This window comes from Aeromonas caviae (genome assembly GCF_000819785.1).
Lineage (GTDB): Bacteria > Pseudomonadota > Gammaproteobacteria > Enterobacterales > Aeromonadaceae > Aeromonas > Aeromonas caviae.
This window is the reverse complement of the sequence record NZ_CDBK01000041.1, coordinates 1-54409: the sequence shown is the minus strand read 5'-3', so window position 1 is coordinate 54409 and position 54409 is coordinate 1. Positions and strand designations below refer to the sequence as shown.

64 protein-coding genes, 1 other RNA gene and 1 riboswitch (1 of these 66 cut by a window edge) are annotated in these 54409 nt (G+C 61.6%); of the genes, 19 read left to right on the top strand and 46 right to left on the bottom strand.

Annotation, left to right across the window (positions count from 1 at the left end; translation table 11 throughout):
- The 10 genes from lafU to lafA (BN1120_RS05540) all read right to left on the bottom strand — a co-directional run.
- Positions 1–164: the 5' end (the start) of a lateral flagellar motor protein LafU gene (lafU, locus tag BN1120_RS05585; RefSeq protein WP_041211798.1), read on the bottom strand. Its footprint begins 784 nt before the window's first position; 164 of the gene's 948 nt are visible here — the first part of the coding sequence; the start codon lies at positions 162–164; its stop codon lies beyond the left edge, outside the window.
- Entirely contained in the window at positions 164–1021 is an 858-nt protein-coding gene (gene lafT, locus BN1120_RS05580; protein WP_042015086.1) for a lateral flagellar motor stator protein LafT, read from the bottom strand. Before lafT ends, lafU begins: the two co-directional genes overlap by 1 nt.
- Positions 1022–1071: 50 nt before the next feature.
- Positions 1072–1782, bottom strand: coding sequence for a lateral flagellar system RNA polymerase sigma factor LafS (gene lafS, locus BN1120_RS05575; RefSeq protein ID WP_042015085.1), 711 nt, complete (start codon positions 1780–1782; stop codon positions 1072–1074).
- 5 nt (positions 1783–1787) lie between these two features.
- On the bottom strand, positions 1788–2246 hold the full coding sequence (gene lafF, locus BN1120_RS05570) for a lateral flagellar basal body-associated protein LafF (protein WP_041211801.1): 459 nt from the start codon (positions 2244–2246) through the stop codon (positions 1788–1790).
- A 39-nt stretch (positions 2247–2285) separates the two neighbouring features.
- Positions 2286–3329, bottom strand: a complete 1044-nt coding sequence (locus BN1120_RS05565; protein ID WP_407923535.1) for a flagellar hook-length control protein FliK — start codon at positions 3327–3329, stop codon at positions 2286–2288.
- Positions 3326–3664, bottom strand: coding sequence for a hypothetical protein (locus tag BN1120_RS05560; RefSeq protein WP_041214009.1), 339 nt, complete (start codon positions 3662–3664; stop codon positions 3326–3328). The genes BN1120_RS05565 and BN1120_RS05560 overlap by 4 nt, the downstream gene beginning before the upstream one ends.
- Before the next feature lie 120 nt (positions 3665–3784).
- Entirely contained in the window at positions 3785–4177 is a 393-nt protein-coding gene (gene lafC / locus BN1120_RS05555) for a lateral flagellar export chaperone LafC (protein WP_041211804.1), read from the bottom strand.
- 39 nt (positions 4178–4216) lie between these two features.
- The gene (gene lafB / locus BN1120_RS05550) at positions 4217–5500 is read right to left on the bottom strand and encodes a lateral flagellar capping protein LafB (protein ID WP_041214010.1); all 1284 of its coding nucleotides are present in this window, start codon (positions 5498–5500) and stop codon (positions 4217–4219) included.
- A gap of 113 nt (positions 5501–5613) precedes the next feature.
- The gene (gene lafA, locus BN1120_RS05545; RefSeq protein ID WP_042015083.1) at positions 5614–6474 is read right to left on the bottom strand and encodes a lateral flagellin LafA; all 861 of its coding nucleotides are present in this window, start codon (positions 6472–6474) and stop codon (positions 5614–5616) included.
- A 178-nt stretch (positions 6475–6652) separates the two neighbouring features.
- Positions 6653–7513 carry a lateral flagellin LafA gene (gene lafA / locus BN1120_RS05540; RefSeq protein WP_042015082.1) on the bottom strand — a complete coding sequence of 287 codons (861 nt, stop codon included), beginning with the start codon at positions 7511–7513 and terminating at the stop codon, positions 6653–6655.
- A gap of 210 nt (positions 7514–7723) precedes the next feature.
- On the opposite strand from lafA (BN1120_RS05540), the gene fliB reads away from it, so the two are divergent.
- A complete protein-coding gene (gene fliB, locus BN1120_RS05535; protein ID WP_197713269.1) occupies positions 7724–8887 on the top strand; it encodes a flagellin lysine-N-methylase in 1164 nt (387 codons plus the stop codon).
- Between the two features lie 60 nt (positions 8888–8947).
- On the opposite strand, the gene BN1120_RS05530 is transcribed toward fliB, so the two are convergent.
- The 12 genes from BN1120_RS05530 to lfgB all read right to left on the bottom strand — a co-directional run bounded on the left by BN1120_RS05530 (position 8948) and on the right by lfgB (position 18709).
- Positions 8948–9949, bottom strand: a complete 1002-nt coding sequence (locus tag BN1120_RS05530; protein WP_042015081.1) for a hypothetical protein — start codon at positions 9947–9949, stop codon at positions 8948–8950.
- Positions 9950–9968: 19 nt separating this feature from the next.
- Positions 9969–10868 carry a lateral flagellar hook-associated protein LfgL gene (lfgL, locus tag BN1120_RS05525; RefSeq protein ID WP_041214013.1) on the bottom strand — a complete coding sequence of 300 codons (900 nt, stop codon included), beginning with the start codon at positions 10866–10868 and terminating at the stop codon, positions 9969–9971.
- 10 nt (positions 10869–10878) lie between these two features.
- Positions 10879–12198 (bottom strand): lateral flagellar hook-associated protein LfgK, encoded by a 1320-nt coding sequence (lfgK, locus tag BN1120_RS05520; RefSeq protein ID WP_041211811.1) that lies wholly within the window; start codon positions 12196–12198, stop codon positions 10879–10881.
- On the bottom strand, positions 12198–12596 hold the full coding sequence (locus tag BN1120_RS05515; protein WP_041211812.1) for a rod-binding protein: 399 nt from the start codon (positions 12594–12596) through the stop codon (positions 12198–12200). Before BN1120_RS05515 ends, lfgK begins: the two co-directional genes overlap by 1 nt.
- A gap of 8 nt (positions 12597–12604) precedes the next feature.
- Positions 12605–13711: a lateral flagellar basal body P-ring FlgIL gene (gene fgIL / locus BN1120_RS05510; RefSeq protein WP_041214014.1), complete on the bottom strand. Its 1107-nt coding sequence runs from the start codon at positions 13709–13711 to the stop codon at positions 12605–12607.
- Between the two features lie 8 nt (positions 13712–13719).
- The gene (gene flgH / locus BN1120_RS05505) at positions 13720–14391 is read right to left on the bottom strand and encodes a flagellar basal body L-ring protein FlgH (RefSeq protein WP_042015080.1); all 672 of its coding nucleotides are present in this window, start codon (positions 14389–14391) and stop codon (positions 13720–13722) included.
- Entirely contained in the window at positions 14391–15176 is a 786-nt protein-coding gene (gene lfgG, locus BN1120_RS05500) for a lateral flagellar basal-body rod protein LfgG (RefSeq protein WP_042015078.1), read from the bottom strand. The genes flgH and lfgG overlap by 1 nt, the downstream gene beginning before the upstream one ends.
- Before the next feature lie 75 nt (positions 15177–15251).
- Positions 15252–15986 (bottom strand): lateral flagellar basal-body rod protein LfgF, encoded by a 735-nt coding sequence (gene lfgF / locus BN1120_RS05495; protein WP_041214015.1) that lies wholly within the window; start codon positions 15984–15986, stop codon positions 15252–15254.
- Between the two features lie 10 nt (positions 15987–15996).
- On the bottom strand, positions 15997–17190 hold the full coding sequence (gene flgEL, locus BN1120_RS05490; protein ID WP_042015077.1) for a lateral flagellar hook protein FlgEL: 1194 nt from the start codon (positions 17188–17190) through the stop codon (positions 15997–15999).
- Positions 17191–17207: 17 nt separating this feature from the next.
- Positions 17208–17891, bottom strand: a complete 684-nt coding sequence (locus BN1120_RS05485) for a flagellar hook assembly protein FlgD (protein WP_042015076.1) — start codon at positions 17889–17891, stop codon at positions 17208–17210.
- Entirely contained in the window at positions 17892–18317 is a 426-nt protein-coding gene (gene flgCL / locus BN1120_RS05480; RefSeq protein ID WP_041211819.1) for a lateral flagellar basal body rod protein FlgCL, read from the bottom strand.
- Between the two features lie 2 nt (positions 18318–18319).
- Complete coding sequence (lfgB, locus tag BN1120_RS05475) at positions 18320–18709, bottom strand: lateral flagellar basal body rod protein LfgB (protein ID WP_041211820.1); 390 nt, start codon at positions 18707–18709, stop codon at positions 18320–18322.
- A 61-nt stretch (positions 18710–18770) separates the two neighbouring features.
- On the opposite strand from lfgB, the gene lfgA reads away from it, so the two are divergent.
- The 3 genes from lfgA to flgN all read left to right on the top strand — a co-directional run bounded on the left by lfgA (position 18771) and on the right by flgN (position 20354).
- Entirely contained in the window at positions 18771–19562 is a 792-nt protein-coding gene (gene lfgA / locus BN1120_RS05470) for a lateral flagellar basal body P-ring formation protein LfgA (protein ID WP_042015074.1), read from the top strand.
- 79 nt (positions 19563–19641) lie between these two features.
- Positions 19642–19914, top strand: a complete 273-nt coding sequence (gene flgM / locus BN1120_RS05465; protein WP_041211822.1) for a flagellar biosynthesis anti-sigma factor FlgM — start codon at positions 19642–19644, stop codon at positions 19912–19914.
- Positions 19911–20354 (top strand): flagellar protein FlgN, encoded by a 444-nt coding sequence (gene flgN / locus BN1120_RS05460; protein ID WP_042015073.1) that lies wholly within the window; start codon positions 19911–19913, stop codon positions 20352–20354. The genes flgM and flgN overlap by 4 nt, the downstream gene beginning before the upstream one ends.
- Positions 20355–20358: 4 nt before the next feature.
- Here the strand turns inward: flgN and lfiJ are convergent, their stop codons facing one another.
- The 16 genes from lfiJ to rsmI form a co-directional block, all read right to left on the bottom strand.
- Positions 20359–20775, bottom strand: coding sequence for a lateral flagellar protein LfiJ (gene lfiJ, locus BN1120_RS05455; protein ID WP_042015071.1), 417 nt, complete (start codon positions 20773–20775; stop codon positions 20359–20361).
- Between the two features lie 9 nt (positions 20776–20784).
- The gene (lfiI, locus tag BN1120_RS05450; protein ID WP_041214019.1) at positions 20785–22116 is read right to left on the bottom strand and encodes a lateral flagellar FliI-like assembly ATPase LfiI; all 1332 of its coding nucleotides are present in this window, start codon (positions 22114–22116) and stop codon (positions 20785–20787) included.
- Entirely contained in the window at positions 22109–22801 is a 693-nt protein-coding gene (gene lfiH / locus BN1120_RS05445; RefSeq protein ID WP_042015070.1) for a lateral flagellar assembly protein FliH, read from the bottom strand. Before lfiH ends, lfiI begins: the two co-directional genes overlap by 8 nt.
- A gap of 12 nt (positions 22802–22813) precedes the next feature.
- The gene (gene fliGL / locus BN1120_RS05440; RefSeq protein ID WP_041211827.1) at positions 22814–23842 is read right to left on the bottom strand and encodes a lateral flagellar motor switch protein FliGL; all 1029 of its coding nucleotides are present in this window, start codon (positions 23840–23842) and stop codon (positions 22814–22816) included.
- A complete protein-coding gene (fliFL, locus tag BN1120_RS05435) occupies positions 23829–25574 on the bottom strand; it encodes a lateral flagellar M-ring protein FliFL (RefSeq protein WP_407923534.1) in 1746 nt (581 codons plus the stop codon). The genes fliGL and fliFL overlap by 14 nt, the downstream gene beginning before the upstream one ends.
- Before the next feature lie 17 nt (positions 25575–25591).
- Positions 25592–25918: a lateral flagellar hook-basal body complex protein LfiE gene (lfiE, locus tag BN1120_RS05430; protein ID WP_080767903.1), complete on the bottom strand. Its 327-nt coding sequence runs from the start codon at positions 25916–25918 to the stop codon at positions 25592–25594.
- Between the two features lie 11 nt (positions 25919–25929).
- Positions 25930–27192 carry a lateral flagellar response regulator transcription factor LafK gene (gene lafK / locus BN1120_RS05425; RefSeq protein WP_269475233.1) on the bottom strand — a complete coding sequence of 421 codons (1263 nt, stop codon included), beginning with the start codon at positions 27190–27192 and terminating at the stop codon, positions 25930–25932.
- Positions 27193–27443: 251 nt separating this feature from the next.
- Positions 27444–27531, bottom strand: a riboswitch (cyclic di-GMP riboswitch).
- Between the two features lie 194 nt (positions 27532–27725).
- Entirely contained in the window at positions 27726–29801 is a 2076-nt protein-coding gene (gene lfhA / locus BN1120_RS05420; protein ID WP_041211829.1) for a lateral flagellar biosynthesis protein LfhA, read from the bottom strand.
- 3 nt (positions 29802–29804) lie between these two features.
- A complete protein-coding gene (gene flhB, locus BN1120_RS05415) occupies positions 29805–30941 on the bottom strand; it encodes a flagellar biosynthesis protein FlhB (RefSeq protein WP_041214022.1) in 1137 nt (378 codons plus the stop codon).
- Positions 30938–31720, bottom strand: coding sequence for a lateral flagellar biosynthetic protein LfiR (gene lfiR, locus BN1120_RS05410; protein WP_042015068.1), 783 nt, complete (start codon positions 31718–31720; stop codon positions 30938–30940). Before lfiR ends, flhB begins: the two co-directional genes overlap by 4 nt.
- Positions 31717–31986 carry a flagellar biosynthesis protein FliQ gene (fliQ, locus tag BN1120_RS05405; RefSeq protein WP_041211832.1) on the bottom strand — a complete coding sequence of 90 codons (270 nt, stop codon included), beginning with the start codon at positions 31984–31986 and terminating at the stop codon, positions 31717–31719. The genes lfiR and fliQ overlap by 4 nt, the downstream gene beginning before the upstream one ends.
- Before the next feature lies 1 nt (position 31987).
- Positions 31988–32722 carry a flagellar type III secretion system pore protein FliP gene (gene fliP / locus BN1120_RS05400; protein WP_041211833.1) on the bottom strand — a complete coding sequence of 245 codons (735 nt, stop codon included), beginning with the start codon at positions 32720–32722 and terminating at the stop codon, positions 31988–31990.
- Positions 32722–33099 (bottom strand): lateral flagellar motor switch protein LfiN, encoded by a 378-nt coding sequence (gene lfiN, locus BN1120_RS05395; protein WP_042015066.1) that lies wholly within the window; start codon positions 33097–33099, stop codon positions 32722–32724. Before lfiN ends, fliP begins: the two co-directional genes overlap by 1 nt.
- A gap of 7 nt (positions 33100–33106) precedes the next feature.
- Complete coding sequence (lfiM, locus tag BN1120_RS05390) at positions 33107–33982, bottom strand: lateral flagellar motor switch protein LfiM (RefSeq protein ID WP_167418736.1); 876 nt, start codon at positions 33980–33982, stop codon at positions 33107–33109.
- 219 nt (positions 33983–34201) lie between these two features.
- Positions 34202–34588, bottom strand: an RNA gene (gene rnpB, locus BN1120_RS20415) — RNase P RNA component class A.
- A 62-nt stretch (positions 34589–34650) separates the two neighbouring features.
- Entirely contained in the window at positions 34651–35484 is an 834-nt protein-coding gene (gene rsmI, locus BN1120_RS05385) for a 16S rRNA (cytidine(1402)-2'-O)-methyltransferase (RefSeq protein ID WP_039040488.1), read from the bottom strand.
- 199 nt (positions 35485–35683) lie between these two features.
- Here rsmI and BN1120_RS05380 point away from each other — a divergent pair, with 199 nt between their 5' ends.
- Genes BN1120_RS05380 through dolP form a run of 4 tightly spaced genes read left to right on the top strand, consistent with a single transcriptional unit; the run spans position 35684 to position 38970 of the window.
- Positions 35684–37474: a penicillin-binding protein activator gene (locus tag BN1120_RS05380; RefSeq protein ID WP_042015063.1), complete on the top strand. Its 1791-nt coding sequence runs from the start codon at positions 35684–35686 to the stop codon at positions 37472–37474.
- Positions 37383–37787: a YraN family protein gene (locus BN1120_RS05375; RefSeq protein ID WP_456300928.1), complete on the top strand. Its 405-nt coding sequence runs from the start codon at positions 37383–37385 to the stop codon at positions 37785–37787. Before BN1120_RS05380 ends, BN1120_RS05375 begins: the two co-directional genes overlap by 92 nt.
- Before the next feature lie 9 nt (positions 37788–37796).
- The gene (locus tag BN1120_RS05370) at positions 37797–38387 is read left to right on the top strand and encodes a D-sedoheptulose-7-phosphate isomerase (RefSeq protein ID WP_010675848.1); all 591 of its coding nucleotides are present in this window, start codon (positions 37797–37799) and stop codon (positions 38385–38387) included.
- Positions 38388–38391: 4 nt separating this feature from the next.
- Complete coding sequence (dolP, locus tag BN1120_RS05365) at positions 38392–38970, top strand: division/outer membrane stress-associated lipid-binding lipoprotein (RefSeq protein WP_010675849.1); 579 nt, start codon at positions 38392–38394, stop codon at positions 38968–38970.
- A gap of 43 nt (positions 38971–39013) precedes the next feature.
- Here dolP and BN1120_RS05360 read toward each other — a convergent pair whose 3' ends face one another.
- The 8 genes from BN1120_RS05360 to zapE all read right to left on the bottom strand — a co-directional run bounded on the left by BN1120_RS05360 (position 39014) and on the right by zapE (position 45196).
- Positions 39014–39445, bottom strand: a complete 432-nt coding sequence (locus tag BN1120_RS05360; RefSeq protein ID WP_042015062.1) for a ClpXP protease specificity-enhancing factor — start codon at positions 39443–39445, stop codon at positions 39014–39016.
- Complete coding sequence (gene sspA / locus BN1120_RS05355) at positions 39442–40071, bottom strand: stringent starvation protein SspA (protein ID WP_039040485.1); 630 nt, start codon at positions 40069–40071, stop codon at positions 39442–39444. The genes BN1120_RS05360 and sspA overlap by 4 nt, the downstream gene beginning before the upstream one ends.
- A gap of 87 nt (positions 40072–40158) precedes the next feature.
- The gene (locus BN1120_RS05350) at positions 40159–40893 is read right to left on the bottom strand and encodes a cytochrome c1 (RefSeq protein WP_042015061.1); all 735 of its coding nucleotides are present in this window, start codon (positions 40891–40893) and stop codon (positions 40159–40161) included.
- The gene (locus BN1120_RS05345; protein ID WP_010675853.1) at positions 40890–42107 is read right to left on the bottom strand and encodes a cytochrome b; all 1218 of its coding nucleotides are present in this window, start codon (positions 42105–42107) and stop codon (positions 40890–40892) included. The genes BN1120_RS05350 and BN1120_RS05345 overlap by 4 nt, the downstream gene beginning before the upstream one ends.
- Positions 42108–42109: 2 nt before the next feature.
- Entirely contained in the window at positions 42110–42700 is a 591-nt protein-coding gene (gene petA / locus BN1120_RS05340; protein WP_010675854.1) for a ubiquinol-cytochrome c reductase iron-sulfur subunit, read from the bottom strand.
- Positions 42701–42999: 299 nt separating this feature from the next.
- Entirely contained in the window at positions 43000–43392 is a 393-nt protein-coding gene (rpsI, locus tag BN1120_RS05335; protein WP_005336286.1) for a 30S ribosomal protein S9, read from the bottom strand.
- A gap of 14 nt (positions 43393–43406) precedes the next feature.
- Complete coding sequence (rplM, locus tag BN1120_RS05330) at positions 43407–43835, bottom strand: 50S ribosomal protein L13 (RefSeq protein ID WP_005336289.1); 429 nt, start codon at positions 43833–43835, stop codon at positions 43407–43409.
- Between the two features lie 266 nt (positions 43836–44101).
- Positions 44102–45196, bottom strand: coding sequence for a cell division protein ZapE (zapE, locus tag BN1120_RS05325; RefSeq protein WP_042015058.1), 1095 nt, complete (start codon positions 45194–45196; stop codon positions 44102–44104).
- Between the two features lie 139 nt (positions 45197–45335).
- On the opposite strand from zapE, the gene BN1120_RS05320 reads away from it, so the two are divergent.
- The 11 genes from BN1120_RS05320 (at position 45336) to dagF (ending at position 54291) form a co-directional block, all read left to right on the top strand.
- Entirely contained in the window at positions 45336–45716 is a 381-nt protein-coding gene (locus tag BN1120_RS05320; RefSeq protein WP_010675856.1) for a Z-ring associated ZapG family protein, read from the top strand.
- 81 nt (positions 45717–45797) lie between these two features.
- Positions 45798–47156: a Do family serine endopeptidase gene (locus BN1120_RS05315; RefSeq protein ID WP_042015057.1), complete on the top strand. Its 1359-nt coding sequence runs from the start codon at positions 45798–45800 to the stop codon at positions 47154–47156.
- Positions 47157–47245: 89 nt separating this feature from the next.
- Entirely contained in the window at positions 47246–48373 is a 1128-nt protein-coding gene (gene degS / locus BN1120_RS05310; protein ID WP_010675858.1) for an outer membrane-stress sensor serine endopeptidase DegS, read from the top strand.
- Positions 48374–48681: 308 nt separating this feature from the next.
- Positions 48682–49044 carry a transcriptional regulator gene (locus tag BN1120_RS05305; protein ID WP_010675859.1) on the top strand — a complete coding sequence of 121 codons (363 nt, stop codon included), beginning with the start codon at positions 48682–48684 and terminating at the stop codon, positions 49042–49044.
- Complete coding sequence (locus BN1120_RS05300) at positions 49045–49410, top strand: SFCGS family glycine-rich protein (protein WP_010675860.1); 366 nt, start codon at positions 49045–49047, stop codon at positions 49408–49410.
- The gene (locus BN1120_RS05295) at positions 49410–49706 is read left to right on the top strand and encodes a DUF4312 family protein (RefSeq protein ID WP_041211841.1); all 297 of its coding nucleotides are present in this window, start codon (positions 49410–49412) and stop codon (positions 49704–49706) included. The genes BN1120_RS05300 and BN1120_RS05295 overlap by 1 nt, the downstream gene beginning before the upstream one ends.
- Positions 49707–49731: 25 nt before the next feature.
- Positions 49732–50508 carry a DUF4311 domain-containing protein gene (locus tag BN1120_RS05290; protein ID WP_010675862.1) on the top strand — a complete coding sequence of 259 codons (777 nt, stop codon included), beginning with the start codon at positions 49732–49734 and terminating at the stop codon, positions 50506–50508.
- A gap of 11 nt (positions 50509–50519) precedes the next feature.
- A complete protein-coding gene (locus BN1120_RS05285) occupies positions 50520–51170 on the top strand; it encodes a DUF4310 family protein (protein WP_041211843.1) in 651 nt (216 codons plus the stop codon).
- A gap of 142 nt (positions 51171–51312) precedes the next feature.
- The gene (locus BN1120_RS05280) at positions 51313–52452 is read left to right on the top strand and encodes an amidohydrolase/deacetylase family metallohydrolase (protein WP_042015056.1); all 1140 of its coding nucleotides are present in this window, start codon (positions 51313–51315) and stop codon (positions 52450–52452) included.
- On the top strand, positions 52436–53551 hold the full coding sequence (locus BN1120_RS05275; protein ID WP_042015055.1) for a DgaE family pyridoxal phosphate-dependent ammonia lyase: 1116 nt from the start codon (positions 52436–52438) through the stop codon (positions 53549–53551). Before BN1120_RS05280 ends, BN1120_RS05275 begins: the two co-directional genes overlap by 17 nt.
- Positions 53551–54291 carry a 2-dehydro-3-deoxy-phosphogluconate aldolase gene (gene dagF / locus BN1120_RS05270; RefSeq protein ID WP_042015054.1) on the top strand — a complete coding sequence of 247 codons (741 nt, stop codon included), beginning with the start codon at positions 53551–53553 and terminating at the stop codon, positions 54289–54291. The genes BN1120_RS05275 and dagF overlap by 1 nt, the downstream gene beginning before the upstream one ends.
- Positions 54292–54409: the final 118 nt, after the last annotated feature.

Genomic DNA, 54409 nt, shown 5'->3' with positions numbered 1-54409 from the left:
TCCCGCTCCTCCTGGCTGGAGACGGCCAGGATCCAGAGCACCATGAAGAAGGCCATCATGGCCAGGGTGAAGTCGGCGAAGGCCACCTTCCATGCACCGCCCCCCTTGGGAGCGCTGCTGCGCCGCTGCTGGCGCTTGATGACGATCTGCTCGTGGTTGCGCATCACATGGCCCTGTTGGTCACCCAGTCTTCCAGTTCGAGGAAGCTGGGTTTCACGTCAGGTTCCAGCATCTTGCGGCCGGAATCGACGGAGAGCAGCGGCGTCTTGCCCCGCAGCTGAGCGATCAAAATCGACTTGATGCACATCAGCATGCCGATACGACGCTTGACCATCTCTTCCATGGCATTGCTGATGGGCTCCAGCAAGCAATAACAGAGGAAGATGCCGATGAAGGTGCCCACCAGGGCGGCCGCCACATGCACCCCTATGTTGCTGAGGGGGCCGTCGAGTTGCTGCATGGTGATGATGATCCCCATCACCGCCGCCAGGATCCCGAAGCCGGGGCAGGCCTCCCCTGTCTTGTGCAGCGCGTGGGGGGGCTTGAGCATGTCCTCCTCGATGGCCATGATCTCCTGCTCCAGTATGGTGTCGAGCTCATGGGGCGTGATCTTGCCCATGCCCAGCAGACGCAGGTTGTCGATGATGAAGCCCAGCAGTTGCGGATCTTCCGATACCTGGGGATACATGAGGAAGACGGAGCTCTGCTGCGGATTCTCCACGTGTTCGTCCAGCGCCTTCATCCCCTTGTTGCGGGTCTCTTCCAGCAGTTGGTGCATCAGGGTCAGCAGTTCGCGATAGATCTCCTTCTCGTCCTTGTTGGACTTGAAGCAAAGCTTCATCTGGCGCCACATTTCATGCATCACCTCCTTGGAATTGCCAAGGAACATGGAGCCGACCGCCGCCCCTATGATGATGATGAGTTCGGCAGGCTGCCACAGGGCGATGGGGCGCCCCCCGGCCATCATGAAGCCGCCGATCACACACACGAAAATGACACCAAGACCAATCTGTTTTTGCATGGATGCTCCCGCAGAAATCAACAAGACTCCCCCCGCGGGGAGAGGCATAACTATATGGAGTCGACCAATCGCTGCTTGAGCTGAAGGACGCACTGCTTGTGGAGCTGACACACCCGCGACTCGGTCAGCCCGAGCACCAGTGCAATCTCCTTCATGTTCAATTCCTGCTGGTAATAGAGGGAAAGCAGCAGCTGTTCACGCTTGTCCAGGGTGCCGAGCACCTTGGCAAGGGTCATGGCCAGATCCTGATCGTCAGACTCGGATGCGGGCGCCCTGCCCCCGTTCTCCAGCCACTCCTCCAGACTCTGCAACGCCTCGGCCTGGCTCGCATAGGCGAGCTGGCGCACCTCCTCGACGGTGCAGGACAGCGCCTGTGCCAGCTCCTGCTCGGTCGGGTTGCGCCCCAGACGGTTGAACAGCTCCCGCTGTACCTGGTTGTGACCGTGCACCTGCTGGCGCAGCTGACGGGGGCGCCAGTCGAGGCGCCGCAGCTCGTCCAGCATGGCTCCCCGCACCCGCTTGAAGGCATAGCTCTCGAACTGGGCATCCGGTTCACCCCCATAGCGACGCCAGGCTTCCAGCAGCCCCATCATGCCGACCTGCTCCATGTCCTCCTGATCGAAGCTGGCGCTCACCTGACTGCGCAGGTGAGTGGCTGCCCGCTTCACCAGAGGCAGATAACGGCTCAGGATCGCCTGCTCACCGGTGCGGGGAGCGGAGGCGGTCAGTTCGCAGGGAGTATCCCAACCAGCGTCCATCATGTTCGCTACTGCACCAGGACCTTGGTGACCAGCACTTCATCCAGATAGGGCTTGTAGCCATACCCCTCCAGGGTTCCCACCAGTTTGCCGAGCAGAGAGGTCTGAAGGGCCGAGATGTTCTGCAGCTCCTGCTTCACCGCCTCATGGGAGCGATGGCTGAAATATTGCACCATGGCATTGCGGATCAGGGGGGTCAGCTCGTTGAGCGTCTCCAGTTGCTGGGGATTGTGGGTGACCAGCGCCAGCTCCAGCACCAGATAGTGGGGCTCTCTGTCCCCCTCCAGGCTGATGACGAAACGCTCCATCGGTTTGAACAGCGGCGTCTTGCTCAGCTCGGGCTTGGCCTCTGCCAGGCCCAGCCAGACGGCAACCGTATCCCGCTTGAGATAAGCGCCATAGGCCAGCGCCGCCAGCAGGCACAGCGCCATCATTATCACCATCAACCACTTCATGACACGCCGCATAATTTGAAATCACTCTCGCTATTGCCAGATCTTGAAATGTCACACCAGGGTGTTGAGCCAATCCTGGCCAGCACTACCCGATGCGTCCTGTTCTTCCTGCCACTGTCGTCGACCTGCCAGGATCTTTTCCTGCTGCCAGCGATCCCCCCGCTCCTGCTCTCCCCCCTGGCCCACGTTCACCTCGACGCCACCGGCATGATGGGGAGCCAAACTCATGCGAAGCCGCTCCATCGACTGGATCAGGGCTTCACGCACCGCCGGGTTGGTCACGTTGAGCTGCACGTTGAGCCGCTCCCCTTCCATCCTCACGGTCAGTTCGAGGCGACCCAGCTCGGGGGGATCGAGGCGGATATGGGCCTGCTTGATGCTATGGTTCACCTGCAGCTCGACCCTGTCTTTGAGCACATCGACCAGCTGCTGGCCCCACTGGGCCTCGCTTGCGGCAAGACGCGCCGGTGCCCACTGGTATTCCGCAGGCCTGGCGGCAGATAGCGCGGGCGACAACCCCGCCATTGCCTTGAATTCGGTGACGCTGACCTCCCGCTCCGGGGCGGGCTCCCCGGGAAGAGGCACCACCACTGCCGCACTCCGGGTCGCAGGCTGCTCGCCCTGGGTGGTTGGCTGGAGCATTCGCATGGCCAGCTCCCCGGCGGGTTGAGGGAGGCTCTCCTTGCCAACGGAAACCGGCGGCACCAGCATCCGCTCCCCTTCCATTCGCTCGAACCCGCTGAGGGCGCGCAGCACAGGCGAGGAGGCGGGTTGCACCTCCCCGACGGGAACAAGGCCGCCATTCGATGACAAACGGACAGGAGGAAGGCGTCCCTCCTCCTGTCGGACAAAAGGTGGTGGCATCTGGTTAAAGGCGGCGAGTTGCTCGGCGACATCCGCAGCCACTTCGACGCTCTCCTCCTGCTCCGTCTCGTCGACGGGGGCGGAAGGGGCGGTGGACGGAGGAAGCATCGCCTCCTGCGGAAGATCCAGAGGCTGGTACTCTTCCCCCTGCCCGTCAGGCTGGCGGGAGAGGCGGGTAAAACCACCGGATGGGGAAGTGGGCAGTGTCTCTGCCACGGGGAGAGGGATCATGCCCATGTCTGCGCCTCGTCGTAGGCCTGCAATCCTTCCCGCTTGCGGGAGAGGCTGTCCCACTCCTGCTTGCGCAGCGCCGTTTCCTGCTCACAGAGCGCGAAGGCTTCCCGATGCCAGTGGCGCACCTGATCCCGGGCCGGCATCAGGGATTGCCACAATGCAGGCTGGCTGTTCAGATGCGCCACCAGCTGGGCCAGACGCTGATCCGCCAGCCGCACCGCATCCCACTGTCCGGCGCGGGCCTGCTGCAAGATAAGACGCCCGAGCCCCAGGAGCTGGCGCTGACGGGTCTCGCGTTCCGCACCGGGGGGCACGGCTCCTGTCATGGACATGATGATGGCCTCAAAATAGGACGACCTTGCGGGCAAGCAAGGAGCAGGCCAAATATATAAACATTATATTTCAATACGTTAGTTCCGACCTTTGCCCCATGAGGAAGGTGGATTTCCGCATCAACGGGGATGGCGGGCCATCGCTTCCCAACCCTCTTTCAGCTCCAGCAGGATGCGACGCACCTCTGCAAAGCCCGCGACATCGTTGGCCACACTGATCTCGAACAGCCGCTGGCCGCAGTAGTCGTACAGACGGTGCAGGTTGCTGGCCAGCTCCCCGCCCTTGTCCATGTCGAGGGCACTGTCGAGCCCTCCCAGGATCTGCAGACACTTGTTGATGGACTGCCCCTTGCGCTCGTACTGCCTGGCCAGAATGTGGCCCTCGGCCCTGGCTATTTCGTCGAGCAGGCCATCCATCAACATCAGCACCAACTGGTGCGGATCGGCGCTCGCTGCCTTGGCCTGGGTGGCGGCGAACTGGTAGGCGTCATAGCCTTCTTGGGGTTCAAACATGAAAAACTCGCTTATTCAAAGTGTTACGGGCTAGCCGTCTCACAAGCCGCCCATGGTCTGCAACATCTGGTTCATGGTGGTGAACTGATTGAGGTAGCGCTTATACGCGGAATCCATGCGCCGATCCAGCGCCTCCATCCGCTCATTCACCCGCTTCTCGTTCGCTTCAAGACCTGTCTTGCGCCCCTTGAGTGCACCGTCCCGCTTGGTATAGGGGTCCAGGGCATTACTCATCCGCTTGAGCAGACCATCGTCGCCCATGAGTGCCTTGCCGAGCAGCTCGGGATCCTTCTCCAGCGCCTTGTTGAAGTCAGTCTCGTTGAAGGAGAGCTTGCCCGCCTTGTCGGTCTTGATCCCCAGGCTCCCCAGGGTCAGATCATCGGGCAGCTCCCGCACGCTGCGGGCAATCACGCTCTTGAGGCTGCGAACCCCGCTGTCGGAGGAAAGGGCTCCCGGTGCCTTGGGATCGCTGGAGGTCATCTTGGCCAGCTCGTCCACCAGCTCGTTGTAACTGTCGACAAACTTCTTGAGGGAGCCGGTAACCGCCTCCTTGTCCTGATCCACCGTGACCAGCAGCGGAGCGTCATCCGCCTTTTGCGCCTTGGTCAGCTGGAACGTCAGGCCATCCACCACGTTCTCTATCTTGTTGCTGGCAGAGGTGATGGTGAGAGGGTTGTCCCCCCCCATGCGCAGCTTGGCGTCCTGCGCCTGGGTGATGTCCGTCTTGCCGGCCATCGCCACCCCGATGGCATTGGCGCCATCCCCGCTGTACCCCAGGGTGATGGCGTTCTCCACGCCGCTCTCCTTGCTGGTCAGTACCATGCTGACCTTGCCGTCGGTACGTACCAGGGTCGCCTTCACCCCCGGGTTGTCCTTGGCATTGTTGATCTGGGAGACCAGATCCTTGACGGTGGCGCCAGCCGGGAGGGAGGCCAGGTCGATGTCCAGGGTCTTGCCCTTGACGGTCAGGGAGAAGACGCCGTCTGCCGGCAGCGGTGCCGTGTCACTGTCAAGCTGCAAGCCGACCTGATGGGACTGGGCAAGCTGCTCCACGAAGAAGCTGTACTGACCCGAGCTGGCCTTGCCATTGCTCGTCACCGTCATGAGCCCTTCCTGGGACAGGGTGGCCTTCTGAGCCTGCAGGCTGCTCGCCTTGTTCAGATCCTTGAGCAGGGTTTGGAAACTCGACAGCTTGGTAGTGAGGCTGCTGATGGCGCTCTGCTGCGCCTTGACGCTGTCCAGCTGCTTCTTCAGCAACTTGTCCATGTTCTGGCGCTCGACGGCTACCAGTTGCATCGCCGTGCTGGCCGGATCTATTTGCATCTTTATCCCCTTATTCGGTGGCATGCCTGTTGGAAAAGACCGGCTCGGCCCTTTCCAACCGGCAAGCGGTTGTCAAACAAGAGCCGCCCCTCTCGGGGCGGCCCGGCAAACCATCAACGCAGCAGGGAAGTCACCATGCCGGTCATCTGGTTGGAGTTGGACAGCACGGACATGCCAGCCTGCATCAGCATCTGGTTCTTGGTCATGTTGGTGCTCTCCTGGGCGAAGTCGGCATCCATGATGCGGCCGTTCGCCATGTCGGTGTTCTCTTTCATGTTGGAGAGGTTGTTGACGGTGTGCTCCAGACGGTTGATGTTGGCACCGAACTGGGAACGGGCGGTACCGATTGCGCCCAGAGCAGTCTCCATCTTGGTGATCTGCGCATTGAAGTCAGTGGAAGCCAGAGCGGTGGCATCGGCGGTGGACAGGTCGGAGGTCGCCGTGGTGATAGCGGTGTTGACGGCCTTGACGTTGGTGTCGGCCTTGACGTCCAGCTTCTCGGCGGCAGTACCACCGATCTGGAAAGTCACAGTACCGGCTTCGAACTTGCCACCAGCGCCGATCAGAGCCTCACCACCGAAACGGGTGTTATCGCTGATGTTCTTCAGCTCGGCGGTCAGTTCCTTCATTTCGGTGCCCATGGCCAGACGGTCTTCCGCGCTCGCAGTGCCGTTGGCGCCCTGAGTGGCCAGGTCTTTCATACGCTGAACGATGTTGGTCATCTCGTCCATGGCACCTTCGGCGGTCTGCATCATGGAGACGGCGTCCTGGGCGTTGCGCATGCCGACCTTCTGGCCGTTGGACTGGGCTTGCAGGCGGGTGGCCATCTGCAGACCGGCGGCATCATCGGCGGCGGAGTTGATGCGAAGACCGGTACCCAGGCGCTGCATGGCGGTGCCCAGCATCTTGTTGGTGTTGTTCAGCTGGTTCTGAGTGGTCAGAGAAGCGAAGTTGGTATGAATGGACAAACCCATGATCTATTCCTCGAAGAAGGCTGCTACCGCAGCGGATAACCCTACGAACAAGAGAAGCGACAGGTGCGAGGCAAGACTTGAGCTGCGGGTGAAAAATATGATGAAAAAAGAGGGCGCGGGAGGAGCTGGGAGGGGAAACGGGAAAAAGGCACCCACCAGGGGATGGGTGCCACCAGCATCAACGCAGCAGGGAAGTCACCATGCCGGTCATCTGGTTGGAGTTGGACAGCACGGACATGCCAGCCTGCATCAGCATCTGGTTCTTGGTCATGTTGGTGCTCTCCTGGGCGAAGTCGGCATCCATGATGCGACCGTTCGCCATGTCGGTGTTCTCTTTCATGTTGGAGAGGTTGTTGACGGTGTGCTCCAGACGGTTGATGTTGGCACCGAAGGAAGAACGGACAGCACCAATTTGATCAAGCAGGTCACTTGTGGCGGTAATCGCGTCACTGGCTTTGGCTTGATCACCAATACCCGCGACAATCTCTGCGCCTGCAATACCACTAGTTGCGGTAGTGCCAGTAAGGTCCTTCATCGCGGTAGCTACATCAACCTTCAATGTTTCAGTACTAGAGCCACCAATCTGGAAAGTCACACCAGCGGCAGCCTCGAACGACCCGCCTTTCAACAACTTCTGGCCACCAAAGCTGGTGTTGTTAACAATATTACCCAGCTCCTTGGTCAGTTCGCCGAACTCGGCGTTCAGGGCGGTATAGTCATCGGCGCTGGTAGTGCCGTTGGCACCCTGGGTCGCCAGGTCCTTCATGCGCTGAACGATGTTGGTCATCTCATCCATGGCGCCTTCTGCGGTCTGCATCATGGAGATGGCATCCTGGGCGTTGCGCATACCGACCTTCTGGCCGTTGGACTGGGCTTGCAGGCGGGTAGCCATCTGCAGACCGGCTGCGTCGTCGGCGGCGGAGTTGATGCGAAGGCCGGTGCCCAGGCGCTGCATGGCAGTGCCCAACATCTTGTTGGTGTTGTTCAGCTGGTTCTGGGTGGTCAGGGAGGCGAAGTTGGTATGGATGGACAAGCCCATGATGTATTCCTCGAGTTAAACGCTGCACAGCAGCCCGTTAGGTTGACATCAGATAGAGACGACCCCTTTCGCGCAGAAATGTAATCTTCCCTCCGCATATTTTTCTTCTGGCCCCCTCCCGGGCATTCCGGTATCCCGGGTGCTCGCCGCCTCCCCCATCCGGCATGCTTATTGCTTTTAAAACGTCCTCTCTCACTACCGGATGGCGACATGGCTGCTTCGCTCTACACACCGCATTTCGTTCAACATTTCCAGTGCATCGGCGATCGCTGCGAGGACAACTGCTGCCACAGCTGGACCATCAGCATCGACAAGCAGACCTTCCGCAGCTATGAACGCCACCCCGACCCCACGGTCAAGTCCCTGAGCAAGCTGCACATCATCAAGGTGAAGCAGAGCAACGAGCGCTGGGGGGAGATAAAGCTCGACGAACAGGGCGCCTGCCCCTTCCTCGATGAAAACCGCCTGTGCCAGATCCACAGCAAGGCGGGTCCGGATGCCCTGAGTCACACCTGCAAGACCTACCCCAGAGCCCAGACCCGCATCGGCAACCAGCTCAAGAGGTCCCTGATGCTCTCCTGCCCCCAGGTATGCCGCCAGTTGTTGCTTGACCCCCTGGCGATGCAGACCGAGGTCTCCGAGCTCACCCAGCCCCTGCCCTTCGCTCCGCCCCCCTCCAACGCCATGGCGACGTTGCACAGCCTGAGCATTCACGTGCTGGCCGCCACGGATATCCCCGTGGCAATTCGGCTATGGCTGGTCGGCATGCTGATCCATCGGGATCCTGCGCAACTCTCCCACGAGGCCTTCCTCGATCAGGTGGCGGTACTGGCCGAACGCGGGGAGCTCAACACCATGTTCGAGCAGTTGCCCGCCCTGCCCAGACTGCAGTGGTGGGGCCTCAGAACCATGACCCACCAGTTGCTGGCCTATTCCCAGGGGAGACGGGGGCGGCAGACCATGCAGGTCTGCCTCGACAAGATCAACGAGGTACTGGAGGGAACCTACGACGAGGACAAGCTTGCACGCCTGCAGCAAGTCTGGCACGACAGGGCCGCCCCCTTCCTGGCCAGCCATCCCCAGATCCTGGACAACTACCTGCTCTACTACGTCTATCACCACAACTTCCCGTTGCAGCAGGGCGACAAGTGCCAGGCCTATCAACTGCTGGTGGTCGACTACTTCCTGCTGCGCAACTACCTCTGCCTGCTGGCCATGGACAAGGAGCTGGACGAGCAGGACGTGGTCAACCTCTTCTACAGCTACCACACCATACGCCAGCACAATGCGAGTTTTATCAAGACCATAGAACAGGGGCTCAACGACTCAGGCTTCGCGTCGGACATCTCCCTGTACGCCCTGCTCAAGCCCTGAGAACAGAAAACCGCCAGCGAGCTGCATGGCGGTTTTCTGTCGTGAACGGGACCTGGCACCCTAGGTGAGCAGCGCCACCACGTTCTGGCGCGAGACGTTGGCCTGGGCAAGCAGGCCGGACATGGTCCCCATGAAGCCCCCTTCCTTGAGCTGGAGGCTGAGCTTGCCCTGCAACTGGACCAGCTCCTCCTGCTGCAGGTTCTGGCTGCGAGACTTCACCCGATCGAGCTGCTTCACCATCCTCTGGCGAAACTGCTTGAGCTCGCGCACCGACTGCTCTATCTCCCCGAGCAGTCGCTTCAGCCGTTGCTGTTCCTGTTTGATCTCCCCTTTGTCGAGCCCCTCGCCGAGCTGGGTCAACTGCCCCGCCTTTGGCTTGAACTGCACGGGTACCGGGTTCCCGGCGGGAATGCGGATGCCCTCACCGCTCAGCAGCACGGGTTCATCCAGCTTGCGCCTGTGCTGATCCGGCACGCTCAGCTCCAGCTTGCCCAGCTCGTTCAGGCGCGCCTGGATATGCTCCTTGCGCAGTGCGCGATCCAGGCGGGCGGCCGCCTCCGCTTCACTGGCATCGGCGGGCAGCAGCACCTCGACGGCGCTGCTGGTCTGAGGGAAGGAGAAGACGAGACGCTCGGCACTCGCCCTTGGGCTCAGCAGATCGAGCCGCTCCGCGCTGTAGTGCACCCTGCTGTCCGTGGCCGACGCCAGCAGGCGTGGCCTGAGCTCGCTCGTCAGTGGCGCCTGCGGCTGGGTCAGCTTCTCTTCCAGTACCTTGAGACGGGAGACCAGATCCCCGCTCGCCGCCTTCTGCTGGCCGAGCTGCTGCTCCAGGCGCTTCAGCTCGCCCCACACCTGGCTCAGGGCCTGCTCGCCCCCCTGGGCATGGGCGATGCGCTGCTGCGCCGTGCCGATCAGGGCCCAGCGATCCAGCCGGATGACATTGGGCTGGCGTTCATTGCGAGGAGTCTGGGGAGAAGTAGCCTGGGCAGTCGAACGACCTTGCAACCTGGGTTGGGCCGGCGTTTCGGCCACGCTCCCCGGACGGGTTTGTTGAATCTGCATCCTGGCTCCTTAGACAGATTTAGGGCATGTAGTTGAACAGGCTCAGGCCATTCACCTTGGCGAAGGCCTGCTGTTGCACCTGCAGAGCCATCAGCACATGCGCCTGCTGGGTCACGGCCCCCGCGTAGTCGAGGGACTCTATCTGATTGCTCACTTCCTTGCTATAGGTGCTCTTCTCGGCATGACCCTCGTCCACCTGATCCAGCAGATTGATGCGTGCCCCTATGGTGCTCACCATCTGGCTGATGTCATCCTGCAGGGTCTTGCTGCGATCCAGCATGGCTCTGGCCTGATCCGCCGCATCCGGTGCGCCAGCATCGAAGGCCGCCACCATGTCGTCCAGCTGCTTGAAGAAATCCCCGTTCTGGATGAACAGGCTGTCTGCGGTCTGGTTGAGGGACACCGTCACCCCCCGGGCAATCTCCACCTCCCGCACCAGGGCATCCCCCTGATAGAGATAGCCGCCACCCGGCCCCTGGACGATGGGGGTCTTGTCCACCTGGCTGCCGCTGAACAGGCTTGAACCGTTCTCGTTGCGGGCATTGGCGAGATCCAGCAGCCCCTCCTTGATGATGGCCGCCTCGCTGGACACCGCCCGGCGATCGTCCTCGGAGAGGGAACCGTTGGCCGCCGTCTGGGTCAGCTCCCGCAACCGGCTCAGCATGTTGGTCATGGTCTCGAACTGCAGCTCCCCCTGGGATAGCTGGCTCTTGGCATTGGCGATGTTCTTCTGGTACTGGGCCATGGCCACCTGCTCTTTCTTCAGACCGAGCAGTTGCACGCTGCCCACGGGATCGTCCGAAGGCTGCAGGATCCGCTTGTTGGAGGAGATCTGGCGATCCAGCCGGGCGTAGTCGCCAAAGCCCCGCTGCAGGTTGTCGAGCATGCTGAGCTGGATCTGGTTGGTGCTGATGCGCATGCGGACTCCGTCAGAACATGTTGAGAATGGAATTGAAGAGTTGATCCGAGGTGCTGATCACCTTGGCATTGGCCTGATACGCCTTGGTGTAGGCCATCACCTTGACCCCTTCCTCATCGAGGTTGACGCCGCTCACGCTGCTGAGCTTGGTGGCGAGCTGTTTCTCCATGTTGGCATCGGCCTCCATGGTCGCCTTGGCCTGACCGCTCTGCACCGCCATCTTGCCAAGCAGGGCGCTGTAGGCATCGTACTGATCATCCTTGATGGTCAGCAGCTCCTGCAGGTTGCGGTTGTCGCCGTTGCCGCCCCCCGCCTTGGCGAAGGCGAGGTGATCCCCGGTAAAGCCGTCGGCCACCTTGAGGGTGCCGGAGGGATTGAGGGGGTCGTAGCTGAACAGGGGTTTGCCGGGATCGCCGTTCAGATCGACGCCACCCGCCTGCTTGGCGTTGAAGTCATCCGCCAGCTTCTTCGCGATCTGGTTCAGCTCGTCGCGCAGGGGGCGCAGCACTGTGGTGCGATATTCCAGCACGCCCGCCAGGGTGCCGCCCTGAAGTCTGGGGACCTCGAAGGATTGCGGCCCGAAGCTCAGGCTCAGGGTGTCGCCGGCCAGAGAGAGGGTGCTGCTGCTGCCGGCCAGCACCAGGGGCTGGCCCTGGGGCAGGCTCAGGGAGAAGGAGCCGTCGCTCTGACGATTGACCCGCACCTCCATGAAGGTCGACAGCTCGCGCACTATCTGCTCGCGGCTGTCTTCCAGCGCCGAGGTGTTGACCCCTTTGGAAGCCTGCTCGCCGATCTGGGTGTTGAGCTCCGCCACCTGCTTGAGATAGCTGTTCACCTGGGTAATGGTGCTGCCCAACTGATCGTCGATCTGCTTCTCCTGGGTCAGCAGGCTCTCGTTCAACTGGCCGAAGCGGTTGGCCAGGGCACCGGCCGAGCTGACGATCTGGCTGCGCTGCGCCGGTGTTTCCGGGCTGTCGAGGGCGGCGCTCAGGGACGCAAAGAAACTGTCCAGCCCCTTGGTGATGTTCATCGACTCGCTGCCGAGCAACTGCTCCGTCGTATTGATGTACTGGTGAAACGCATAGGAGGAGCCGGTCGCGGAGCGGCTGCGCCAGTGCTGGGAGACCAGATAGTCATCGGTGATCCTGCGAACCCCGGTCACCTCGACCCCCATGCCGTTGTCCATCCGGCCAAAGCCCGACAGGCTGCCCATCATGGCCTCCTGGCGGCTGTACCCGATGGTATTGACGTTGGCGATATTCTGGGCAGAGATGTTCAATGCGATCTGCGATGCATTGAGTCCGCTAAAACCGATACTGAGCAGCGACATCAGTCAACTTTCCTCATTTTTGCCGAATTCAGAGGCTGACTGAAGGCAGCCAGGGTCTGGGAGTCTGAAGCGACCACCGGCTCGGCATTCTTTAATGTGGGGGCCAGTTGATTGACCATCTGCTCCTTGAGCCCCATGCCGCCGCGCTTGACCAGGCTCATCGCGAGCTGGCTGTCGTACATGTCGCGGTAGAGGGACTCCCCCTTGATAAGCCTGTCCTCTTCATCCTGCATGGCGTCGGACGCCGAACGCATGTGCTTGAGCACCGTCTGCAGGAAGCTCACCTCGAACTGGCCGGCCGCCGCCTCCAGGGCCGCGCGCTGATCCGGGTTGCTCTTTATCTGCTGCAGTTCATTGAGATCCTGATAGAAACCAGGCTCCGAGGTAATTCTGGTCATAGAGATCCTTAGATGACCACCAGCTCGCCTTCGAGGGCTCCCGCCTCGTCGAGGGCTTGCAGGATGGCCATGACATCATCCGGGGTCGCCCCCAGGGAATTCACCGCCTTGACGATCACCTCCAGGGAGGTGCCATCCGGCCAGACAAACATGTTGTTGCGCTCCCGGTCAACCTGGATCTGGGAGTTGGGCGTCGTGGTGGTCCGCCCGTTGGAGAAGGCATTGGGCTGGCTCACCGTCTGGCTCTCACCTATGGTGACCGTCAGGCTGCCATGGCTGACCGCCGCCTTGTGCACCTTGACCCCCTGCCCCATGACCACGGTGCCGGTACGGCTGTTGAAAACGACTCGCGGCCGCTCCTTGCCCATGTCCACCTGGATGTCCTGCAACAGGGCCATGAAGGAGATCCGCTGGCTCTCATCGCGGGGGGCCGCAATCTGGATGCGACCGGCGCTGACCGCCTTGGCCACGGGACCGAGCTGGCGGTTGATCTCCCGTTCCACGTTGCGGGCCGTCTTGAAGTTGGGCTGGTGCAGGTTGAGCGTCACTTCCGGCTTGTCCGAGAAGTTGCTGGCCACCTCCCGCTCGATGATGGCACCGTTCGGGATGATGCCGGCCGTCGGCACGTTGATGGTCACGGAGGAGCCGGATTGCCCCTCCGCCTTGACCCCGGCCACCACCAGGTTGCCCTGGGCGACCGCATAGACTTCACCGTCGATGCCGCGCAGGGGAGTGAGCAGCAGCGAGCCGCCTCTCAGGCTCTTGGCATCGCCGATGGAGGTCACGGTCACGTCCATCTGCTGACCCTTGCCGGCGAGGGCGGGCAGCGTCGCCTGCACGGAGACGGCAGCCACGTTCTTGAGCTTGGGATCGATGTCATCGGGCAGTTGTACCCCGAACTGCTTGAGCATGTTGGTCATGGACTGGCCGGTGAATTTGACCTGGCTGCGATCCCCGGTACCGGAGAGGCCGACCACCAGGCCATAGCCCACCAGCTGGTTGGCTCTCATCCCCTGCACGTCGGCAATGTCCAGCAGGGCCCGTTTGGCGGGGGCAGCGGCGCCGGCTACGCCCGACAGCGCCAGGCAGAGCAGGGCGATATACCATCTGTTCATCGAAATCCTCACAAGGGGGAGAAGGCGGAACTGAAGAAGCGCGACAGCCAGCCCATCTGGTTGCTGTCGGCCAGGGCGCCGCGACCGGCATAGGTGATGCGGGCATCGGCGATGCGCTGGGACGAGATGCGGTTGCTCTGGTCGATGTCCTCGACCCGCACCATGCCCCCCAGACGGATGTACTCATCCCCCTGGTTGAGGCGGATCCACTTCTCCCCCCGGATCCCCAGCACCCCGTTGGGCATCACTTCGGCCACGGTGACCGTGATGGCCCCCGCCAGGGTATTCTGCTGGCTGGAGGTCGCCCCGCCGTCGAAGTCGCGATCCGCCTTGATAGAGGCACTCCAGTCCGGTCGGGAAACACCGCCGATGGAAGGCACAGGCACGCTCAGATTGCTGTTCTTGTTCATGCTGGTGTTGGCCTTCTTGCTGGACTGGGTGCGCTCCTCCAGCATGACGGTCAGGATGTCGCCGACCCGGTAGGCACGGCGATCCTGGAACAGGGTCATCATGTAGTCGTTACGGTAGAGGCTGCCATCCTCCCCCACCCCGGCTTTCGTCAGCTCGGAGCGGGAAGGGGCCCACTTCTCGTCACCGGGCTCGGGGGCCTGCAACTCATAGGTGGAGCAGCCCCCCAGCAGCAGGGCGAGCACGACGCAATACCACACCGGCTTCATCATCACAGCGCCTGGGCCACGAACTTGAGCATCTGATCGGCGGAGGAGACCACCTTGGCATTCATCTCGTAGGCGCGCTGGGTGGTGATCATGTCCACCATCTCTTCCACCACGTTCACGTTGGAACTCTCCAGGGTGAACTGCTTGATGGCCCCCATGGCCTCTTCACCCGGGACCCCTTCGATGGCTTCACCGGAGGCACCGGTCGCCCGGTAGAGGTTGCCCCCCAGGGCTTCCAGACCGGCCGGGTTGGAGAAGTTGGTCAGGGTGATGCGCCCCAGCTCCACGTTCTCCTGCTGTCCCGGCAGGGTGGCGCTCACGGTGCCGTCGGTGCCGATGGCGATCTTGGTCGCGTTGTCCGGGATCTGGATCTGCGGCAGCATGGGCAGGCCGTCGGCATTGACCAGCAGCCCTTCCGCATTGCGGTGCCATTGACCGTTGCGGGTATAGGCCGTCTCGCCATCCGGGCGCTCGACGCTGAAGAAGCCGGCCCCCACCACCGCCATGTCCAGCTCCTGGTTGGTGTTCTGGAACTGCCCTGGCGTGAATACCTTCTGGGTGCCGACCACCCGCACACCATTACCCATCTGGATTCCGATGGGGGACAGGTTCTGCTGATCCTGCTGGGCACCGGGCTGGCGCTGAACCTGATAGAACAGATCCTCGAACGCCACCCGATCCCGCTTGAAACCGACCGTGTTGACGTTGGCCAGGTTGTTGGAAATGCTGGCCATCTTGGCATCCTGTGCCGACAGACCCGTCTTGCTCACCCACAGCGCTGCATGCATCTTCGTTTCTCCACCTGATTCGTTCGAACGGGGTGCATCCCGTCAGTATTCATTCCCGGCCGCCATGGCCGACCGTCAGCCCTGGCCAGAGATCAGCCTGGCACCCTGCCTGGCCTGCTCGTCCGCCGTCTTCATCAACTTGACCTGCAACTCGAAATTGCGGGTCAGGGACATGCTGCCGATCAGCTCGTCCACCGCGTTCACGTTGGCCCCCTCGAGGAAACCGGACGCCAGCACCACCTGCTCGCTGATCTCCGCATCCCCGCCCTGGCGCTGGCGGAACAGGCCGTCAGCCCCCTTAACCAGCTCGGCCGGATCCGGGTTCACCAGCTTGAGCCGGCCCACGTCCAGACGGGCGCCGCCCCCCGGCGGGGTGATGCTGAGGGAGCCATCCTTGCCAAAGCTCAGATCCCGATAGGCGGGCAGTACCATCTCGCCGCCATCCCCAAGCACGGGACGGCCGTTGAGGGTCAGTAACCCCTCCCCGTCCACCTCCAGGTTGCCGGCACGGGTGTAGGCCTCCTTGCCGTCTGCGGTCTGCACGGTGAGAAAACCGTCGCCGCGGATCGCCACGTCCAGCTTGCGGCCGGTCTGCATCAGGGCGCCCGCCCGAAAGTCGGTTCCCGCCTGCTCTTCCCTGGCCATGACCCGGCTCTGGTAGCCATCGCCGGTCAGGGCATAGGCGGACGCCCGCTCGAAGTCGGCACGAAAACCGGCGGTATTCACGTTGGCCAGGTTGTTGGCCCGGATCTGCTGGGCCATGAGGGTGTGTTGCGCCCCCGACATGGCGGTATAGATAAGCTTTTCCACGGATCACGCCTTAGAAGGAGTTGAACAGGACCTGGGTCATCTTGTCCGCCGAGCTGATGGTCTTGGCGTTGGCCTGGTAGTTGCGCTGGGAGGTCATCAGGCTGACCAGCTCTCCGGTCAAGTCGACGTTGGATGCCTCGTAGGCGCCCGCCGTCAGGCCGCCCAGGGTCCCGCTACCCGGCGCTCCCAGCACGGGCTGGCCCGAGCTGAACGACTGCTGCCAGGTGGTGTTGTTGGCTTGCAGCAGGCCCTGGGGATTGGCGAAGTTCGCCATCACCACCTGGCCCTGGAGCAGGCTCTGGCCGTTGGTGAAGGTGGCGTAGACGCCGCCGTCCGCATCCACCCTGACCCCGGACAGATCCCCGGCGGTATAGCCGTTGGATTGGTTGCGCGTGGCGTTGAAATCGGAGGCGTACTGGCTGACCCGGGCCAGATCGGCGGTGAGGGTGATGGGCTCGGCACCGGCGGGGGCCAGGTTCAGCACGGGGGCCGTGGTCGGCGACTTCAGGGTGCCGTTGGTGTTGAACTCCATGGTCACCGGCGCACCGGTCTGGGTCCCGTTGAAGGCATAGTTGACCTGCCAGGTGTTCTCGCCGGTCTTCACGAAATACTGGGTGACGGTGTGCTCGACCCCGAGAGAGTCATACACCTTGCTGGACTGGGAGTAGCTGAAGCTGTCCGCCTTGGCGGGATCGAATGGGTGCAGCCCCTGGTCGATGACGCTGGCGTCCGCCTTGAGGTTCGCCACGAACTCCAGGGTGTCGGACGGCTTGGCCGCCAGGCTGCCCGCCTTGACCTGAATGTCACCCACCACGCCGGATTGCAGCTCACCCGCATCATTGGTCACATAACCCTGCAGACGGTTGCCGCTGGCGGTGATCAGGTAGTTGCTGGCATCACGCTGGAACAGGCCGGCCCGGGTATAGGAGGTCTGACCGTTGTCATCCTTGAGCACGAAGAAGCCGTTGCCGGAGATGGCCAGATCCAGGCCCCGCCCGGTACGGGTCACATCCCCGTTGCGATCGAAGTTCTGGGAGACGTTGCTCATCTCCACGCCGCCGGCCTGGCCGCCACCGTAGATGGCGGCAAACTCGGCACGGCTGGACTTGAAACCGGCGGTGCTGGCGTTGGCCACGTTGTTGCTGATGACGCTCAATTCCTGGTTGACGGCGCGCAGGCCACTCAGTCCGATATTAAAAGACATGTTTCGCTCCTATCTGGTTACGCCGACTTGCCAAACTGGACGGCGCTGAACAGGGGAACCTCCCCCACGCCTGCCACTTGCAGCATGATCTCGCCCGTGCCCGGCAAGCTGACGCGCTCCACCTGGCTGGCTACATAATTGCGGGTGGTGGTGGCGACTCCCCCCAGGGAAGCCTTCACCTCGAAGCTGTATTCGCCAGCGGGCAGCACCGGCAATTCGTAATCCAGCGCCCCCGCCTTGCTCTCGCCCCAGTTCTTGGTGGCGACCAGGGTGCCGTGCTTGTCATAGACCTTGAGCTCGACCGTGTCGGCCGCGCCGCCCAGCTCCACCTGACCGCGGATCGCCTTCTCCTGCTCCTGGCCAAGGGTCTGGCTCGGCACCATCACTTCCTTGTCGATGAGATCCGTGCTCTGGAGCACCTGCTGGGTGTCCATCATGTTGATGGACTTCTGCTGCAGCACTTTCAGGCTCTCGACCCCTTCCACCATGCTGAACTGGGCCAGCTGGGTAACGTACTGGGCACCATCAAGGGGGTTGGTGGGATCCTGGTTCTGGATCTGGGCCACCATCATCTGGAGGAATTCGTTGCGAAGCTGGACCCCCTGCCCCTCGGAAGTACCGTTGGCGGCGATCTCAGGGGTGGCGGCGCGCTGGCTGGCGCTGCGGGCGGTATCCAGGCTGCTGACTTGAGGCAGGCTCATTTACACCCCCTGACCAAGACGCAGCAGCCCTTGCTGCATACTGTTGATGCGGTTGATCACCTCGACCGAGGTCTCGAATCCCCGGGAGGCGCTCATCATGTCCGCCATCTCTTCCACCGCGTTGACGTTGGAGTAGTAAACGAAGCCATCCCCGTCGGCCAGGGGATTGGTCGGCTCCAGACGTTTCTCCACCTGGCGGTCAGACTGGACGATACCGGCGATCTGCACCTGGGCTGCCCCCAGCCCCTCGGCCTCCTGCACCCGCTGATAGAGGGTGGAGAAGACGGGCTTGATGGCGCGGAAGGCGGCCTCTTCGCTGCCAGCGGCGCTGTCGACGTTGGCGAGGTTGGAAGCCACGGTGTCAAGGCGGACGGTCTGCGCCCGCATGGCGCTGCCGGCGATGTCATAGATGCGATTGAACGACATGATTAACGGCCCTCGATCGCCTTGGCGATCCCGGTGATTTTCATATTCAGGAAGGTGAGACTGGTCTGGAAGTCGGTGGCATTGCTGGCAAACTTGCTCTGCTCCACGCTGAGCTCTGCGGTGTTGCCATCCATGGAGACCTGATAGGGTATGCGGTAGAGGGGATGTTGCATGTCATTGCCCATGGTGCCCTCGCTGATGGTGCTGCCCGGCTCTCCTGCCTCCACCTGCCGGGCGACCCGGCCGAGGATGGCCTTGTAATCCACATCCCGTGCCAGATAGCCCGGGGTATCCACATTGGCCAAGTTCCCTGCCAGAATACGAGCCCTGTCTGCCCGCACATCGAGGGCATAGGGGTGTACGCCAAGCGCACTGTCAAATGAGATACTCATGCTTCATCCTTCTTGTGAACCAGTCAGACCGGTGCATCCTTTATCAAGACTCATGCCAATCATGAAAAACCGTTGTTTCCGCTGGTCAGGCCATCACCCCTGGCTGACAAGAGTGACAAAAGGGGAAGCATTGTTTCCCATAGGGAAGCGAGCAGGTCTCCTTGCCCTGCTACTCCTGGCACTCCCCTCGTGGGCGGCACCTTCGTCGCTGTCGCAGCAGTTGATCGACGGTCTGAGGGCGGATGCCGAAACGGCACTGGGGGAGTATCTGCGCCAGCAAGGCTGGCCAGAGACCCGGGCCGACTATCAGGTCTGGCTCTCCCCCGCCGTGGCCCACCTGCCGGCATGTCGTCAGGCGGTTCGCTTCCAGGCTGGCGGGCAGTATCGCCAACCCTGGGGGCGGCGCCCCTATCTGGTGGAATGTACCGAGCCCGCCTGGCAGTTGCGGGCCCGGGTGGAGGTCACCCTGATGTTGCCGGTCTGGGTGGCGGCACGGGACATCCCCAAGGGACATGTCATCGCCCCGGAGGATCTGCTGGAGAAATCCCTCGATGCCAGCCGGTTGCAGCGGGGCTTCACCCACAGCTCGCAGCCCCTGGCAGGCAGCAAGAGCCTTCGCCATCTGAGGATGGGGCAACTGGTCGGTGAACTCGATCTGCAACAGGCCTGGGCCGTCCGGGCAGGGGAAGGGGTGCTGATCCGGGCCGGGCAACCGGGCTTTTCCGCCACGACCCGTGGAACGGCCTTGTCAAACGGCGCCATCGGTGAAGGGGTGAGAGTCAGGAATCTCGGCTCCGGCAAAGAGATCCAGGCCTGGGTGGTTGACAAGGGGGAAGTCGAAACCCGCTTTTAGCGCAGAAATGGCGAGTTTGATTCAAGTTCGGCCACCTCAGGGTCGCCTGTCACAAGAGAGACCACCAGGAATTCACGTTATGAAAATCACACGCACCGACCCTGTCTACGTTCAACCCCAGTCTCAGCGCAAGGCGGGAGCCACACCGGCACCTCAGCCCCAGGCCAGCCAGGGGGAAGCCAGGATCAGCGCCACCGCCCAGACCATCAATCAGGCGAGGGTCGAGCTGGCCTCCACCTCTGATGTGGACATGGAGAAGGTCAACCAGATCCGCCAGGCCATCAGCGAGGGTCGGCTCGAACTGGACATGGATGCCCTGAGCCAGGCCATTCTGGACATGCATCGCCGATGAGTCTGCCTCCCAAACAACGGATCCAGCAGTTGATCATCGGCATCCGGCAGGATTGTGGCCGCTACGCCGACCTGCTGCAGTTGCTGCTCAATCAGTACCGTCTGCTGGCAAGCCACGACGTGGCAGGGCTGACGGAACACAACCGGCAACAGACCCGGCTCATGGGCGAGATCCAGCACCAGGTCAGGCTGCGCTGCGAACATCTTCAGGCACTGGGGCTCAAGCCTGACGAACGGGGCATGGCCATCCTCATCGGCAAGCTCCCCTCCCCGCTGCGCCAGCAAGTGGACGAGCAGTGGCAGCGGCTGGAGCAGTTGCTGCTACAGTGCCGCCGCCAGAACGAGCAGAACGGCCGCCTGCTGGCAGGCCAGATAGAGACCATCCACACCCTGCTGGGCCAGGAGTCATCCTATGGCAGGCAGGAACACTTCCCCGACTGACCCTTTACGTTCCCTGCCGGGCACGATGGCCCAATGCGGCGAGTTCGTCGAGCTGCCGCTGCTCACCTGACTCCTGACGCTGACGGGCCGCCAGGGCCCGCTTGTCCAGCAACAGCTCCAGCCCCTTGACCCGACCGAACTGCCTGACGAGCTGCCCCTCGTGATGAGCCAGATCCTGGCTGGCGAGCGCACACTGCTGCAACTGGTGGGTCAGCAGGTGGCGAAGCTGCCCCTGCATCTGCTGCTTGTTCTGCCACAGCAGGGGATGGAAGCTCGACGAGCCCGGATGCATCGTCTCGATGACCTCCTGCAGCCTGAGGGCTCGGTGCTCCTCCTTCATCGCGACCTCGCGCAGACGCTCCCGCTCCTTGCCCATGGCCTCCAGGGCATCCTGCTGCAGACCGAGATAGGATTTCAGCACGCCGCCTCCTTACGCCCTGCCGAGCACATGCTTGAGACCGCCCAGCACCTGGGTGATGGGCGTCTCTTCCTGAATGCCCTGCTGCAGGAAGCTGGCGATGGCAGGATAGCGCTGGACCGCCTCGTCCATCTGGGGATCCGCCCCGGGCTGATAACCCCCCAGGGGCAGCAGCTCACGCACCTGCTGGTAACGGCCCCAGAGCTGGCGCAGATTCACCGCCAGCCCCTGCCATTCGGGAGAGACCACCTGAGGCATCACCCGGCTCACCGAGGCACCGATGTCGATGGCGGGATAGTGCCCCTCCTCCGCCAGGCGGCGGGTCAGCACGATGTGACCATCGAGAATGGCCCTGGCGGAATCCACCACGGGATCCTGCTGGTCATCCCCTTCCGCCAGCACGGTATAGAAGGCGCTCAGGCTGCCCTCGGGGTGCGTGCCGTTGCCCGCCCGCTCCACCAGCTGGGTGAGCAGGCTGAACACCGAGGGCGGATAGCCGCGGGTCGCTGGAGGTTCGCCGATGGCCAGCGCGATTTCCCGCTGGGCCTGGGCGTAGCGGGTCAGGGAGTCCATCAGCAGCAACACATCCTGACCCTGTTCGCGGAAATATTCGGCGATGCGGTGGCACAGCTGGGCGGCGCGCAGACGCATCAGGGGGGACTGATCCGCCGGTGCCGCGATCACCACGGCGCGGGCAAGCCCCTCGCTGCCCAGGCTGTGTTCGATGAACTCCCGCACCTCCCGGCCACGCTCGCCGATGAGCCCCACCACCACGATGCGGGCGCTGGTATTGCGGGTCATCATGCCGAGCAGCATGCTCTTGCCCACACCGGAACCGGCAAACAGTCCCAGACGCTGACCCTTGCCCACCGTCAGCAGCCCATTGATGGCCCGGATGCCCACGTCGAGCGGCTCGCGCACCGGGGTGCGCAACAGGGGATTGGGAGGGGAGGAAAACAGGGGAACCCGTTCCCCTTCCTCTTTCAGGGGACGGCCGTCCAGCGGTTGCAGCAGGCCATCCACGACCCGGCCAAGCAGATGCTCGCCGACCCGGATGGTCTCCTCTCCGTCGACGGGCAGCACCCGGGCGCCGGCATAGAGACCGCTCATGGGCTGGAGCGGCATCAGGTAGGAAATGTCCCGGTTGAAGCCGACCACTTCCGCCAGCAGGGCGGCGCCGGTGGCGGTCTCCACCTCGCAGCGCTGCCCCATGATGAGCTGGCACCCCACGACTTCCAGAGTCAGGCCGGTCACGCGCACCAACCTGCCATAACGACGATAGCCGGGCACCTCCTCCAGGCTATCGAGGGCACAGGTCAGCGCCTGTTGCAGCGCATCATGCATCCGAAGAGAGTTCCAGGGTCTGGTTGAGTTGTTCTATGCAGCGGCCGAGGCGCTCCCCCGTGTTGATCTCGACCACCGCGGCCCGTGTCTCGATGCGGGCGTCCCCCACGGCCAGTGCCGGGTCCACCTGCAACGGCCACTTCTCGCAGCGGGTCACCCCCTGCTCGGCCAGGCGCTGCCGGTCTCCTTCGTTGAGGTAGATCACCAGCTCTTCCGACTCGCTCGGCAGGCTGGCCATGGCCTGCTCCACCTGCTGGAGCACCTGCTGGGGATTGAGGGTGAACTCGGCCTGGATCACGCGCTTGGCCACCTGGGCCACCAGCTGTGCGACCAGGGCCTTCTGTTCCAGCATCCGGGCCCGGGTCAGGGATTCCCACTGCTGCTGCAGCGTTGCAAAGGGCACCATGGCCTCATCGAAGGCGGCACGTCCCTCGGCCAGCCCCTGGGCCAGACCACGCACCTGTCCCTGTTGCAGCCCCTTGGCTTCCCCCTCGAACAGGCCACTGGCCAGCCCCTGCTGGTAACCGGTCTGATACCCTTCCGCCTGCCCCTGCTCCAGCCCCTGCTGGTAGCCGTATTCGAACTCTTCCTGCTGGCTTCTGGCCTCTTCCCCGCTCTGGCCCAGTGTCGGGAAGCGGTAGAGACGGGTGGCACCTGCCGCCAGTTTGCGCACATGCTGACTCATGCCTGTCTCCTGTTAACTGACGGTGGGCTCTTCGAACAGCTGGAACTCGATCTCGCCCTGCTCCACCAGCTCGCGCACCAGCTTCATGGCCTCTTCCCGGGCCTGCTCCACCTTGCGCAGGGAGACGCTGCCCTGATCCTGGATCTGGGCCTCCAGTGCCTGTGCCATCCGTTTGGGCATGGCGCCAAGCACCACCTTACGGAAACCGGCATCGGTGTTCTTCAGGGCCAGGGCCAGCAGATCCGCTGGCAGCTCCTGCACCAGACGTTGCAGGGTATCGTCGCTCTGGCGACGCAGGGCCATGAAGTCGAACATGTTCTTCTCGATTTCGAGGGCCAGCTCACCATCGTGCTCCCGCAGCAGGGTGAGCATCTGCTCCTTGTTCCCCTGATAGCGATTGAGGATATCGGCCACCTGGCGCACCCCGTTGACCTTGGCGCCGGACTGATCGGCCACATAGGCGAGGCAGCGATCCAGGGTGAGCCGCAGCTCACCCAGCACGTGCTCGCTGACCGAGCTGAGGCTCGCGACCCGCACCAGCAGATCGTCGTGCACCGACCCCGGCAGGGCATCGAGCACGGCAGAGGCGGTCTGGGGTGGCAGGAAGGCGAGCAAGACAGCCTGCATCTGGGGATGCTCATTGCGGAAGAAACGGGCCAGCACATCCGCCGGCACCCATTGCAGACGCTGGATGTCCTGGCTCATCGCATCGCCATAGAGGCTGTCGAGCAGGCTGCGGGAAAGCCGCTGGCCCAGCGCCAGATCCAGGGTCTGTTCCAGATATTCCCGGGAGGCGCTGCCGATGCCGCTCTGCTCGCGATACTGGTTGAAGAACTGCTGCAGCGTCCACTTGGCTTCTATCGAACTCACGCCGGAGAGGCTGGCCATCTTGGAGATGAGGCGCTGCACTTCGTCGCGGGACAACTTCTGCATCACCTTGGCCGCCGCCTCGGTGCCCATGCTCAGCAGCAGGATCGCGGCTTTTTCCAGATTGTCGATGTCGATGTCGACCGCGTTCTGATTCAGATTAACGTTGCTCATTGCCACTCACCCATTGTCTGACCACTTCCGCCACCCGGGCCGTGTCCTTGTCTACCAGTAGTTGCAGGTGCTTGAGCTGGACTTCCAGCTCGGAACCCGGTTCGGGCAGCGCCTCCAGATCCAGGGAGGAGAACTGGGGCTCGAGCCGGAACTCGGACTGAGACTGGGACAGGCTATTGCCCGTCGCAGACTCTTCCAGTTCCCCATCCCCTTCCCGGCGCATGGAGAGGCCCATGGTCGGCTCCTGCTCCTCGTCCGGCTCCTGTGCGGCATCAGTGTCGGGATATTGCTGGGTACGCACCAGGTGCTTCACCAGAGGACGGATACCGAAGAACACCAGGGTCAGCCCCAGCAAACCACCCACCAGGTAACGCAGGGAGTCTTGCCAGTAAGGGGTTTCCAGCCAGCTCGACGCTGGCGGCTCCACCGGCACCGCACCGGTGAAATCGAAGACCTGCAGGCTGATCTGGTCGCCACGGGAGCCGTCAAAGCCCACCGAACGCTCCACCATCTGGCGGATCTGCTCGAGCTGTTCCGGACTCCACCCCTCCTTGGGGGCGCTCTGCTGATTGAGCAGGATGGAGACATTCATTTTCTCCAGTCGTCCCTGCTGATAGCGGGTATGCACTATGGTGCGGCTGCTTTCATACTGCCTGCTGACTTCCTGCCGCTCGGTGCGGGTATCGTTCTTGGCAGGCTCCTGGGCAGCATTCCCCTCGGTGGCGGCCTGATCGGTCTTGGGAGCGGTTTCGGGCGGTCGATTGGAGAGCGCACCGGGGATACCGAGGGCCAGGGCATCGATGGTCTTGTCCGATTTGTTGGACTCCCTGGTCACCACGGCATTGGGATCGAGCTGTTGCTGGGTCTCTTCCACCGCATTGAAATTGACGTCCGCGGCGATCTGCACCCGGAAGTTGCCCGTGCCCAGCATGGGGGAGAGCATGTCGCTGGCACGCTGGCGAATGTACTGCTCCAGCTTGCGCACATATTCCATCTGCTGGACGCTCTGCTTGCCGAAACCGGCCTTGTCGCCGAGCTCGGCACTCAGCAGCTGGCCGCTTTGATCCACCACGGTGACGGCCCCGGGCTTCATGCCGGAGATACTGCCCGCCACCAGGTTGGCAATCGCCTCGACCTGGCCCGGCTCCATGGTCTGGCCCGGTTGCAGATCCAGCATCACGGACGCGCTGGGTTTCTCCTCGTCGCGCCCCACGAACAGGGTCCGCTTCGGAATGGCCAGATGCACCCGGGCACTGCGCACCGCATCCAGGGAGATGATGGTTCTGGCCAGCTCCCCTTCCAGGGCATGGCGATAGCGCGCCCCTTCCATGAATTCGCTGGTGCCAAGGCCTGTGACGTTGTCGAGCCCCTCCAGGCCGGACGGCATGGCCGCCCTCACGCCCCGCGCGGCCAGCGCCATGCGGATGTGGGCCAACTGGCTTTCAGGCACCAGGATCTGGCCGGAACTTTTCTCCAGCCGGAAGGGTACCTGCTCCTTCTCCAGCATCTCCATGATGTTGGCGGTGTCGTAAAGCTCCTGCTTGCCGTAGAGGGGCACGTAATTCTTGCTGGAGGTCCAGAGGATGACCACTATGGTGGCGGCAACCACGGCGGCCAGCAGCGCGATGGTCAGAATGGATTTGTTGTCGCGAGACAGGGTACGCCAGTTGCGAACCCCGTCCTGCACCCGGGCCAGCAGGGAGCCCGACGCCCCCGGTGCGGAGGATACCAGTTCAGTCATGATCAACCTCAGAGCGGCATGCGCATGATGTCATCAAAACCCGTCATCAGTTTGTTGCGCACCTGCATCAGGGCGGAAAAACTGAGACCGGCCTTCTGGCTGGCCACCATGGCCCCCACCAGATCGTCGCTCTGACCCGCATCGACGGCGGTCATCAATCGGGAGGCGATGTTCTGCTGCTCGTTGACGCGGCCGACGACGTCGCGCATGGCGTCGCTGAACGAGACGCCTGACGCCTCGTTCGGTTCGATGGAAGGGGGTTGACTGGCGACTCGCTGCATTTCCTGCATCTGCTGCAGGAGCGTCACCTGTGATGACATGATCTCAATCTTCACTCGGTTATCCCTTAGTTTTGTATCTGCTGCTCGACATCGATGCCCTGCTCGCGCATGGCAGCCAGCTTGTATCTAAGTGCCCGGGTCGTCATTCCGAGGGCTTCGGCCGTGCGTGTCCGGTGACCACGGAAACGGCGCAACGTCTCAAGGACGAATTGAAATTCAGCATGCCGCTTGGTCTCGCTGAGCCCCTCGGGGGCCGCAAGCGCCTGCGGTTGCGGGGTGTCGGCTTCGGCGGCGTAATGGGGCAACATCAGATCGACGGCCTGAATATGCAAGCCGCGAGCCATAATTAGCGCTCGCTGAATCACGTTGTCCAGCTCACGCACATTGCCAGGCCAGTCATAGGAGAGCAGTTGCTGACGGGCACTCTCGCCGAGGCGATAACCCTGCTGTGCGGCGTAGCGTTCGATGAAGTATTCCGCCAGAGGCAGGATGTCATCCCGCCTCTCCCGCAGTGCCGGCCAGCTCATGGGGAGCACGTCGAGCCGGTAGAAAAGGTCCTCGCGAAACGCGCCCTGCAGCACCAGCTCCCTCAGGTCCCGGTTGCTGGCGGCGATGATCCGCACATCCAGCGCGATCACCTGATGACTGCCGAGGCGTTCCACCTCTTTCTCCTGCAACACCCGCAGCAACTTGGCCTGCAGCGCCAGCGGCAGTTCGGAGATCTCGTCGAGCAGCAGGGTGCCGCCCTGAGCCAGCTCGAATTTTCCCTGCTGGTTGGCGGTTGCCCCGGTGAAGGCCCCCTTGCTGTGTCCGAACAGGATGGATTCGAGCATGGCTTCCGGGATGGCCGCACAGTTGATGGCCACGAAAGGCTTGCCGGCCCGGCTGGACATCTCGTGGATGTAGCGAGCCAGTCGCTCCTTGCCTGTCCCTGATTCGCCACCGATGAGGATGGTGGCCGATGTCTTGGCTGCCCGCCGGGCAAGCTGCAACACCTGCAGGCTCTGGGGGGACGTGGCGATCAGATTGGGAATGGCCTGGCGCAGGCGCAGGGCCCCTCTCACCACATCGAGGATCTGGCGCTGGCTGAAGGGCTTGATGATGTAGTCGATGGCGCCGGCCCGCATGGCTTCCGCCGCCAGGTAGGCCTGATGCTCGTTGACCAGAATGACGCAGTCGGTCCCTGCCAGCGTCTGCACCATGGCGGGCCCGGCCTCGGTCATGACCGCCATGTCGAGCAGAATGAGATCGACCGCATGGTTCGAGAGAAATTGCTTGGCCAGCGACACGGAATCGACACAGGAAACACGATAACCGGCACTGAGCAATATACGTTCAACATCGTTTCCATTTGATAACGAAGCGGAAACTAATAATAAATGAGCATGCATTTCAATACCGGTCGGTATTGAATTTTCCTTGCTAGATAAATCAGAAAACATATATCCCGAACCTGTGATTGCACATGAATCAATCAACAGAACTGATGCGTGAAAAATAAAGACACACAAATAGAGACCGCACCCATTATTGAGTGAATAGTCTGTATCGGTATAAAAACAAGGCGGGAAATCATGGCCTTGGTAACCCCGCTATCATTAGCATCAATGCTGTTAGACCGGAGGCTTTGCGTCCTGACTTTTCAGTTCAGTTTGCCTTTATCATGCGACGACCCGTATTTGGATGGCATGGCTACGTTGTCCCTGAAGCCATGTGATACATCCGACTATTTCTATTTTTTTCTTAACTGTCAGTATGTATCGCGTCAAAAGTCGTCACATGATAGCGGCTTTATATGACAATTCAAGCAGATATGCGGAATAGGCGCTTCCTGTCCCTGTGACGCCAAGGCAATTCCACTTCAGCCCAGAGTCCCGATGACTTCGACTCGCAAATCTTCCGGTATCTCGTTATAGGAGAGCACCTTGAGGCCTTTCGAGAAGGAACGGGCATAACGGGCTATCAGCGGTCTGAGCTGGGGCATCACCACCAGCACGGGCGCATATCCCTGTTGCTGCAGTTGCTCCTTCACCAGCGGCATATTCTGCTGCAACTGCGCCAGCAACTGGGGATCGACCGGGAAGCTGTCCAGCTGGATCTTGCCCTGCTGCTGTGACTGGCTCATGGCCGTCAGCAGGGTCTGCTCCAGCCGGTCATCCAGGGTGAAGGCCGCCAGCACGTCGCGGGACCCGATCGCCTGTCTGACGATCTGGCGCTTCAGTGCGCAGCGCACATCGGACGCCAGCAGGACGGGATCCTTGGTCAGCTCGCTCGCATCCAGCAAGGTGGTGGCGATGGTGCGGATGTCGGTGAGGCTGATCTGCTCCTTGAGCAACTGGCGGAAGACCCGCAGTTGCTGCATCTGGGTCAGGGCCAGATTGAGCTCTTCCGCAAGACGGGGGGACTGGGTCGCCAGATGCTGGCCCAGCTTGCCCACCTCGTCATGACCAAACAAGCCGTCGAGCTGCTCCCTGAGCAGCTTGCTGGCGTGAGTCGCGATGACGGTGGCGGAATCCACCACCGAGTAGCCCAGATTGAGGGCCTTGGCCTTGTTGTCCGGCGAAATCCAGACCGCACTCATGCCATAGGCAGGATCCTGTGTCAGCTCGCCATCCAGGGCGCCATAGGTCTCACCGCTGCTGATGGCCATCAACCGCTGGCAATCCACATTGCCCGAAGCCAAAGGGATGCCGGATAGCTTGATGCGGTACTGATCCGGCTGCAATTGCAGGTTGTCCCTCACCCGGATCTCGGGTAGCAGGAAGCCGTACTGCTCGGAGAGTGTCTTGCGAATACCGCGCACCCGGGCCAGCAGCTCGGCCCCCTTGTCCGCCTCCGCCAGCGGTACCAGGCGATAACCCAGTTCGATGGCGACCGCATCCACCGGGGGCAGGTCCTGCCACTCCAGCCCCTGGGGCTCCGGCTGCACCATCTGGCGCGTCAGCGCCTCAGCCGCATCCAGCGCGGGATCCTGCACCCGGCGCTTGCTGACGCTCCAGCCGGTCCAGGCCAGCACGGCCGCAAAGCTGAGGAAGGCCAGCATGGGCATGCCGGGAACCAGCCCCAGGATCAGCATGACGGTCGCCGCCGTGTAGATCACCCGAGGAGAGGCCAGGATCTGCTGGCCAACCTGATCCGACATCTCCCCTTCGTCACTCACGCGGGTGACGATGATGGCTGCAGCCGTGGACATCAGCAGGGAGGGGATCTGGGCGACCAGACCGTCACCTATGGTGAGCAGGGCATAGATGCGGAAGGCATCGGAAACCGGCAGCGAGTGCTGGAAGATGCCGATGGCCAGGCCCCCGACCAGGTTGATGATGAGCACCAGCAGACCGGCGATGGCATCACCACGCACGAACTTGGAGGCCCCGTCCATGGCCCCGTAGAAGTCCGCTTCCCTGGCGATCTCCTCCCGCCTTGCCCGGGCCTGGTGCTGATCCAGGGTCCCCGCATTGAGGTCGGCGTCGATGGCCATCTGCTTGCCCGGCATGGCGTCCAGGGTGAAGCGGGCGGACACTTCCGAGATCCGCTCGCCCCCCTTGGTGATCACCACGAAGTTGATGATCATCAGAATGACGAAGACCACCAGACCCACCACGTAGTTGCCACCGATGACCACTTCGCCGAAGGCCTGGATCACCTTGCCGGCCGCTTCGTTGCCCTCATGGCCGTGCAGCAGCACCACCCGGGTGGAGGCGACGTTGAGGGAGAGCCGCATCAGGGTGGCCACCAGCAGCACGGTCGGGAAGACGGAGAAGTCGAGGGGCCGGCGGGCCGAGACGGAGACCAGCAGCACCAGCACCGCCAGCACGATGTTGAAGGTGAACAGGGCATCCAGCAGCCAGCCTGGCAGAGGCAGTATCATCATCGCCAGGATGGCCAGCAGCATCATGGGGATGGCTGTATAGGATTGGGTAAAGACACGCCAGTTCACAACTTACCTCTCAGGTTGACGTAATTCGGGCGGCACGTGCAGGGGGGCAAGGGGATTGGGTTTCCTGCCCTTGCCAGCCTCATAGGCCCGTAGCTGCAATACATGGTTCAATACATAGGCGACCGCGGTGTACAGACCCGCCGGCACCTCCTGATCCACCCGGGTGGAGTAGTAGATGGCCCGGGTCAGCTCGGGCAGGCTCATCACCCGCTTGTCATGGGCTTTGGCCACCTCGCGGATCCGCTCCGCCATGCCGTCCACCCCCTTGGCAATCACATAGGGGGCGTTGGCCCGCTCGGGATCGTACTTGATGGCCACCGCATAATGGGTCGGGTTCACTATGATGACATCGGCCTGGGGCACCCGCTGTTCGATGCGGGCCCTGGCCAGCATCCCCTGCACCTGGCGGATCCTCGCCTTGATCTCCGGACGCCCCTCGCTGTTCTTGTGCTCGTCCTTGACCTCCTGCTTGGTCATCTTCAACTGCTTGTTCAAGGACCAGCGCTGGTAGGGCACATCCAGCACCGCGATGAGCATCTGCACACTGCCTAGCAAGATGAATGCCTGGGAGAGGATCCGCAGCGCCTGTTCCATGGCCGCCTGGGGCGGCATGCGGTTCATCATCATCAGGGTGGGCCACTGGTGCTGGAGCATCATGGCCAGGGTGCCGCCGATCAGCAGCACCTTGAGCAGGGATTTCAGAAGTTCCATCAGACTGTGGGTGGAGAACATCCGCTTGAGCCCCTTGAGCGGGTTGAGCTTCTCCCCGCTTGGCATCAGCTTCTTCCAGACCAGCACCATGCCGCCAGGAACGCTACTGAGCAGCACCAGCAGCAGGGCCAGCACGCCGAACAGAGGCAGCAGCACCCACAGCATCCCGATCAGGGCGTCCGCGGTCCACTGGATCATCATCTGGGGATCCCGTGCCCCTTGCCAGTTGAAACGCTGAGGCTGCTTCATCAGCTCGGCAAAGAAGAGCCCGAAACTCGGTACCATCCACTGCATGACCAGACCGCCGACGAGCAGCAGGCCGGCCGAGCTCAACTCCCTGGAACGTGCAATCTGGCCCTCTTCCCGCGCCTTGCGCCGTTTCTGGGAAGAGGCCTCTTCGGTTTTGTCCTGGGCGCTGTGCTGGCTCATGTCGGCGTCAATGCCCTGAGCTGGGTCAGCACGTAACCGACCAGATCCAGATAGCGGGCCGGGACGCCGCTGATGGAGATGGCCATGGTGAGTAGCCCCAGCAGCAACGTCATGGGGAAGCCCAGAGAGAAGATGTTCAGGGAAGGGGCCGTACGATTGAGCACCCCGAAGGTGAGGTTCACCATCAGCATGGCCACCACGGCAGGCAGGGTCAGGATGAGGGCAGCTCCGATGCTCCAGCCAAACAGGCCGATGACCCCCTTCAGATCGAGGACGTAGAGCGAGGTTCCCGGCGGCCAGGTGCGCAGGCTCTGCACCAGGACATCCAAAGTCACCAGATGGCCGTTCAGACCGAGGAACAACAGGGAACAGAAGACCAGCATGATCTGGCTGACGATGGGCGCCGTGTCTCCGTTGGAAGGATCGTTCATCACCGCCATCCCCAACCCCATCTGCATGGAGAGGATCTGCCCCGCCATGGTCATCACCATGAACAGCATCTGTATGCAGAGCCCGAACAGCAGACCGAACAGCAACTGCTCCAGGGTCAGCACCATCATGCCGGCACTGAGGGGATCCAGCGCCGGCAGGCCTTTCATCATGGGGGCGATCAGCAGACTGATGACGAAGGCCAGCAGGATGCGAACCTGTGCAGGCACCCGGCCGTCGCCGAATACCGGCATCACCCAGAAGGCGGCCGCGATGCGAATGAAAGGCCACCACCACTGTCCCAGCCAGGCGGTCAGCTCGGCCGCACTGAACGACAGCAGGGAGTTCATCCGATAAGCCCGGGGATCTTCTGGAACAGGTCGGCGAACAGGGTGGTGATCTGCGACAGCAGCCAGTTTCCCGTGAAGATGAGGGTCAGCAGGGTCACGATGAAACGGGGCAGGAAGCTCAGTGTCTGTTCCTGGATCTGGGTCGCCGCCTGGAAGATGCTGACCACCAGCCCGACGATGAGACCGGGCACGATCAGCACCGAGACCATGATGACCACCAGGTTCACGGCCCCGCCCACCAGGGCCACACTCTGTTCGGGGGTCACGTCAGCCTCCCCCGCCGAAACTGGCCGCCAGGGTACCAACCGTCATGGACCAGCCATCCACCAGCACGAAGACCATCAACTTGAATGGCAGCGAGATGATGAGAGGGGAGAGCATCATCATCCCCATGGCCATCAACACGCTGGCGACCACCAGATCGATGACCAGAAAGGGGATGAACAGCATGAAACCTATCTGGAAGGCGGTGTTCAGCTCGCTCAGCACGAAGGCCGGCAACAGCACGCCGAACGGCACCTCGCTCTTGGCGAGGGTGGTCGGCTCTCCGGAGATGCGCAGCATCTGCTCGAGATCCGGCTCCCGGGTCTGGGCCAGCATGAATTGGCGCAGCGGTTTTTCGGCGCGGGCCAGCCCTTCCGTCAACGTGATTTCGTTCTGGTCGTATGGCACGAAGGCGTTCTGGTACATCTCGGTCCAGACCGGCCTCATGATCACCAGGGTCAGGATCAGGCTGATGCCGATCAGCACCCGGTTGGGTGGGCTTTGCTGCAATCCCAGGGCCTGACGCAGGATGGCCAGCACTATGATGATCCGGGTAAAACTGGTCATCATCAGCAGCAGGGTCGGCAGCAGACCCAGCAGGGTCATGAAGAAGAGGATCTGCAGCTTGACGCTGTAGTCCTCTCCCCCTGCTTCGCTCGGCGATACCGAGAACAGCGTCATGTCCGCGCCCCAGCTCGGCAACGCCAGCAGGAGCAGGGCAACCAGCAGGTAACGCATCAGTCGTTCATGCCGCGCAGCAATTTGGTGTCAACGACGTCCACCAGCCGCAGCCCGTATTTGCCGTTGACCACCACCACCTCGCCCCTGGCCAGCAGGCGCCCGTTGACGCGGACATCCAGCGGCTCGCCCGCCAGCTTGTCCAGCTCGATGACGGCCCCCTCTTCCACCTTCATCAGCTCGCCCAGCGCCACCTCGGTGCTGGCCACTTCCAGCGTCACCTTGACCGGAATGTGATGAAAGAAGGAGAGATCCCGCTGCTTGGTACTGCTGGTCGGCGCCATGTAGTCGGCCGCACTCGGCATGCTGATGTCGTCCCCAAACAGCTGATCCAGGCCATCCAGATCCAGCGGGTCATTCATGTTGTGCTCGTTCACGATTCGACTACTCCTCTACCACTGTTGCGACCTGGTACACCAGGCTGCCTTTATGCTCGGCAATGCGTCCATTGAAACAGGGGCGCTGGCCGATCAGGGCCGGCACCACCTCGGGTAAATCCAGCGAGAGCACATCTCCCACCTTGAGGCATTCGAGATCCGCCAGCGTCATGGACATCTGCCCCATGACTACCCGCAGCCGCACCGGCACCTGGATCAGCGCCTCCTCCAGTTGCGCCACCTGCACACGCTGACCTTCAGCGATACCGGGCGCCTCTTCGGGGGGCGCCAGCCAGAACTGCCAATCGTGCTGGCTGCCACCGGCCAGCATACTGGCCTGCGCCTTCCAGAGCGGGCCTGCGGGCAGGGCCTCCCGGGAGATCAGATTCAACTGCCAGGAGAGGTCTCCCTGACCTTGACAGGTCGACCAGATTTCCACCTGGTACTGGCACAGCCGCAGCAGCAGTCGCTGTTCGGTGTCGGTCAATCCCCTGCCATGGGGTGCCGTGGCCCCCTTGTGTTGCAGAGTGCCGCCGAAAAACAGCACGGCAAGCCGATAGATGACCGCAGGAGAGATGGAGAAAAAGGCGACACGCTGGGCATCCAGAGGAGTACGGGCTTCGACCCAGACCTGATGATCATCCTCCTCTTGCGGCAACGCAGAAGAAAAGTCCTGGTAACCCAGATCGCAATCCGCCGCATTGAACAACTGGGCCATGCAGCCCGACGCCTGCTGGGAAAAGACGCTCAGTTGGGTGTTGAGTTGCCTGAGACGGGCCTGATTGGCCCTCTCGACCCCCAGCAAGTCATATTGAGGCAGGGCTTTGCCCCGCTCGGCACAGATCAACCGGGAAGGGGTGTGCATTACGCCGCTTGATGACATTACAAATCCACCTTTGCCATTTTCATCTCGTCCTGCTGCATGGAGACATGCCGGCTCCATGATCGATACCGATAGCCCAGACGACACAGAGCGACCGAAAGGGGCGAGAACTTTATTACAAAACCCCAAAAGGCGCCACGCGACCGCGTGACCAGCCGAAAATAAAAATCCCGGCACCAAAAGGTGCCGGGATTTCGAGGTAATCACTTACCAGAAAGAGGTCGGAGTCGGCCTGTAAGCCGGGTTCTGTACCGGGTTGCCCCGGGTAGCAATCATTCCTCTAGGCCAGCAATCGCTCGCTGGCTCAAGCAACCTACCCGCCCCCAACGCGGGCCGCGCCAATAGGGGCCTATTTGGTCTTGCTTCGGGTGGAGTTTACCGTGCCACGAACTGTTGCCAGTCGCGCGGTGCGCTCTTACCGCACCCTTTCACCCTTACCTGATCCCTTGCGGGCCATCGGCGGTCTGCTCTCTGTTGCACTGGTCGTAGACTCGCGCCCCCCAGGCGTTACCTGGCACCCTGCCCTGTGAAGCCCGGACTTTCCTCCCCTCCGCCCGTCTGTCCCGAGGGACACAACGACGAAGCAGCGATTGCCCAGCCAACTCCGAGGCGCGGATTATAGCCTCGCGAGACGGACGGGGTAAACCGTCAATTCCGGTTTACGGCAATTAATAGTGCTCAAGACCGTATTTGTAGAGGGCGTTCTTCTTCACCCCGTGGATCTCGGCGGTGAGGGCTGCAGCCTTCTTGAGGGGCAGCTCGCTGACCAGCAGGCCCAGGGTGCGGATCGCCTCCGCAGGCAACTCGTCATCCACCTTGCTGGCACCGGCGACCACCAGCACGATCTCCCCGCGGCAACGGTTATCGTCCTCTCCGAGCCAGGCCAGCATCTCGGAGGCGGGCAGACCGTGGATGGACTCGAAGGTCTTGGTTAGCTCGCGGCACACCACCACCTGGCGCTCGCCAAGGATGCGAGCAATCGCTTCCACGGTATCCTGCACCCGGCGCGGCGATTCGTAGAACACCAGAGAGCGGGTGTCTTCGATGACGGCTTGCAGGCGATCATCCCGCCCCTTGGCCTTGGCCGGCAGGAAACCCTCGAAGGCGAAGCGGTCGGTGGGCAGCCCGGCGGCGGACAGCGCCGTGATGGCGGCGCAGGGACCGGGCAGCGGCACCACCTTGACCCCGGCTTCGCGACAACGGGTGACCAGGTGATAACCGGGGTCGCTGATGAGCGGCGTCCCCGCATCGGAGACCAGGGCCACGCTCTTGCCCTCCTTGATGCGGGCGATCAGCACATCCGCCTTTTGCTGCTCGTTGTGATCGTGCAGGGCAAAGGTCGATACCGAGATCTGGTAGTGGCTGAGCAGGATCCCGGTATGCCGGGTATCCTCGGCGGCCACCAGATCGACGCTGCGCAGCACGTCCAGTGCTCGCTGGGTGATGTCGGCCAGATTGCCGATCGGAGTGGGGACTATATACAGGGTTGGGATGTCACTCATGGGAGCTCCGAGTGTCCCGACAATTGTGTCGCCATATTGGCCCGTTTACACTATGGAGAATTTCAACACTGGTCGGGGAATGAACTTGAACCGGGTTATAAAGCAGCTAAGTGTATCACGACTCTTCGGCATCCTACTCGCGGCAGTCCTGCTCGCCGCCTGTGCGTCGGAGCCCAATCAATCTTCCGGACAACCCGGCATGCCGTCAGCCTTCTCGGATCTGACCAAGAATGCCCAGTGGTATCTGGAGCAGGTGGATCCCGCCAAACCGGCAGAGGCCTTCGTGTGGCAGATGATGGCGGCGCGCAGCTATCTGGCGCTCGGCCAGGCCAAACCGGCTGCCGCCCTGTATCAGCAGTTGCAGAAGCAGGCGAAGAGCCCGGTGCAGCAGGCGCAGTTGCAACTGCTGCAGGCACACCTGCTGCTCGCCCAGGGCAACGCCAACCAGGCGCTGATCCTGCTGGAAGGCAAGCCGGATGTGGTGCTGGATGCCGATACCCAGAAGGACTGGTACCGCCAGCGCGTGGTGCTGCAGCTCGACATCAACAACAAGTTTGGTGCGGCCAAGTCGCTGATTCTGCTGGAACCTTATCTGGCCAAGAATGAGCTGGCCACCAATCACCAGCAGATCTGGTCACTGCTGAAAAGCATGACCCCCTCCACCCTGCAGGCGCTCGAAGAGGAGCCAGCTCCCGATGTGACCACCGGCTGGCTGCGTCTTGCTGCGCTGGTGAACGAATTCGGGGCACAGCCGAGCCAGCTGGCCCGCCAGCTTGCTGGCTGGAAGCAGAGCTTCCCTAACCACCCTGCCCAGAGCGACATGCCGGCCGGCCTTGGGGATCTCGCTACTACGGACAACGGTTCGCTGCAGCAGATCGCCGTCTTCCTGCCGCTCTCCGGCAACCTGGAAGCCCAGGGCGCCGCCATCCGCAACGGCATGTTGATGTCCTACAAAGAAAATCAGAGCCAGTTCACCCTGAACTTCTATGATACCCAGGGCAAGGCGATGGGGGACCTCTACAAGCAGGCCATTCAGGAAGGGGCCAACATGATCATCGGCCCCCTGCTCAAGGATCAGGTGGAGGAGCTGCTCAAGTCGAGTCCGACCGTGCCGGTGCTGGCGCTCAACGAGCTGGACAAGCCAATCGTCAACGACAATACCTTCTATTTCTCGCTCTCCGCCGCTGCCGATGCGAGCCAGGCGGCCCAGTACCTCTATGGTCAGGGCTATCGCAAGCCGCTGCTGATCGCGGCACAAGGCCGGATTGGCTACAGCAGTATCAAGGCGTTTGAGCAGGCCTGGGCCGGCGTCAGCCAGGAGAAGCCCGTGGTTGCCACCTTCGGGGCGCGCAACGAAGTGCAGGGCATGGTCAAGAACGCTCTGAGCGGCCGTTCCACGGCTCGAGCCGGGGAGATTGTCCAGCTGTCCGATGCTGCGCCGCGCAGCATCGACGCCGTCTATGTGGTGGCCAACAGCCTGGAGACCCGGATGATCAAGCCCTATGTGGACATCTCGGTCAATCCCATGGGCAGCCTGCCCATCTACAGCAGCTCGCGGGGATACGACGGCGGGACGACCGAGGTAGCATCCGAGCTCAACGGTATGCATATCTCCGACATGCCACTGCTGCTGGGTGGCTTCGAGACGCAGCGTGAACAGATTGCCCTGCTCTGGCCCCAGACCCAGGGCGACCTGCTGCGCCTGTTCGCCCTCGGTTACGATGCCGTCAGCCTGGCAGGCAACCTGCCGCAAATGCGCAAGGTCAATGCCATGCAGCAACCCGGCATGAGCGGCCAGCTGAGCGTGGATCCCCAGGGCAACATAGTGCGCATGCTGGACTGGGCCACCTACCAGAATGGCAAGCTGGTCAGCGACAGCGCCGCCCCCCAGCTGGAGGATGCGACTCATGAAGAGGCTACTGACACAACTTCACCAGCAGTGGTTGAACCTGTTGCCGCCGGCAGCGACGAGCAAGGGACAACACTTTGAGCAAATAGCGGAACGCTGGTTGCAGGCACGAGGCCTGCAACCCGTTACCCGCAACTACCGCTGCCGTGGCGGCGAGATCGATCTCATCATGCGCCAGGGGGAGACCCTGGTGTTCGTTGAAGTGAGATATCGCGCCAACGCCACTCATGGCGGTGCAGCCAGCTCGGTCACCCGGCGCAAGCAGCACAAGATCGTGCTGGCCGCGCGCCACTATTTCAAGCAACATGCCATCAATGAGGCCAACCAGGCCTGTCGATTCGATGTGATCGCGTTCGAGGGCGACCAGCCGGACTGGATCCAGAACGCGTTTTAAGAGGACCCCATGACTGATCCCATCAAAGAGAATTACACCGAAAGCATCCAGACCAAGATAGCCGCCGCCGAAGCACTGCCGGATGCCATCCATACGGCAGCCCAGATGCTGACCATCTGCCTGCTCAATGGCCACAAGGTGATGGCATGTGGCAATGGTCCCTCCTCGGCATTGGCACAGCTATTTATTTCCGAGTTGGTGAACTGCTATGAAACTCCTCGCCCCTCCCTGCCCGGTCTCGCCCTGACGCCCGACATGGCGACCATCAGCGCCATCGCCACGGATCACGGTTTCGAGGAGGTCTATGCCAAGCAGATCCGAGCTCTGGGACAACCAGGCGACATCCTGGTGGTCATCACCACGACAGGCAACAGCCGCAGCCTGATCAAAGCCGCGGAGGCCGCCCTCTCCCGCGACATGACCATCATTGTTCTCGGTGGCGGAGACGGGGGAGAGATCGCCGGTCTGCTGGGCCCCAATGACGTGGAGATCCGCGTTCCTTCCGCTCGCCGTCCTCGTATTCTGGAAGTGAACCTGTTGACCCTGCACTGTCTCTGTGATCTCATCGACCAGACACTTTTCCCGCAACAGGAAGACTGAAACCATGAAGAAGCCTATTCTCGCTCTTGCCCTGCTGACCGGCGTCCTGCTGCTGCAAGGCTGTGCTGCCGTGGTGGTCGGTGGCGCGGCTGGCACCGCCAAAGCGAGCGGCGATCGCCGCACCCTGGGTGCCCAGTGGGACGATCAGACCATAGAGCTGAAAGCCGCCAACCTGTTGGCCGACAACAAGCCCCTGAGCGCCGCCAGCAAGATCAGTGTCTACAGCAACAACGGCCGTGTGCTGCTGGTGGGTCAGACACCCTCTGACGCTTACAAACAGGAAGCGGGCAGAATCGTGAGCCGGATTGAAGGGGTTCGCCATGTCTACAACGAGCTGCGCCTTGGCAAACCAGTCAGTATCGGCGTGCGCAGCAATGACACCTGGATCACCTCCAAGGTGCGGGCCGACATGCTGGGCACCAAGAACTTCGACAGCGCCAAGGTGAAGGTTGTCACCGAGAATGGCGAGGTGTTCCTCATTGGGTTGGTCACCCGCCAGGAAGGGGATCAGGCCGTAGAAATCGCCCGCCACGTCAGCGGCGTTAAGCAGGTGATCAAAGCCTTCGAGTTTGCCCAGAATTGACCATCTGGCAGGATGAAAAAACGCAGCCTTCAGGCTGCGTTTTTTATTTGATGACTTTCAGGGTCGGGCGACCGCTCGGGCGCGGTGGTTCCGGCTCGGGGTCAACCGGCGTGGGTGTCTGTGCCTGTTCCAGCCAGAGGTCATACCCGGGCTCCGGCGGGAACAGGGTGCCCACTCCGTTCTCCCTGGCATGGATGGCCAGTACGGCCGCCATGGGGATATAGACCTGCTGCGATACGCCACCGAAACGGGCGCTGAAGCTGACAGCGTCATTGTCCATGTGGAACTGGCCCACGGCCCGGGGGGCGATGTTCAGAACAATCTGGCCATCCTGCACGAACTGCATCGGTACCATCACATGGGGAATGTTGGCATTGACCACAAGATGGGGAGTCAGATCGTTATCCAGCAACCAGTCAAAAAACGCCCGCAGCAGATACGGGCGACTGGGTGTCATTGTCGGTTCCATGCTCATACGCCGGCACGGATCTCGCGCTCGGCCTCGGTCAGGGAAGCCTGGAAGGATTCACGCTCGAACAGGCGTACCATGTAAGCCTTCAGCTCTTTGGCGCCACGGCCGGTGAAATCGATGCCCAGGCTCGGCAGACGCCACAGCAACGGCGCCATGTAGCAGTCGACCAGACCGAACTCTTCGCTCATGAAGTAGGGCATCTCGCCGAAGATGGGAGCGATGGCCAGCAGGTTGTCGCGCAACTCGGCACGGGCGGCTTCGGTATCGGTGCCCGCCATGATCTTGTCGGCCAGAGAGTACCAGTCCAGCTCGATGCGGTGCATCATCAGACGGCTGTTGCCGCGCGCGACCGGATAAACCGGCATCAGGGGCGGATGCGGGAAACGCTCGTCCAGATACTCCATGATGATGCGCGAGGTGTACAACGCCAGCTCGCGATCCACCAGAGTCGGTACAGTGTTGTACGGGTTCAGCTCGGCCAGCTCATCCGGCAGGTTGGCAGGATCAACCTGGCAGATATCCACGCTAACACCCTTCTCCGCCAGGACAATACGCACCTGATGGCTGAACATATCGTTGGCACCGGAAAACAGCGTCATTACCGAACGCTTATTGGCAGCTACAGCCATTGAACCCTCCCGTCATTAAAAAGCAGAAACGGCAATGAAGCATGTCTGTCTTCATTGCCGTGCGTCATATTACTCCGATCTGGTCGCTTAGTGAACGTCGCGCCAGAATTCCTTCTTCAACAGCACAGTGAAGATGAAGAAGATAGCGATGAATCCGAGTACCCAGAAGCCCATGCGTTCGCGCTCCTGCTGCACCGGCTCAGCCGAGTAGACCAAGAAGTTTACCAGATCCAGTACCGTCTGATCATATTCTTCGTTGTTCATTTCACCGTTGCCGTCAGATTTGATGCTGACGACTTGCTGCATCTCCACGCCATCCAGGGTGTGCGTCTCGAACTCGGCGCGGGGCGTCCCCTGCAACGGCTCCAGCACATGGGGCATACCCACGGACGGGAAGACGGCGTTGTTCACCCCGAATGGACGGGTCTCGTCCACGTAGAAGGATCGCAGATAGGTGTAGATCCAGTCTGCACCACGCACCCGGGCAACCAGGGTCAGGTCGGGGGGCGGCGCGCCGAACCAGCGCGCAGCATCCTTCTCGGACATGGCGCTCTTCATCAGATCGCCGATCTTTGCACCGGTGAAGACCAGGTTCTCCTTCATCAGATCGTCCGGAATGCCGATGTCGGCCGCCACCCGGTTATAACGCTGGTACTGGGTGGAGTGACAGCCGGCACAGTAGTTCATGAAGGTGGCGGCCCCCCGTTGCAGGGATGCCTTGTCACTCAGATCGTACTCCGCCTTGTCGAGAGGGAAGCCACCGCCAGAGGCAAACACCAGACCAGGCAGCAGGGCCAGCACTGCAAAAATTATTCTTTTCATTTGAATGTCACCCTCTCCGGCAGCGGCTTGGTGTTCTCATTCTTGCTGTAGAAGAACAACAGGACGAAGAATCCGAAATAACCCAGAGTACAGAGCTGTGCAATCAGCGTCAGGGTCGGGGTTGATGGCAGCACGCCCAGCACCCCCAGGATAATGAAGCAGACCACGAACTGGGCGATGTTCAGCTTGTGCAGGGTGCTGCGGTAACGCACCGAGCGCACCTTGCAGCGATCCAGCCAGGGCAACAGGAACAGCACCACGATGGAGAGGCCCATCATGATGACCCCCAGCAACTTGTCAGGCACCGCACGCAGGATGGCGTAGAAGGGGGTGAAGTACCAGACCGGGGCGATATGCGCCGGTGTCTTCAGGCCATTGGCCACCTCAAAGTTCGGTTTCTCGAGGAAATAGCCCCACATGTCCGGTTTGAAGAAGATGATGGCACAGAAGAAGAACAGGAAACCGGCTACCCCGATCATGTCCTTCACGGTGAAATAGGGGTGGAACGCGACCGCATCCAGTGGCCAGCCGTTCTCGTCCTTGTGCTTCTTGATGTCGATGCCATCGGGATTGTTGGAGCCCACTTCGTGCAGCGCCAGGATATGCATGGCCACCAGCATCACCAGTACCAGCGGCAGAGCGATGACGTGCAGCGCAAAGAAGCGGTTCAGGGTCGCACCCGAGATGACATAGTCCCCCCGGATCCACAGGGTCAGATCGTCACCGATAACGGGGATGGCACCGAACAGCGAGATGATGACCTGGGCCCCCCAGAACGACATCTGCCCCCAGGGCAGCAGGTAACCCATGAAGGCCTCGGCCATCAGCACCAGGAAGATCAGCATGCCGAAGATCCACAGCAGTTCCCGTGGCTTCTGGTAAGAGCCGTAGATCATGCCGCGGAACATGTGCAGGTAAACCACGATGAAGAAGGCGGATGCCCCGGTGGAGTGCATATAACGCAGCAGCCAGCCATAATCCACATCCCGCATGATGTATTCCACGGAAGCGAAGGCACCTTCCGCCGAAGGGTTGTAGTTCATGGTCAGCCAGATGCCGGTGATGATCTGGTTGACCAGCACCAACATGGCAAGCGAGCCGAAGAAGTACCAGAAGTTCAGGTTCTTGGGCGCCGGATACTTGGCCATATGGTCGTTGTACATGGCCGTGAGCGGGAAACGATCATCGATCCAGCCCATGAGTTTGGCAAACATGGTCAGGCCTCCTTGCCATCGGCACCAACCAGAATGGTGGTGTCGCTAAGAAATTGGTATGGCGGAATGACCAGGTTCAGCGGTGCGGGGACGCCCTGGAACACTCGACCAGCCATGTCGAATTTGGAGCCATGGCAGGGGCAGAAGAAGCCGGAAGTTACCCCTTGAACCTGCTCGCCGAAGCTGTCGGGCAAATAGGAAGGGGAGCATCCCAGATGAGTGCAGATGCCAACGGCCACGAAGATTTCCGGTTTGATGGATCTGTAGCCATTGTGGGCATAGTCCGGTTGCTGTGGCTCGTCTGACGCAGGATCCCGCAGCTTGTCATCGTGTGCAGCCAGAGCATCCAGCGTCTGCTTGGTGCGCTTCACCACCCAGACCGGTTTACCGCGCCACTCGACGCGGATTAGCTGACCCGGCTCCAGCTTGCTGATATCCACTTCAACCGGGGCGCCTGCCGCCTTGGCTTTGGCACTCGGATTCCATGACTTAATAAACGGCACTGCGGTAAAAGCAGCTCCTACACCGCCAACGGCAACCGTTGACCAGGTAAGAAATCTGCGGCGACCGGTATCAACTGGCGCATTGCTCATCCAAAAACTCTCCCATGTGGACTCCGCTCATTCTTATAGTGTCCCTGTTTACTTCTCCTCTCCCTCTGACAACTGCAATGGAAGCGGAGTGGCAATTGACACAGAAAGACCATGGAAATTTTAAAGAAAAGATAACAATTTGACAAGAAAGGGAGTCGATGGGCAAAAACAATAAATACACAATTTTTTGTCTTTTGTGACGTATGCTTAGCATTGTCACATGTAACATTACCAATAAAAAAAGCCTGGCAAATTGCCAGGCTTTTTTGACACTCCTGAGAGTGCGTACCAAAAGCGAATTAACGCTTGGAGTACTGCGGACGCTTACGCGCTTTGTGCAGACCGACTTTCTTACGCTCAACCTTACGGGCATCACGAGTAACAAAGCCAGCTTTACGCAGTTCGGAACGCAGGGTCTCGTCGTACTGCATCAGAGCACGAGTGATACCGTGGCGGATCGCACCAGCTTGACCGGAGATGCCACCACCGTTAACGGTGATGTACAGATCCAGTTTCTCGGTCATCTCGACCAGTTCCAGCGGCTGACGAACTACCATGCGGGCAGTCGGACGGCCGAAGTATTGCTCCAGGGAGCGCTGGTTGATTACGATTTTACCGCTACCCGCTTTGATGAATACGCGAGCAGTGGAGCTTTTGCGACGGCCGGTACCGTAGTATTGATTTTCTGCCATGTTGCCAGTTCCCGTTAGATATCCAGTACTTGAGGTTGCTGAGCAGCATGAGCGTGCTCTGCGCCTGCGTAAACTTTCAGCTTACGGAACATGGCACGGCCCAGCGGACCCTTCGGCAGCATGCCCTTGACGGCAGCTTCGATTACCATTTCCGGCTTACGCTGAATCAGCTTGTCGAAGCTGATGGACTTGATACCACCCGGGAAACCGGAGTGAGCGTGGTACATTTTGTCGGTAAATTTCTTACCGGTTACGTGTACCTTCTCAGCGTTTACAACGATGATGTAGTCACCGGTGTCAACGTGCGGAGTGTACTCGGCTTTGTGCTTACCACGCAGACGAGCAGCGATCTCGGTTGCGATACGACCCAGAGTTTTACCTTCTGCGTCCACAATGTACCAGTCACGTTTTACGGTTTCTGGCTTGGCAACGAAAGTTTTCATTAAGTTAAACCCAATTACCTGTTACAGACCCAATTGCTTATGGGGGCTCTCCCACAAACAACAAACGATGGCCTACCTGTACCCCTTCGAATACAAGTAAAGCTTAAAGTGTTGCTGTCTTATCGACAGCTGTAACGTGGGCCGGGCGATTATAAGTGAAGTTGCCTTAAATATCACCTGCTAATTTCACTGCCATGAAGCTAGCAAATGTCGCCCGGCCCTACCTGCCGCAGATGCCCATCCGACTGGCAGGCGCGGTATTGTGACTAAGGAAGGTGCACTCTGGCAAGGTATTCGTGCGATTGCATCTCCTGAAGCCGTGAAAGGCAACGCTTGAATTCGAAATTCAGCAGGCCTTCGCCATAGAGCCCGGTCATGGGGACCGCCGCCGATATGATGAGCTTTACATGCCGCTCATAAAACTCGTCCACCATGGCGATGAAGCGGCGGGCCGCGTCATCCGTGCCGCTGCCCATGGGTTGCACATTGGCCAGCAGGACAGTGTGGAACTCACGGGCCAGTTCGATGTAGTCGCCCTGGGAGCGTGGAGTACAGCACAGCTGTTCAAACTCCATATAAAGCACCCCTTCCCCTACGCCCAGCGCACTCAGTTGGCGATGGTTGACTTCCAGTGCGGCGGCAGTCACCTGCCCAATCCCGGTCAACTGGCTGAAATAACGATCCAGGTTGCTCCTGGCCTGCTCATCCAGCGGGAAGTGATAGATCTCTGCCTGTTCAAGGGTTCGCAGCCGGTAATCGACACCGCCATCGACATTGATCACCTCGCAGTGACGCTCGATAAGCGCGATGGCAGGCAGGAAGCGAGCACGCTGCAACCCGTTGCGGTAGAGATCCTGAGGGGGAATGTTGGATGTGGCCACCAGCACCACGCCATGGCCAAAGAGTTCCTGGAACAGAGTGCCGAGCAGCATGGCATCCGTGATATCCGAGACGAAAAACTCGTCGAAGCAGATGACGTCGGTCTCGTCGGCCAGCTTGCGGGCGATCAGCTTGAGCGGATCGGACTGACCGGTCAGCCCTTTGAGCTCGTCGTGCACACGGTGCATGAAACGGTGGAAGTGGATGCGCAGTTTGCGCCCCCCCGGCAGGCTCTCAAAAAAAGTATCCATCAGCCAGGTCTTGCCTCTGCCCACACCACCCCACATATATAACCCCTGGACGGGGTCACGGGTTTTCGGCTTTTGCAGCCAACCCAGCAGGCCACGGGATCTGGTCGGAGTCGGGCTTGCGCACAGATCCTGATAGAGTCGCTCCAGGCGGGCGACTGCCATGGCCTGGGCCGGATCGGCCACAAAGCCGGGGCGCTGCAAATCCTGCTGATATTTTTGCTGCGGGGTCATCCTGTAAACCGCCTCCAAGTCCCTGAATGAGGGACAAAATGGTATCACGCTCTCGGGGGGCACGGTATAGTGCCAACGAGGCGTTGCGGTCCATCCGACCGCTTCAAATTCATCGTGTTAGCTGTAACAAGGAGCTTCTATGACTCTGTTTAACGGGATCCTGCTGGCGATCGCCGCCCTGATCATCGGCGTGCTGATCGGCCGCTTCTCTGTCCGTAGCCGGGATGCCGGACGCCTGGAACAGGAGCTGAAAAAAGCCCACAAGGAGCTGGAAAGCTACCAGGGGCAGATCACCACCCACTTCGCCGACAGCGCAGCCCTGATGGAACAACTGGCCGAACAGTACCAGACCCTTTATCGCCACATGGCGGAACAGAGCAAGTTCCTGGCCAAGGTACAGGAACCACTGTTCCGCGAACCCGAAGTGGAAGAAACAGGCGATGCCGCCAACAGCGAAGAGCCGGGCCTTCCTCCTCGCGATTACGCCGGTGCATCCGGCCTGCTCAAGCAGCCGGGCTGATCGTCGGTTGAACTAATTACGCTTTATCGTGGTCAGACCTTGACGATTGCACTGCAACTTTTTCTGGGAGCTGTTTCTCATATGCGTAAATCTCTTTCTGTATTCAGTGTCTTAGCCCTCAGTGTCGGTATCGCCATGTCCTCAGCACCGGCGCAGGCCGCACTGCCCCTGATGGCGAACAACCAGGAGATGCCGAGCCTGGCCCCCGTCCTCGAGCAGGTGACCCCTGCCGTGGTCAACATCTCCGTCTCTGGCAAGAAGATCACCCGCCAGCGCCTGCCGGAACAATTCCGCTTCTTCTTCGGCCCCAACATGCCTGACGAGCAGGTGAGCGAGCAGCCCTTCCAGGCGCTTGGTTCCGGCGTCATCATCGATGCCAAGAAAGGCTACGTGATCACCAATGCCCACGTGGTCCACGAGGCGGACGAGATCAAGGTCAACCTGAAGGATGGCCGTGAGTATGCAGCCAAGAAAATAGGGGAAGACAAACAGTCGGATATCGCCCTGCTGCAAATCAAGGCCGAGGATCTGGTGCAGATCAAGTTCGCCGACTCCGACGAGCTGAGAGTCGGTGACTACGCGCTGGCCATCGGCAACCCGTTCGGCCTGGGCCAGACCGTCACCTCCGGCATTGTCAGCGCCCTGGGTCGCAGCGGCCTCAACATCGAAAATCTGGAGAACTTCATCCAGACCGATGCGGCCATCAACTCCGGCAACTCGGGCGGCGCCCTGCTCAACCTGCGCGGGGAGCTGATCGGCATCAACACCGCCATCCTGGGCCCCAACGGCGGCAACATCGGCATCGGCTTTGCCATCCCGTCCAACATGGTGCGCGATCTCTCCGAGCAGATCGTGAAATACGGCGAAGTGCGCCGTGGCCAGCTGGGGATTACCGGCACCGAGCTCACCAGCGAAATCGCCAAGACCTTCGGCTACAACAAGAAGGACGGTGCCTTCGTCAACCAGGTCATGCCTGACTCCGCCGCCGCCAAGGCAGGCATCAAGGCAGGCGACATCATCATCAGCATCGATGGCAAGCCCATCCGCTCCTTCGGCGAGCTGCGTGCCAAGATCGCCACCATGGGGGCCGACAAGCAGGTCTCGCTCGGCCTCATCCGTGACGGCAAGGAGCAGACCGTCAAGGTCACCCTGAAGAAGGCGGATGACAGCGAGATCCTGGCCAGCGCCCTGCATCCGGCACTGGAAGGAGCCAAGCTGAGCACCACCACGGACCCCGTGACCGGCGTGGCCGTCTCCGACATCGATCCCCGCTCACCGGCAGCCGCCTCCGGCCTGCAAAAGGGCGACATCATCATCGGGGTCAACCGCCAGCGCATCAACTCCATGGGTGAACTGACCAAGGTGTTGAAAAACAAGCCGGAAGTCCTGGCGCTAAACATCCAGCGCGGTGACTCCTCGCTCTATTTGGTGATCCGTTAAGCCCCTCACACCCGCGGCAACCGCCGCGGGTGATTTTTATCCATCGATAATGTTATTCTCTGCCCGCAGCCTGCACGGACGAGAAAGACATGAAAATCCCACCTCTGATCAGCTACTTGGGCAAGTCCGTCGGCTTTGGCCTCGCCATGGCTGCGCTTTTGTTGCTGGTGTTCCCCAATTTTCGTGGCGGCGCCCCCCTGCCGGGCCTCATCACCAATGCCCGCGAGCTGAGCTTCTCCTACGCGGCCCATCGTGCCGGCCCTGCCGTCGTCAACATCTACACCCGCAGCTTCGCCGGCAATCGCGGTGAAAAAGCCGAACTCAGACCCCAGGGGCTGGGCTCCGGCGTCATCATGAACCAGCGCGGTCACGTGCTCACCAACTATCACGTCATCGCCGATGCGGACCAGATCATCGTCGCCCTGCAAGATGGCCGGGTATTCAGTGCAGAGCTGGTCGGCACCGACAAACTGACCGATTTGGCGGTGCTCTACATCGAATCGGACAACCTGCCGGTGATCCCGCAGGACCCGGATCGTCTGCCGGACGTGGGAGACGTGGTGCTCGCCATCGGCAACCCCTACAACGTCGGCCAGACCATCACCCAGGGCATCATCAGCGCCACCGGGCGTATCGGCCTCTCCAGCATGGGGCCGGACAGCAATGGCAGACAGGATCTGCTGCAAACCGATGCCGCCATCAACGAGGGCAACTCCGGAGGCGCCCTGGTCAATGGCCGTGGCGATCTGGTGGGTATCAATACCGCCGCCTACCACCTCAACGGCAATCAGGAGAGCTATGGCATCAGTTTTGCCATCCCCTACAAGCTGGCCAAGCGCATCATGGACGAGCTGATCGCCAACGGTCGGGTCATCCGCGGCTACCTCGGCATCTCCAGCGTCGAGATCAATCCCATCGTCGCGCGCATGCTGAACCTGGGGGACTTGCAGGGGTTGGTGGTGGAGAGCCTGGATCCCAATGGCCCAGCCACCAAGGCCGGTCTCAAACGTGGGGATGTGCTGCTCAAGATCAACGGAGAGGCCATCACCGGCGTGCGTCCCGTCATGGACAAGATCGTCGAGAGCCGCCCCGGCACCAAGCTCACCATCTCGGTGATCCGCAACGGCAAGCCGCTGGACGTCGATGTCATCATCGAAGAGGACCTGCGCTACCAGAATCAGACCCTGCCGACCAGCAGTGCGGCACCCGCCACCTGAGGGGCGGATCCTCGCAGGGCCCGACAGGGCCCTTTTTTGTGCCCGCTTTCCTCCGGCTCCCACCTGTGCGTGAGACAGCTCACACATTGCGCCAATGAGCAATCGGGCGAAGACGCCGTCAAAACGCGCCACCGATCACACTCCCTTGCCGCCAGTCCGCTCCTTTCCTCTCCTTGATCGCCAAAAGGGCTTCTTTGGATGCCTTTCCCTCCGAATTTCCACTTCGAATCGGAAAAAACCTGCCTCCTCCCGCACTCTCCTCCGCTTTATGGTGATCTCATCCTTTCTGCCAGCCTGGAGAGCAGACCTTGAATACCGACACCCATGACGCCCCCCTGACCCCGGACAGCCCGGCACTGCTGCGCAAGACCGACCTGACCCTGGCCCGCATTCACAACCTGCTGGCGGATCAGGGCATACGCCCCAACGACGTGCAGCAACAGATGCTGGCCTCCCACGTCAAGGCCATGGTGTGGCGCTCCTACAGCGGGGAGTCCCTGCCGGAGGTCGACCTCAGCCTGTTCGAGGAGATCTCCCCCCTCTCCCTGCGCCTGGCAGAGCAGGTCGTCGCCTGGCTCGACCGCCTCGCCTACGAGGAGGCGCACCTCTTGTCCGTCCATTTTGAGGTGGCCAAAGAAAACGAACTCAGCTCAGTAAAAGGAGAAAGCTAAATGACTGCCATCAAACTCGTGATTGGAGATCGTCTCGGCAAGGGTCAGAAAGTGGGGGCAGGCGCAGAAGCCGCCGGCGCCACCGTGACCGTCATCCCCGGCATGGCCGCCGACATGAAGCTCGGTGATGTGATGAACAAGGAGCAGGCCGACCTTGGCATCTCTTTCTGCGGCAGCGGTGGCGCGGGCGCCATCACGGCCCAGACCAAGTACGGCTACAAGTGCCGCTACGGCATGCGATCCATCGAGGAGGGTGTCACCGCCATCAACGAGGGGTGCGTGGTACTGGGCTTCGGCTTCATGGACAAGGAAGAGCTGGGCCAGAAGCTGATCGAAGCCTTCGCCAAGAAACACGGACGCGCCTGATGAAAGAGCACTTCACCACCCGGATCACGGTCAACGGCAAGGGGGCGACTCGCCAGCAGGCGTTCGCCGCCGCCCTCAGCCAGGTGCAACCCAGCCTGCTCAAGGAGAGCCCCAAGGTGATGCTGCGCATCGAACCCCTCGAGGTCGAGGTGCTCGAGGCCGAGGAGTCGGTACGGGTGGAGAAGTTCCTGTTCTTCTTCCTGCCACGCCAGCGCCATGAGTTCCGGGTCCGGCTGGCGATCACCGTCAAGGTCACCAGCCTGGATGTCGACAAGGTGGATTTCACCCGGGCCTGACCCCACAACCAAAAGGACAAGTTGGATGTTTCTAATCATTTTGATGAAGTCACTCATCATCGGCGGCCTGGTAGGCGTCGGGGTGGGGGCTGGCGCGGCGCGGATGTTCCACGCCCCGACCGTGCAGGGGATGGGCGCGTTCCGCACCCTGGGCGAACTCAACTCCTGCGAAGGGGACCCCGCCTCCCACTTCTCGTTCGGTCTGGGCTTCTTCTTCAACGCCTGGGCCTCCACGGTCGCGGCCGGCGCCTTCACTCAGGACGTGGATCACCGCATCCTGCCGAACTGGGGTGCAGCGGCCCTGATGATCAAGAACCGGGATCTCGCCACCACCCTCCATGACCCGAAGAAGATGGCCATCGCCTGCGGCATCATAGGTGCCATCGTCGTCGCCTTCCTCAACAGCACGGCCGCCGCCGTGCCAGCCGCCCTGCAGGTCACCGCGGTCAAGGTGTTGGTGCCCGCCGCCAACCTGCTGGTCAACACCGTCATGCCGGTGATCTTCTGGCTGGCCGCCATCGAGGCAGGCAAGAAGTCCGGCTTCTGGGCCACCATCTTCGGCGGTCTGGCCCAGCTCATCATGGGCAACGCGGTACCGGGCCTGGTGCTTGGCATCCTGATCGGCAAGGGGGTGGAGGAGAGCGGCTGGAACCACGTCACCAAGGTGATGATGAGTGCCATCGTCCTGTTGTTCGTGCTGAGCGGCTTCTTCCGCGGCTTTGACATGAAACTCATTGAATCCTTCCACCTGGGCGTTCCCCTGTGGCTGGAAAACGTCCATAACCTCATGAGCGGCAAATAAGGAAGCACACCATGGATGAGAAACTGAGAAACAACTTCTGGTATGCCGACTGGTCCTTCCCCATCTTTGTCGGTCTGCTCTCTTCCGGCGTCTTCGCCGGTACCCACATGTTCTACCTCTACGGGGTCGGCGCCTTCAACGAGGTGGCCTTCGTTGCCATGCTAAAGGCCGGTATGGACACGGGGGCCTATGGTGCAGTCGCCGCCTTCGGTGCCAGCTTCCTGTTCGCCCGCATCATCGAGGGCTCCCTGGTGGGCATCCTCGACATCGGCGGCGCCATCCAGACCGGAGTCGGCCTCGGGGTGCCCGCCCTGCTGCTGGGGGCCGGCATCGTCTATCCGGTGGAAAATTTCACCGCTTCCCTGATCACCGGCATGGGGATTGGGATGGCCATCGGCTACGTGATCATCCTGGCGCGCAAGTTCACCATCAACCAGAGCAACTCCACCTACGGCGCAGACGTCATGATGGGGGCTGGCAACAGCTCGGGCCGCTTCCTCGGTCCCCTCATCATCCTCTCCGCCATGGGCGCCTCCATTCCCATCGGGATAGGCTCCCTGCTGGGTGCCCTGCTGTTCTACATCTGGGAGAAGCCCATCACGGGCGGTGCCATTCTGGGGGCCATGCTGTTCGGGACCTTCTTCCCCATCGCCCTGGCTTAATCCAAGGCCGTCTCTTGGGCGGCATTCAAGAACCTGTTTGCGCTCTGTCGCGAGAGGTCGTCAGCAAGGTGAAGAGCAACACATGAGCCTTGGAAGCGGTCTCGCAGTAAGAGCGCAAGCAGGTTACAAGAGGGATATCAGCATGTACGACACGATCATCAGGGCGGGACGCCTGGGAAACGGGCAGCTCGTCGACGTCGCCATCAAGCATGGCAAGATAGCGGCGCTGGGTTCGCTGCCAGAGAGCACGGTGGCGAAGCAAACCCTCACTCTGGACGGGCAGGTCCATGTGAGCGCCGGCTGGATTGACGGCCACACCCACTGCTACCCCGCCTCCCCCCTCTATCACGATGAGCCGGACAAGGTGGGCGTGGAATCCGGCGTCACCACCGTCATCGACGCCGGCAGCACCGGAGCCGACGACGTGGACGACTTCCAGCGTCTCGCCGCCGACTGCAAGACCCGGGTGCACGCCCTGCTCAACATCTCCCGCATCGGTCTGCTGCGCCAGAACGAGCTGGCGGATCCGGCAGACATCGATCCCGCCCTCGCCCAGGCGGCCATCCGGCGCCATCCCGGCTTCATCGTCGGCATCAAGGCACGCATGAGCGGCAGCGTGGTGGGTGAAAGCGGTCTGCAACCCCTGCGCATGGCCAAGCAGATCCAGCAGGCCAATGGCAACTTGCCACTGATGGTGCACGTGGGCAACACGCCGCCGGATCTGGACGAGATCGTCGCCCTGCTGGGGGATGGCGATCTGCTGACCCACTGCTTCAACGGCAAGCCCAACCGCATCCTGACCCCGGCGGGTGAACTGCGCCAGGCGGTGCGCGAGGCGATGCGGCGGGGGCTCTTGCTCGACATCGGCCACGGTGGCGCCAGCTTCAGCTTCGAAGTGGCGGAGCTGGCCATTGCCCAGGGCATCCTGCCCCACACCATCAGTTCAGACATCTACTGCAAGAACCGCATCAAGGGGCCCGTCTACAGCCTTGCCCACGTGATGTCGAAGTTCTTCGCCATCGGCATGACCCTGGAGCAGGTGCTCGCCTGCGTCACTCACCAGGCCGCTGATGCCCTGCGCCTGCCCGGCAAGGGGCGACTCGAGGTGGGCGCCGATGCAGACATCACCCTGTTCGAGGTGAGCTGCGGCCCCACTCTCTTTACCGATACCGAGGCCGGCGCCCGCAACGGTGACCGGCAACTGCTCCCTCTCGCCGCCCTGGTGGGCGGCGAACTGGTTCTGACTCACTACGGGAAATCACACCATGCCTTCTGTGTATGAGAAATACCGGCTCAAACCGGTGATCAACGCCTCCGGGCGCATGACCATCCTCGGCGTATCCACCCCCGAGCAAGAGGTGGTCGATGCGGTCAACTTCGGCCTCGGCCACTACTTTGAGGTGAAGGATCTGGTCAACAAGACCGGCGCCTACCTGGCCGATCTGCTGGGCGTTGATGATGCGGTGGTGGTCTCCTGCGCCAGCGCCGGCATCGCCCAGTCGGTGGCCGCCGTCATCGTGCGCGGCGACCCCTATCGTCTCGAGCAGTTGCATGCTCATGCTCACGACGTGCCGAGCGACATCGTGCTGCCCAAGGGCCACAACGTGAACTTTGGTGCCCCCGTCGGCACCATGGTCAACCTGGGGGGCGGCAGGGTGGTGGAGGCAGGCTACGCCAACGAGTGCTCACCCGCCCAGCTGGCCGCCGCCATCCATGCCAATACCGCCGCCATCCTCTACATCAAGTCCCACCACTGCGTGCAGAAGAGCATTCTGTCGGTGGCCGAGGCGGCCGAGGTGGCCAAGGCCCACGGGATCCCGCTCATCGTCGATGCAGCGGCCGAAGAGGATCTGCGTCTCTACTACAACCAGGGTGCGGATCTGGTCATCTACAGCGGCGCCAAGGCCATCGAAGGGCCCACCAGCGGCCTGGTACTCGGCAGACGTCAGTATGTGGAGTGGGTCAAGCAGCAGGCTGGCGGCATAGGCCGTGCCATGAAGGTGGGCAAGGAGGGGATCCTCGGCCTGACCCACGCCATCGAGCGCTACCTGGCCAAAGAGAAGGAGAGCGGCGCCGCCATGGTCGCCAAGATGACCCCCTTCATCGAGCGCCTCAACCAGCTGCCCGGCGTCACCGCCAAGGTGGTGTGGGACAGCGCGGGGCGCGACATCGCCCGCACCGACATCGCCTTCGACCACCAGCAGATCGGCATGACCACGGTGGAAGTGGTCTCCCGTCTGCAACAGGGCACGCCTGCCATCTACTGCCGCGGCTACAAGGCCAACGAGGGGCACATCGAGATAGACGTGCGCAGCGTCACCCTGCCCCAGCTCGACCAGATCCACTCCGCCATTGCCCACCTCGTTCAGGAGAACAACTGATGTCTCTTACCCCCAATTACTACAGCGATCGGGTCTGCCTCAACGTGCTGGCTGGTTCCAAAGAGAATGCCGTCGACATTTATGAGGCTGCCGAGGGCCACGTACTGGTCGGTGTGCTCTCCAAGAACTACCCGGACATTCCCTCTGCCGTCGCCGACATGCTGGCCTACGCCAAGCTTATCGACAACGCCCTCTCCATCGGGCTGGGAGCAGGTGATCCGCGCCAGTCCGCCATGGTGGCCGAGCTGGCCCGCCAGCTGCAGCCCCAGCACGTCAATCAGGTGTTCACCGGGGTCGGGGCCAGCCGGGCGCAGCTCGGTCAAGCTGACACCCTGGTCAATGGCCTTGTCTCCCCCACCGGCACGCCGGGGATGGTGAAGATCTCCACCGGCCCCCTCAGTAGTCAGCAGCCCGATGGCATCGTCCCCATCGATACCGCCATTGCCCTGCTCAAAGACATGGGCGGCAGCTCGGTCAAATTCTTCCCCATGGGGGGACTCGCCTGCCGCGCCGAGTATCAGGCAGTGGCCGAGGCCTGTGCCCGCCACGGCTTCTGGCTGGAGCCCACCGGCGGTATCGATCTTGAGAACTTCGAGGAGATAGTGCGGATCGCGCTGGAGGCAGGAGTCGAGAAGGTGATCCCCCATGTCTACAGCTCCATCATCGACAGCGAGAGCGGCCAGACCCGGCCGGAGGATGTGCGTACCCTCCTCGCCATGGTGAAGGCACTGCTGGCATAGCAACCCCACAGGCACCGGTCCGATCACTGGGCGGTGCCTGGCTTGTTAATGACCCCCTTGTTAACATCGACCCACCATGCGCGACAGGAGTCCCCACCCCCTCATGACCAAGCTGCCC

Bases quoted from the DNA above. Each gene is read 5' to 3' on its own strand.
- lfgK (WP_041211811.1), bottom strand. From the start codon at position 12,198: ATGTCGCTGCTCAGTATCGGTTTTAGCGGACTCAATGCATCGCAGATC.
- flgCL (WP_041211819.1), bottom strand. From the start codon at position 18,317: ATGTCGTTCAATCGCATCTATGACATCGCCGGCAGCGCCATGCGGGCG.
- BN1120_RS05280 (WP_042015056.1), top strand. From the start codon at position 51,313: ATGTACGACACGATCATCAGGGCGGGACGCCTGGGAAACGGGCAGCTC.
- BN1120_RS05360 (WP_042015062.1), bottom strand. From the start codon at position 39,445: ATGAGCATGGAACCGACAATGACACCCAGTCGCCCGTATCTGCTGCGG.
- BN1120_RS05295 (WP_041211841.1), top strand. From the start codon at position 49,410: ATGAAAGAGCACTTCACCACCCGGATCACGGTCAACGGCAAGGGGGCG.
- BN1120_RS05345 (WP_010675853.1), bottom strand. From the start codon at position 42,107: ATGTTTGCCAAACTCATGGGCTGGATCGATGATCGTTTCCCGCTCACG.
- flgM (WP_041211822.1), top strand. From the start codon at position 19,642: ATGAAAATCACACGCACCGACCCTGTCTACGTTCAACCCCAGTCTCAG.
- lafB (WP_041214010.1), bottom strand. From the start codon at position 5,500: ATGCAAATAGATCCGGCCAGCACGGCGATGCAACTGGTAGCCGTCGAG.
- lfgB (WP_041211820.1), bottom strand. From the start codon at position 18,709: ATGAGTATCTCATTTGACAGTGCGCTTGGCGTACACCCCTATGCCCTC.
- lfiM (WP_167418736.1), bottom strand. From the start codon at position 33,982: ATGTCATCAAGCGGCGTAATGCACACCCCTTCCCGGTTGATCTGTGCC.
- zapE (WP_042015058.1), bottom strand. From the start codon at position 45,196: ATGACCCCGCAGCAAAAATATCAGCAGGATTTGCAGCGCCCCGGCTTT.
- rsmI (WP_039040488.1), bottom strand. From the start codon at position 35,484: ATGAGTGACATCCCAACCCTGTATATAGTCCCCACTCCGATCGGCAAT.
- BN1120_RS05290 (WP_010675862.1), top strand. From the start codon at position 49,732: ATGTTTCTAATCATTTTGATGAAGTCACTCATCATCGGCGGCCTGGTA.
- fgIL (WP_041214014.1), bottom strand. From the start codon at position 13,711: ATGAACAGATGGTATATCGCCCTGCTCTGCCTGGCGCTGTCGGGCGTA.
- lfgA (WP_042015074.1), top strand. From the start codon at position 18,771: ATGAAAAACCGTTGTTTCCGCTGGTCAGGCCATCACCCCTGGCTGACA.
- BN1120_RS05380 (WP_042015063.1), top strand. From the start codon at position 35,684: ATGCCGTCAGCCTTCTCGGATCTGACCAAGAATGCCCAGTGGTATCTG.
- flhB (WP_041214022.1), bottom strand. From the start codon at position 30,941: ATGAGCCAGCACAGCGCCCAGGACAAAACCGAAGAGGCCTCTTCCCAG.
- petA (WP_010675854.1), bottom strand. From the start codon at position 42,700: ATGAGCAATGCGCCAGTTGATACCGGTCGCCGCAGATTTCTTACCTGG.
- BN1120_RS05320 (WP_010675856.1), top strand. From the start codon at position 45,336: ATGACTCTGTTTAACGGGATCCTGCTGGCGATCGCCGCCCTGATCATC.
- BN1120_RS05315 (WP_042015057.1), top strand. From the start codon at position 45,798: ATGCGTAAATCTCTTTCTGTATTCAGTGTCTTAGCCCTCAGTGTCGGT.
- BN1120_RS05515 (WP_041211812.1), bottom strand. From the start codon at position 12,596: ATGACCAGAATTACCTCGGAGCCTGGTTTCTATCAGGATCTCAATGAA.
- fliB (WP_197713269.1), top strand. From the start codon at position 7,724: ATGGCTGCTTCGCTCTACACACCGCATTTCGTTCAACATTTCCAGTGC.
- flgN (WP_042015073.1), top strand. From the start codon at position 19,911: ATGAGTCTGCCTCCCAAACAACGGATCCAGCAGTTGATCATCGGCATC.
- BN1120_RS05485 (WP_042015076.1), bottom strand. From the start codon at position 17,891: ATGAGCCTGCCTCAAGTCAGCAGCCTGGATACCGCCCGCAGCGCCAGC.
- BN1120_RS05285 (WP_041211843.1), top strand. From the start codon at position 50,520: ATGGATGAGAAACTGAGAAACAACTTCTGGTATGCCGACTGGTCCTTC.
- lfiR (WP_042015068.1), bottom strand. From the start codon at position 31,720: ATGAACTCCCTGCTGTCGTTCAGTGCGGCCGAGCTGACCGCCTGGCTG.
- degS (WP_010675858.1), top strand. From the start codon at position 47,246: ATGAAAATCCCACCTCTGATCAGCTACTTGGGCAAGTCCGTCGGCTTT.
- dolP (WP_010675849.1), top strand. From the start codon at position 38,392: ATGAAGAAGCCTATTCTCGCTCTTGCCCTGCTGACCGGCGTCCTGCTG.
- BN1120_RS05565 (WP_407923535.1), bottom strand. From the start codon at position 3,329: ATGATCCCTCTCCCCGTGGCAGAGACACTGCCCACTTCCCCATCCGGT.
- fliGL (WP_041211827.1), bottom strand. From the start codon at position 23,842: ATGAGCAACGTTAATCTGAATCAGAACGCGGTCGACATCGACATCGAC.
- lafT (WP_042015086.1), bottom strand. From the start codon at position 1,021: ATGCAAAAACAGATTGGTCTTGGTGTCATTTTCGTGTGTGTGATCGGC.
- lfiI (WP_041214019.1), bottom strand. From the start codon at position 22,116: ATGCATGATGCGCTGCAACAGGCGCTGACCTGTGCCCTCGATAGCCTG.
- BN1120_RS05370 (WP_010675848.1), top strand. From the start codon at position 37,797: ATGACTGATCCCATCAAAGAGAATTACACCGAAAGCATCCAGACCAAG.
- dagF (WP_042015054.1), top strand. From the start codon at position 53,551: ATGTCTCTTACCCCCAATTACTACAGCGATCGGGTCTGCCTCAACGTG.
- BN1120_RS05350 (WP_042015061.1), bottom strand. From the start codon at position 40,893: ATGAAAAGAATAATTTTTGCAGTGCTGGCCCTGCTGCCTGGTCTGGTG.
- lafA (WP_042015082.1), bottom strand. From the start codon at position 7,513: ATGGGCTTGTCCATCCATACCAACTTCGCCTCCCTGACCACCCAGAAC.
- lfgL (WP_041214013.1), bottom strand. From the start codon at position 10,868: ATGCGCATCAGCACCAACCAGATCCAGCTCAGCATGCTCGACAACCTG.
- BN1120_RS05300 (WP_010675860.1), top strand. From the start codon at position 49,045: ATGACTGCCATCAAACTCGTGATTGGAGATCGTCTCGGCAAGGGTCAG.
- lafS (WP_042015085.1), bottom strand. From the start codon at position 1,782: ATGATGGACGCTGGTTGGGATACTCCCTGCGAACTGACCGCCTCCGCT.
- flgH (WP_042015080.1), bottom strand. From the start codon at position 14,391: ATGATGAAGCCGGTGTGGTATTGCGTCGTGCTCGCCCTGCTGCTGGGG.
- lfgG (WP_042015078.1), bottom strand. From the start codon at position 15,176: ATGCATGCAGCGCTGTGGGTGAGCAAGACGGGTCTGTCGGCACAGGAT.
- rpsI (WP_005336286.1), bottom strand. From the start codon at position 43,392: ATGGCAGAAAATCAATACTACGGTACCGGCCGTCGCAAAAGCTCCACT.
- fliP (WP_041211833.1), bottom strand. From the start codon at position 32,722: ATGCGTTACCTGCTGGTTGCCCTGCTCCTGCTGGCGTTGCCGAGCTGG.
- BN1120_RS05560 (WP_041214009.1), bottom strand. From the start codon at position 3,664: ATGTCCATGACAGGAGCCGTGCCCCCCGGTGCGGAACGCGAGACCCGT.
- BN1120_RS05275 (WP_042015055.1), top strand. From the start codon at position 52,436: ATGCCTTCTGTGTATGAGAAATACCGGCTCAAACCGGTGATCAACGCC.
- rplM (WP_005336289.1), bottom strand. From the start codon at position 43,835: ATGAAAACTTTCGTTGCCAAGCCAGAAACCGTAAAACGTGACTGGTAC.
- lafA (WP_042015083.1), bottom strand. From the start codon at position 6,474: ATGGGTTTGTCCATTCATACCAACTTCGCTTCTCTGACCACTCAGAAC.
- flgEL (WP_042015077.1), bottom strand. From the start codon at position 17,190: ATGTCTTTTAATATCGGACTGAGTGGCCTGCGCGCCGTCAACCAGGAA.
- lafF (WP_041211801.1), bottom strand. From the start codon at position 2,246: ATGCGGCGTGTCATGAAGTGGTTGATGGTGATAATGATGGCGCTGTGC.
- sspA (WP_039040485.1), bottom strand. From the start codon at position 40,071: ATGGCTGTAGCTGCCAATAAGCGTTCGGTAATGACGCTGTTTTCCGGT.
- lfiH (WP_042015070.1), bottom strand. From the start codon at position 22,801: ATGAGTCAGCATGTGCGCAAACTGGCGGCAGGTGCCACCCGTCTCTAC.
- lafC (WP_041211804.1), bottom strand. From the start codon at position 4,177: ATGTTTGAACCCCAAGAAGGCTATGACGCCTACCAGTTCGCCGCCACC.
- BN1120_RS05375 (WP_456300928.1), top strand. From the start codon at position 37,383: ATGCGACTCATGAAGAGGCTACTGACACAACTTCACCAGCAGTGGTTG.
- BN1120_RS05530 (WP_042015081.1), bottom strand. From the start codon at position 9,949: ATGCAGATTCAACAAACCCGTCCGGGGAGCGTGGCCGAAACGCCGGCC.